The following is a 52,194-nucleotide window of genomic DNA, read 5'->3' on the forward strand; positions in this document are numbered from 1 at the left end:
ATCCTTCCAGCGGAACCATCGATCCCGCTATCTCGGTGTCCACCATCCGGGGGGAGCCTCACAGTGCCGATTGACGGGTGGCTCGCGGACGACTTGCGCCGGTACCTACTGGAGGTCCACCCGTTCGGCAGCGCCCGCCGCGCGGACTACGACCCGAACGCGCCATTGTTCCCTGGTCGGTACGCGACGGGGGAGACGTTGCCCGACGGACTTACACAAGACGCGATCCGGCCAGAGCGCGCGACGGTCGTTGACCCGGAGGTACGCCGGAAGAATGGGACCGCCGACCGCCGCAACGCGACCTACGACCCGACGGCGACCTGCATTCGGCCCGCGCCATCATCGGGATACAAGTGGAGCGTTCCGATCAACCCCGGCAACATCGCTGACCATTACTTCGAACCAGCCCTACGAGCGGTTGGACTGCCGCACTCCCGCTGGCACGACCTCCGCCATACGTTCGCGGTAATGAGCCTGAGCGCGGGGGAACACTACATGCAGGTCTCGAAATGGCTCGGGCATGCGTCCTACGTGACCACGCTCAACGTCTACGCGGACTACATCGCGGAGAACGAGGGCGGGAAGCAAGCCCCGCTCACCCGCCCCCTGGCGGAACCGGCCACGAAGCACTTAGTCCCGCACAGGGGGTCGAACGTAGTTCAGTTTCGACGCCGCTCGACGGGTTAGCTTCGTTGTGACCCTCCCGCTACCTGACCGACGCGCGTACTGCGTCCTCGTGTTCCGGGCAGACGTAGATTGCTGAATTGACCGTCAACACGTTCGCCTTGAACGCATCCCACGCAGCTAGGCCAAGAATCGGGTTACCACCGCCGCCTTGGGCCGCGTAGTCAGTATTCAATCGCGTCAACGTGGCTGCTGCAACTGCGGCAGGGGCTTCACCTGCGTCGAGCTGATCACAGATGATGTTGGCTTGCTTCATCGGCTCCACGCTTAAGAGGTCGCCCTTGCCTGCGCTGAGTTTCTTCATGAAGCCAGCCGCGTCGACGGGTTGCCGAGCGGTAGTCGTAGGGGCAGCGGTGGTTGCTGCCGCCTCCGGTGCGGCCTCGGGCTCGGAGCTACCGCACGCCGAAACCAACATCGCGGTCACTGCTACTCCAAAAACAGACAAAAAGGTTCGTTTCATACGCGGATCGTAGCGGCCAAGAGTAAAACGATGGCCCCCCATTTTTACAGCGGGGAGGCCCAACGTCAGGCCACTGAAAGCATACTGCCCGCGTATCCCGCGAGGACGCCTATGAACAGCAGGATGACTCCGACCCACCTGCGCTGTTTGCTGACTGCATACTGTGATTGGACGAACTCCGTGAGAGCTTGTCGTTCGATAGGAGCGCTCGGGCCTAGCTGATTGGCGATCGGTTCAAACGCCAGGGGCGAGATGGTCGGCCCCTTGATCCGCCCTCCGCCGAATCCTGGATAACTGCGACCACTTTGTTTGGCGAGCGCCTTTATGTGCTCATCCTTCGCAGTTTGCGCTTCGTCCAACTTCTTTTTAAACGAATCGAGGTTGCGCTGTGCCTGCCGTACATCAAGCACGACTAAACCAGCGCCGACGAGTTGAAGCGCGAGGGCAACCGTGTACAGCAAATATACAGCGAGGTCCATGGTAGCTTTCTTGGCTTGCGCATCTTGCAAGTATCCCAATTAGGGAAAAGAAAAGGTCAGAAAGGTGGCTCTTCAATCCCAAGTTCCGTGAAGATTTCTCCCAATTTTTCGTCAACCCCGGATGAATTCACGCTCACGGCCTCGTAGAGAGAGTCAAGCTCGTAGACGTTGTAATTCGCGGATTCGTACTCCACCGTCTCGACGGTCCTGCCGCTACCATCGATGATCTTGAATACGTAGGGCGCAGAACCATCGCCGTCGCGTGTCGAGATTACGATCGTCGTGTTGGTCAAAGTGAGCTCGTAGCGGTCGGGGCCCGTGCTCTCCCAGCTAACGCGATCTGGTCCAGTGCTACGGGTTTTACCGATCAGGCTTGAAATAAGTAGCGACATTCTTTGAGCGTGTGGACGTGTCATTCGAGCTCCTGGACTGATTGTTGGGCGGCCAGTGGTCCTAAGTCTGCGGTTACCTCACCAATCGCTTTTCGAAGCCGACTAGTCTGGGTGGTCCAATTGGTGGTGTTGTCGAATTGAAGAATTTCCAGCTTCAACGTCTTGACTGCAACGATTGACTTTTGGATATTACTCATAAGCGTCTTTTCTTGAGGCTTACTCGGGTCAAGAAACTGTCTACACATACCCGCCTGCCAACGCCAATTAAGAATGGCAACGGTGAGCAGTTCGGGAGATTTCTTGTCTATGGCTGAGTCGATGTTTTCTTCGAGTCGAACAAGGTGCGGGCCAATTGAGGCTGTACTCAGCAACTTGAATTGCTCGCGAGCAGACTTCGCTGCTGCCTCGGCTGCGGCTTGCGCTGCCTCGGCTGCATCCTTCGCCTTGATGGCGGCGCGTTTGGCAAGAACGGCTTGCCATATCGCGGCTACGAAGCCGATCAAGGCGAGCGGAACGCTCAGGGCGGCGTTAGTCCATTCCAACCACGGCCAGATCAACGAACCCCCTAGTTGTCACACCCCAGCTTCGGACGTTGGCAGTCTAGCTGCCCTACCCGACACGATCGCGCTTCACGCGTAAATCACGCGCGTTTCGGCCTTGGATCGGTCGGTTCAGCCCCTCGGATCGGGCCTCGCAGGCGCTCTACCTGCGCCTTTACGTGGTGCCCTCGGCAGGATTCGAACCTGCGACCTACCCTTTAGGAGAGGGTTGCTCTATCCCCTGAGCTACGAAGGCGAGTTGTGCACGTGCGAGTGTACAACTCGCCTTGTCAGTCGGCGGCAATCGCGTCGACGATTGTCGAACGTGCAGCGTGGAGGGCTGGGGGTGCCGATCCGATGAGTGAGAGGGCGAGTGCGACGAGTCCGTAGATCAACACGGTCGGCCCGATGGAGTAGGGGATGAAGATTCCGGTGCTCGCGCCGAGGATGAGGGTGCTGAGGTATTGCAGGGCGGCGCCGATTCCGATGCCGAGAATGCCGCCGACGATCCCGACGGCGACTGCCTCCGCTATGACCATCCGTGCGAGTGTGCCGCGGCGCCCGCCCATGGCGCGTAGGACGCCGAGTTCGCGTCGGCGTTCGAGGACGGACAGTGTCAGCGTGTTCAGTAGTGCTACGGCGGCGACGAGTGCGACGATCCATTGCAGCGCGACGGCCAGCGCTCCGGCCTGCGCGATGGACCCGCTGGCCCCGGCCAGCGCTTCCTCGCCCGAGTAGACGTACACCTCTGGCGGCAGGGTGGAGTCGAGTTCGCCGAGCACGGTGGCGGCGTCCCCGTCGATGGCTATTTCGAGGTAGGTCGCGCCGGGGCGTTCGTACCATTGCTGCATCGATCGCAGCGAAATGGCCATTGTTCCCCCTGCGGCGTTGAGGTAGTCGACGAGTGCCAGGACTTCGACTTCTCGGATGCCTGTAGGGGTGGGCAGCTCGATGGTGCTTCCCACCGAAATGCCCTGTGCTTCACCGAGTGTGCGAGAGATCGCGACACCGTCGCCGCGTAGCACCGCAGAGCGAACGTCCTGGTCGAGGACGGACAGGGTGACGGCATTGCTGCCCTCGCCGACTGCTTGGATGGAGACGAATTCTTCGCCGAGCGTGGCGTAGGCCCATTGACCTTCGACCACGTTCTGTACTCCTGGGGTGTCGCGGACACGTTGCACCACTGCGGGATCCAAGGTGGAGCCCGCGGGCACAACCGAGCTTGGGGTGAGTGAAACGTAGATGTCGGTGCGACCGAGTGAGGACAGTGAATCCGTCGCTGCGGAGGTCAAGTTGTCCAGGGCTCCGGACACTCCGACACTGACTCCGACGGCGACGACGATGGTCATCACCGTCGCCCAGATCCGTCGCGGTGCGCGTTCGACGGTGGCCGTCGCGAGTCGGCCTGCGCCACCCCAGCGGCGGGGGAGTGCGGCGACGGCGTCGACGATGAGATCGGTTCCGCTGATGCAGAGTGCCACGACGCCGACCAGGAACAGTGCACCGGCGGCGAGGGTGAGTTGGCCTTCGACCGTGGACGCGAGTACGACGGCTCCGACGATGCCGAGCACTCCGAGTGATGCAGCGCCGACCGTGACGTACCTACTTCTGCCGGTGTCCGTTTCCGAGCCCCCGACGGCGAGTGCTTCTATCGGCGAGATTCGGTACACCTGAACTGCGGCGAGCGCGGAGGCTCCGACGCAGGCCAGGATGCAGGCGATGATCGCTACAGGGATGGCGTAGCCCGGCAGCACGTATTCGATGCGAGTGTCGATTTCTTGTACCAGAAAGGGCGGCAGACTGCTGATGGCGATGCGGCCCATGATGATTCCGAGCGGAGTGCCGATTGCCCCGCCGATCAATCCGACCAGGGCTGCTTCACCGAGGAGATCGCGGACGATGGTCGAGCGCCTGCCACCGAGTGAGCGCAATACCGAGATGGTGGGTCGACGTTTGGCTATTGCCATGTTCATGACGTTGAACACGAGGAAGCCTGCGACGACGAAGGCGATCAGCGAGACCATCAACGTTGCGTTGCGTGTCAGGCTGATCGCGGCGTCCGCTCGATCGGCTCGGAAGTCGGGGTCCATCACCGCGACGCGGCCGGCGACGGCGTCGGTCACTGCTTCCTCGACACCTTGATCCGGACCGTCGATCACGAAGATCGAGTCGATTTTCCCTGCGCGATCGGTGAGCGTCTGCGCCAAGTTCAATGGTGTGAGAACAAACTTTCCGCCACCGATTCGCTGCGATCCTGCACCGGAGATCACACCGGCGACGGTCAACGGTGTCCCGCCGACCTCGAAACTTTCGCCTTTCTGCAACCCCGTCGAGGGTCCGACGAGCACTGATCCAGGCTTGGCGAATTCGGTGACCGACCCGGAGACGGCGGATTGCAGATCGGAGTCCAGTGCCGTGATCGAGGAATCGACGCCGATGACGGTGATCTTCCCGATCCCGGTCATGAGGTCGCTGCGGAGTATGGGAACGGCCGCGTCGACGCCCGGCACTGCGCGAACCACATCGAGTTCGGACTGGGAGAACCCACTGTCGGTGACGCCGATGACTTCGAGGTCCGCGTTGCCGGCAATGGAGGCGGTGAGCCGTTCGACCGATCCGGTGAGCGAACCGTATGTTCCGAGCACTGCGATGAGCAGACCTGCGGCGACGGCGACGACGGCCGCCGAGACGAGCGTTCGAACCCAGTGCATGCGCAGATCTCGAAGCCCGAAAACTCGGAATCGACTGAGAGCGGTTTCGATCACAGTCCGGAACCGGACAAGACATCGGTGTCGATCCGGCCGTCGAGCATGCTGATGACCCGGTCGGTGTTGCGCGCGGCCTCGAGGTCATGCGTAGCCATGACGACGGCTCGGGTGCGCTCGCTGTCGTGGGCTATGTCGGCGAGGATGTTCAGAACGGTTTGGGAAGTCTTGGAATCGAGGTTGCCGGTCGGTTCGTCGGCGATCAGCAGCGCCGGATTCATGACGAGAGCTCGGGCTATGGCGATGCGTTGAATCTGTCCACCGGACAGTTGCGCGGGCCGGTGCTCGGCTCGATCGGCCATGCCGACCATGTCGAGCAAGCGGAGGGCATCGGCTTTGGCCTTACGTATGGGCATTCCGTCGAGAAGTTTGGGGACGGCGACGTTCTCCCACGCCGACATCGTCGGGAGCAGATTGAAGAACTGGAACACGAAGCCGACTTCGTGCCGTCGAAAGTCCGATTGCTCGTTGTCGCTCAATCGGGTGATGTCGACGCCGTCGAAGATGACCGATCCCGAGTCTGGCACGTCGAGGGCACCGAGCATGTGCAACAAGGTGCTCTTCCCCGCGCCGGAGGGAGCGACGAGCGAGACGAACTGTCCACCCTCGATCGTGAGATCTACGCCGTCGAGGGCTCGTACCGGTTGATCTCCGGCCGAGTACTGCTTGACGACGCGGTTGAGGTGTAGCGACAGTGCTGCCATGTTCATGGCTCCCGTTCCAAAAAGGAGAACCGCCCACACAAGTGCGGGCGGTTCTCTGTAGTGACAGCGTCCGCCAGTGCGCCTCTCGGCAAGAGGCCGCTCGAAGCGGCAAATGTGTTGGTACCCGGGGCATGGATCGAACGCTGTCGAAGTGTTCAACCACGGCCCTGAGGTAACTATTCCTCCACTGTTACTACCCTGGTCGGAGAATTTCTAAGCAGCACCCTGAGAGGCTTCGAGCCGGCGCGCGACAAGTGCAGCTTGAAGGTGGCGGATGCCCGAGGGACGGGTCGGATCGAAACCGGTGAGCTGAGCGATCCGCTTGAGCCGATAGTCGACCGTGTTGGTGTGCAGATGTAGCTGGCGCGCCGATCGCTGTCGGTTGAGGTCGTGCGAAATGTGGATCTCGAGTGTTTCGAGCAACTCCGGCGAAGAATCGAGTGGTTCCAAAATCTGGCGAAGGTGACGGCGGCCTGGACCAGGCCGGGTGAGCTGGTATTCGAGGACCAGATCGTCCATTCGGTACAGACCCGAAGGTCGGTGAAGTTGGTGCGCGAGCGCAAGAAGTTCATGGACCTGGTCGGCAACTGTGGGGATGTCGGGCATGGCGGCCTGCTCGGCTGTCACGGTGACGGGAACTTCGGCGGCGGTACTGATGCGATGCACCAGAGCTTCGACCCATTCTTCATCGTGAACGCCGGGGATGAGCACGGTGCCGCCCTCGGTGCTCAGCATCGACAACGGAGTGCGCCCGCATATCGTTGCCAATTCGGCTTGTACGCGTCGTAGCTTGCGACGGGCCGCGACTGTCTTCTGGATCGCCGGGTCGTTCTCGTCCGGGTGCGGGGGGACGGAGATCGCGAGTACGAGGTAGCTCTCGGCGAGTTCAATGCCGGACTGGCGCGCGATTGCGACGGCATTGTGGCCGCTGAGTAGTGAGGAGACCAATGTGTGTGCAGCTGTGTGGTGTTCGCTGGCGACCGCCTGGAGTTCCTCGACATAGCTCTTCGACGCCGCGATGGATACTTTCTCCGACAGCAGCACGAACATCCTGGCCGCCTCGATCAGGTTGCTGGTGTCACCTTCGCCTGCGCGCTTGGATACGAGATTCCAGCCGATCTGAATTCCCTCGTGATAGACGGTGAGCACTGATTCGAGTGGCACACCTTCGCGTGCCCACTGGCTCGCCTTGGCTCGCAGTTGGGCGAGATCGCTCTCGTTGGGGGGTCGACGTTCGTCGAGCATCTGGACCGCGATGCTGATGCATTTGACGGTGAATTCGGTGACGTCGCCGTGCAACTGCTCGCCGGGCAATGAACCGCAGGGAGTGTTGGCGGCGAAGTGGCCGACGAGTTGGCGTGCCACGGCACGGAAATCGCGAAGCGGAGCGGACGCGAGCTCGCCTGCGACCATTATTCCGAGGCTCTTAGTGTTGTGAACGGTCACAGATCAGCCCTTCGGGTAGGAACTTCAGCTCTGGAGGGAACAAAGTTACTCACACGTTCTATAGTGCAAACTTGCATTTTTTTAGAGTGAGGCACGGTATCTGAACGCTTTTCCATACTTCGAGTTTGTTTCCTGGCCTCTAACGGACTTGATCATAGGATGTTATCAACGCGTTATCCAGGGTTTGAAAGAAAGAATTTGTGAAGGCTCTCAAATTCATGTCCTGAGGCTTGCGACATGACCTAAACAATCAGAATCTGGTTCGCGCCACGGTGGTCGACCGCTTAGCGTTGTCGATCGGGCTGAGAAACGTGCGAGATGCGAGCGAGGGGGTGGGATGGTCAGCGGGTCGGTGAGTCAACTGGTATTGCTTCGAGAGCTGGAACCGGTGATCGGAGCGAATCTGCACAGGCACTTGGCTGCAGCGACCACCTGGGACCCGGCAGAGTACGTAGATCCCGAGAGGTATTGGCGCCAGCGCCGATCCACACTGACCGAGACTGCCAAGGCAGCGCTGGTCACCGCGCTACTGACGCACAGTAGTACTGCGCTCGATCACCTCGAAGCGTATGGGACGAGTACCGCTCGCAACACGTGGTCCAGATGGATGCACGAGTGGAACAGTGAGAAGAAGCGTCACGCCGAGGCGATCCATCGATACCTGGTGGCGACGCGCAGCGTAGATCCGGTTGCGTTGGACCGAGCGCGTTTTCAGTGCATGACCGTGGGGATCGAATCCGCGATGGAAGGACAGCACCTGCTGCGGTCGATCGTGCACGCCACGGTCGACGTCATGGCCACCATGGTCAGTCATCGCAACACGACGGCCGAGTGCAACGATCAGGTGGCCACGAAACTTCTGGGGCGCATCGTCGCGGACCAGCAACTGCACCTGGATTTTCTTCGCGACGCAGCGTCTGCCGCGCTCGATATCGCACCTGCCCAGATGGCGAAGGCCATCACCGAGGTCATCCTCAACTTTCGGATGCCGGGCACCGGTATGCCAGGTTTCGAACGCAGCGCGATGCTCGTCTCACGCAACGGGATCTACGATCTACGACGTCACCTCGACGAAGTGTTGTTGCCGATCCTGAGGCACTGGCGAATCTTCGACCGTGTCGATCTCGGCCGGGGTGCGGGAAGCACGGCGATACTCTCGGACTTCCTCGACGACTTGGAAAACCAGGCGGAAGTGATCGAGGCCCAAAAGCTCCGTGCGTCGTAGGGGCGACGTACGAGGAAATAGCTCCCCGGGGGGTCTGTGGGAAAAGTAGCCTCTCTCCGGTTTCGTGATGGAACTGGAGGGAGGCACCTTTTTGTTGCCCCCGTCGGGACCGCATGTCGTCTATCCTGGGCCGACATCTGATCCCTACCGGAGGTTCGCACGTGAATAGATCCCGAACCATTGTCGTAGGCATCGACGGATCGGAATCGTCTGACCGTGCGGCGATCTGGGCCGCCCATTCGGCCGTTGCCAGGAACGCGGTGTTGCGCATCGTCACCGCTATCGCATCGCATTCGCCACTTACGCCGCGAGACCCTGGCGAAACAGCGCGGGCAGTAGCGGGCTCACGCCTCGATGCCGCCCGAATCCTCGCCCGTGAGTCGGTCGAAGGTGCCCCGCTCGATATCGTCGTCGAAGCGCGTGAGGGCAACACCGTCGACGTTCTGCTCGACGAGTCGTCCAGAAGCGACCTCGTGGTCCTCGGTGCGCGTGGGCTCGGCGAATCGGATTCGGGGGTACTGGGATCGGTGGCGGTCGCGCTCAGCGCGCATTGCATCTGCCCGGTCGTGGTAGTCCGTGGGCGGTCCATGGATGGTCTGCCGCCGGCTCAGGGGCCGGTAGTGGTTGGAGTCGACGGCTCGGCAATCAATCAGCTTGCGATCGTTGCCGCGTTCGTCGAAGCAGCGCAACGTGGTTCGGCGTTGATAGCGGTGCACGTCTGGTCCGATGTCAGCCTCTCGCACGGCGCAGGTGTACCGCAGGACTGGGATGTCATCTCCGCCTCCGAACAAGCCGTGCTCGCGGAAAGCCTTGCAGGCTGGCAGGAGAAGTATCCGGACGTCGAGGTGCGACGCGTCGTCGCCCAGGATCGTCCGGTGCGCGTGCTCAGTCAGTTGTCCGAGCAGGCCGCGCTGATCGTGGTCGGCAGTCGTGGACGAGGCGGATTCACCGGCATGTTGCTCGGATCCACCAGCTACGCGTTGATCCAGACTGCCGACTGCCCGGTGATGGTGGTTCGCGGCTCCTAGATGGAGACGGTCAGGAGAAACGCGACGTCTTCGACGGCCTCGACGCTGTGCCTCGCGTCCGGCACGACCAGGAGATCGCCTGCAGAGCCCTTCCAGGACTTCTCGCCGCTCACCAGCTTGAGCTGACCGCTGAGAACGATCACGGTCGATTCGCCGGACAGGTCGTGCTCGCCGAGCTTGGTACCTGCGACGAGAGCTACCACTGTCTGACGGAGATGGCGCTGATGGCCGCCGTAGACGGTCTGTGAACTTCTGCCACTGGACGTGCCGACGGCAAGTTTCAACTGTTGTCGGGCAAGGGCGGTGAGTGACTTCTTGTCCATGCGCTCATTATGACCCACGAGCAGCTTCGGTCAGAGCGGTCTGCTCGAATGACTGTGCAGATCAAGTACTTTGGTAAGCCTTGCCGTACTGAACGTGGCGATATCGGATGCCTTCGTTTCGGCTGATCAACCATTGTCCGGTAAGTGCCGACCACTCACCGGTGACCTCCGGCGCCGAGGTATCGCCCTCTATATCGAGGTCGATTTCGGTGACCTGCAACTCCGTCGCCAACGGCATTGCCGCTCGGTATATCTCACCTCCGCCGATGATCCAGGCGGTGTCGCCTTCGGTGAGACTCAGCGCAGCGTCGACGCTGGAGACGACCTGAGCGCCTCGCGCCTGCCAGTCCGGGTTGCGGGTGACCACGATGTTGCGTCGGCCCGGCAGCGGACGGAACTTCGGCGGAAGAGAATCCCAAGTTTTGCGCCCCATGATCACCGCGTGATCAGCGGTGATCTGTTTGAAATGCGCAGAATCCTCCGGTACTCGCCAGGGGATGGACCCGCCGTCGCCGATGGTTCCGCCAGTGGCCTGCGCCCAGATCATTCCGATATGACGAGTGGGCATCAGACTGCCACCGGCGCCTTGATGGCCGGGTGGTGCTCGTACCCGACGACCTCGACATCTTCGAAGGTGTAATCGAAGATCGAATCACGCTGTGCGAGTTTCAGCTTCGGGTAGGCGTACGGCTCACGGGTCAACTGCTCGGCGACCTGATCACGGTGATTGTCATAGATGTGGCAGTCCCCGCCCGTCCATACGAAGTCACCGACCTCGAGGCCGACCTGCGCCGCCACCATGTGCGCCAACAACGCATAGCTCGCGATGTTGAAAGGAACGCCCAGAAAAAGATCGGCGCTGCGTTGATACAGCTGGCACGACAGCTTGCCGTCGGCAACATAGAACTGGAAGAACGCATGGCACGGCGGTAACGCCATTTGCGCAATCTCACCGACGTTCCACGCCGAGACGATCATGCGTCGTGAATCCGGGTTGGTGCGGAGGGTATCCATCACCTGGGAGATCTGGTCGATGTGCTCGCCCGACGGCGTCGGCCACGATCGCCACTGCACGCCGTAGACGGGCCCGAGTTCACCGTCCGGGGCTGCCCACTCGTCCCAGATGCTGACACCATGCTCGCGCAGCCACTCGACGTTGGACTCGCCGCGCAGAAACCACAGCAATTCGTAGACGATCGACTTCAGGTGCACGCGCTTGGTGGTGATCAGCGGGAAGCCCTCGCTGAGATCGAAACGCATCTGATGCCCGAAGATGCTCGTGGTACCCGTTCCGGTACGGTCCGATTTGGCAGTGCCGGAATCGAGAACGTGGCGGAGCAGGTCCTCGTACGGCGTTGGAACCTTCACGGTGAACAGTGTAGGCGCATACTGTATCAATGCCTGAGCTGCCCGAGGTGGAAGCGCTCGCCGGGTTCCTGCGCGCGCACGCAGTAGGGGCCGTCATCGGCCGGATCGACATCGCCGCGCTGAGTGTCCTCAAGACATTCGATCCGCCCGTCACCGATCTGCAGGGGCGTGATGTCACCGATGCGGCTCGGTTCGGCAAACACCTCGGATTGCAAGCAGGCGACCTGTGGTTGATCACCCACCTCTCACGTGGTGGCTGGCTGCGCTGGACCGACAACCCGAGCGCCACGCCGCCGAAGCCGGGCAAAGGCCCGCTAGCGCTCCGAGTCCACTTCTTCACTCCCGAAGGGCTGACGCCGGCCATCGACTTGACCGAGGCAGGCACCAAGAAGCGGATGGCAGTGTGGGTCGTCCACGATCCGCGCGAAGTTCCGGGAATCGCCCGCCTCGGTCCGGACGCGATGGACGTGACCGAACCCGAGTTCGCCGAGCTTCTCGGCGGCACCAACGCGCGTCTGAAGACGGCCCTGGTCGATCAGTCGCTCATCGCCGGGATCGGAAACGCATATTCCGACGAGATTCTGCACGTGGCGAAGCTGTCCCCGTTCGCCTCGGCCGGCAAACTCGACGCCGAGGCCGTGTCCGTGCTGTACCGGTCGATGCGCGAAGTGCTCGCCGACGCCGTCGCCCGCTCCGAAGGGCAGGACGCCGCACGACTGAAGGGCGAGAAGCGGTCCGGAATGGCTGTGCATGCCCGAACGGGTTTGCCGTGTCCGGTGTGCGGCGACCCGGTCCGCGAGGTGTCCTACGCCGAGCGATCGTTCCAGTACTGCGCGACCTGTCAGACGGGCGGCAAGATTCTTGCCGACCGCCGGATGTCGCGGCTTCTCAAATAGCGGCGCTGAACGGCTCGGTCATCTGGCTCGCATATCCGCGGTAGCCCTCCCATGCGAGCCGACGGTCGCGTCGAGGATCGCGCTGCACGCGTGTGCGGACGTCGAAGATCATCGTTTCGCGAGTGTCCTCGGAGTATTCGGGCCACGACTCCAGCGGTGCGCCGGTGGTTGCGAAGTGCAGCCACTGCGACTGCACTTGCTCGGTGACAGCAGCCCAGGCCGAACGGCCTCCTGGAATCGTCATCAACTTGCCGACCACTGTGTCGTTGAGACCGAATACTGCAGACATCTCGAATCCGTGCGTCGCGTCGAGTCCGAGCCACCGCATTATTCTCGGCGCGAAGTCGAAGCGATAACTGTAGGTCGGTGCGTACTTCGAATGCGCTTCGGCAACCTCGAGCGAAGGCTTCCAGAAGGTGAAGTCCCCGCCCAGGTCGATCGCGGCATCGGCGTCGGGATAGCCGGGATAGGCGTCGGTGACAGCAGCTTTCGCCGCCGGATCGGTAAGGGCGAACAGCTTGTCGATGCGTTCGGGGTTGGTCGGCAACGCATCGAGGATCTTGGGAAACAGTGTCGCCTCGCGGCTGTTCGTGCCGATGATCAGCGGCACTCGGTGTGCAGTGCCGTCGGCATAGGCCTCGAGCGGATTGCGCGGCAGGAAATCCCCGTCGACGACCGGACCGAACGGGTGCAGCCCGGGAGTTTGTTCGAGAACTGACTTGGCGAGCCTGTTTCCGGCACGGCCGAACTCTGTGACATCGGCGGAGTCCAGTGTCTGCGCGGCATGTGCGGCGTCGCCGCCGAGGTGACCTAGGAACTCCTTCGCCCACTGTGTTGCGCGCTCGTGCGTCGCGACGAGACCTGGCACCGAACTCTCCGAAACAGCCTGCCTGAAGAACCCTTTGGCTGCAGGTGTCGTAAGCAGAGTCGTGACGGCATTGGCGCCCGCCGATTCTCCGAAGATCGTCACGTTGTCGGGGTCACCGCCGAACCGGTCGATGTTGCGCTGGACCCATTCGAGCGCCGCCACTTGATCGCGCAATCCGAGGTTCGAATCGAACTGCCGCTCGGGCGTCGACAACTGGGTCATATCCAAGTAGCCGAGGGACCCGAGACGGTAGTTGATCGACACATAGACGATGCCGTCACTCTCGCGTAGCGAACGTCGTACCAACGAGCCGCCGGCGTACAACGGCGTCGCTGAGCTGCCGAGGGTATAGGCACCGCCGTGAATGAACACCATGACCGGCCTCGGCTTCGCGCTCGCTGCAGCGGGGGCCAGCACATTGAGGTTGAGGCAATCCTCGCTCACCGGCTGGTACTTGTTGATGGAGAGTCTGGTGTAAGCCTTGTTCTGCACAGACGCGTTGCCCCATTCGATCGCGTCCCGAACGCCCTCCCACGCCACGGTCGGTTGCGGCGCACGCAGGCGTAGTGGTCCGACGGGCGGTGCCGCGTACGGGATGCCGCGCCAGGTCAGAAGGTCCCCCAGCGACTTGCCTTGGATGACGCCGTCCGCGGTGGTCACTCTGGTATCCACTGACATACACCGAGTGTACAAATGTAACGTTACCCAGGGGTAGGAGTGGAGAATGGGGAGATGCTTTTCCACTACCGCGCGGAGATCGTGCAACTTCTCGTATCTCCGGCCCATGCGTACTTCGGTCGTTCGAAGGACGGCCCCGCGGCGGACGTGTCCACCGAGCTGGTCGACCGTGTCGAGATCGTCGCGAACAAGGGTATCCGCGGAGATCGCTTCTTCGGTGTGAAAGCGCACACCGAGGCGGCGATGACGTTTCTTGCCGCGGAAGCGTGGGAGGCGGCCGGTGACGTGCTCGGCACGGACATGCCCGATCCGTCCGTGGCCAGGCGCAACGTGGTTGTACGCGGCGTCGAACTCGATCCGCTGCGTGGCATCGAATTCGAATTCGAATTCGACTCCGGCGAAGGCACAGTGCGATTCCGCGGAGGTAGGCCCGCGCATCCCTGTTCATGGATGGATTCGATGGTGATCCCCGGCGCCCGGAAGGCATTGATCGGCCGCGGTGGTCTGCGGACCGAACCACTGAACGACGGCATCCTGCGCGTGGGTCCGGTGACCCTGCACTCCCCGGTGGAACTGGATGCGGCAAAGGCGTCGTCGCAGGTGAAACGAGCCCAACCCCTGCGATAGGTTGCGCGCTGTGGCCTGGATCAGGGCGCGTCGGTCCAGTAGTTCATAGCTCTCGGCTTTCGATCTCAGCCGATGTACGCGTTTTCGCCCGGGGCTCCACACAGGTTCGTAAACCCAAGAAACCCGCAGTTCGCCCATACCTCCGCGAAGAACGACAACAGCCCTGTCGCCGCCGACGCTATCTCTGAACTGCCGGTACTCGAGCTGCCGGTATCCGCACTTGCGACTCCGGGCGCCGCAAGGCCTATGACGGCTGCAGTGAGAGCAACGGCTGCAAGTCTTTTCATGTGCTATACCTCATTCGTCGGCGGATCAGGCAGTTCGACGGTGGCTCTATCGCAGCTGGACAATCAAGTGTGATGCTTCCACTTCGAGGTACGAAAGGGAGAACATGTTGCCGCTCAGTGGTGTTCGCGTCCTCGAGCTCGGAAATTACATTGCGGCACCCACCGCGGCCAGGATGCTGGCGGACTTCGGGGCCGAGGTCATCAAAGTCGAGCGCCCTGGGACGGGCGACGAGCTACGCAACTGGCGGCTCTACTCCGGAACGACCTCGATGCTCTATCGGACCATCAACCGGAACAAGAAGTCGATCGTGCTCGATCTCCGCACCGAGCAGGGGCGTCGGGACGTCATCGACTTGGCAGAGAAATGCGACATCGTGTTGGAGAACTTCAGGCCGGGCACGCTCGAGAAGTGGGGGCTCTCGCCCGAAGTGCTCAGTGCGAAGAATCCCGAGTTGATCATTACCCGCATTTCGGCGTTCGGGCAGACCGGCCCGATGTCCGATCGTCCAGGGTTTGCGGCAGTCGCCGAGGCCTACGGCGGATTCCGGAACCTTGTGGGCGACGCCGACCGGCCACCGGTCCGCGTCGGAGTCTCCATCGGCGACTCCATCGCCGGGGTGTACGCGGCGTTCGGGTGCGTCATGGCGCTGTTTCAGCGACAGAATGCGAATTCGGCATTGTCGTTGTCGGAGCGTTCCATCGACGTCGCACTCAACGAATCGATTCTGTCCATGATGGAGTCGCTCATCCCTGACTATCTCGCCTACGGCGTCGAACGTGGGCGAGTCGGTGGCCGGATGGAAGGCATCGCGCCGTCGAACGCGTACCCCTGCAATGACGGTCATTCGATCATCATCGCGGGCAATGGAGATGCGATCTTTGCGCGCTATATGGCGACGATCGACCGCCCCGACCTCGGAGCCGATCCAGAGCTGTCCTCGAATGCCGGCCGTTGGAGCAGGCGCGAGGAATTGGACGCCGCTATCTCGGCGTGGACCGGCCTGCATTCGCGCGAGGACGCATTGAGGATTCTCGACGAAGCAGGAGTACCGTCCGGCCCGATCTACACGGCAGCGGACGTCGTCGCCGACGAGCAGTACCAGGCGCGCAACATGATTCAGAACTTCGAGGTGGACACCGGTGAAGCCGAACCGGCCGAGGTGGGATTCGTCGGAATCGTGCCCGTGATCGGTGATAAATCGATTCCGATCCGCTCGGTCGGTCCGGACCTCGGTGAGCACACCAGAGAAGTGCTCTCCACCCTTCTGGGTAGGACCGAAGAAGAGATGGGACTGTGATGTACAGGCTGACTCCCGCTACCCCGGCAGCCATGGTGGAGATATCGGAACAGCTGTCGATAGATCTCGGAGCACCCGTGCATTCCAAGTCGGTTCAGAACGCACAGTCCGGTCATGCTCTCGCATTCGAGTGGGTCGGATGCGAAAAATCTTGGTCACCGCGCCGATTCCCGCACCAGGGATGGACATTTCAACGCCGACACCCATCACCTCGTCGATGCGTCGACGCTGCGGGCGATGAAGAACTCGTCGATCCTGATCAACACTGCTCGCGGTCCCGTGGTCGACGAGGTTGCACTGGTTACGGCTCTACGTGAAGGCGCCATCGGTGGCGCGGGACTCGACGTGTACGAGAACGAACCGAAGCTGGCACCCGGTCTTGCCGGATTGCCCAATGTGGTGCTCCTGCCGCATGTCGGAAGCGCCACGGTATCGGTGCGATCGGAGATGGCGCGGCTCTGTGCCGAAAATGCTGCGGCGATGGCCAACGGCACCCCACCTCCGTACTTGGTGAATTCTCCAGTCGTGCTGTGATCGAAGTAAAAGGGGCGTAGCTTCTTACCTCGATGGTGGCGGAAAGCCCCTGGGTGCTTTCGAAGAAGTTCGGAGACGCATGAACGAGCGGCGCACACTCACCACCGGTCGCGTGGTGTTCCTCGTCGTCGCAGCAGCAGCGCCGATGGCTGCCATGATCGGCAATGTTCCCTTGGCGCTCATTCGAGGAAATGGTGCGGGACTGCCTGCCGCGTTCGCAGTGAGCGGCATTGTGCTGCTGTGTTTTTCGGTCGGTTTCGCGGCGATGAGTCAGCAAGTGATCAATTCGGGTGCCTTCTACACCTACGTGGGGCTTGCGCTCGGTAAACCGCCGGGTGTCGCAGCTGCGTACGTCGCGGTGCTCGCGTACACCTCGCTCGCGTGCGGACTCGCCGCAGCGTTCGGATACTTCACCCACCTGTTCGCACTGGCCCAGGAATACGGTGGAACAATCCTCTACGACGGCACCGCAGTGTTGCTGTGCACCAGCGTTCTCGCGTCGTATCTGGCAGTGCACAACGCCGCAGGTCGGTACCTGTTCGCACTCGGTCGTGAACGAGTACTACCCGAGGTTCTCGGGCGGTTCCATGCCGTCCATTTCAGCCCGCACATCGGCAGCATCACAGTGACGGCTGTCAGTACCTTCGTACTTGTCGTATTCGCGGTCGTGGGAGCTGATCCCTATCTGGTGGTGGCTGCGGGCGCAATCGGTCTCGGCACGTTGGGAATCATTGCGTTACAGGCGGCGGCCGCATTGTCGGTCGTGGTCTTCTTCTGGCCGCGTCCGGACCGGTCGATGGGGCGCACGGTCGTCGCTCCGGGCATCGGGTTCGTCGGCCTGACGACGGGATTGATCCTGGCTGGAACCCATTACAGCACTCTGACCGGATCCGATTCCGTTGTCGTCAATGCCATCCCGGTTGTCCTCATCCTTGCCGCGATCGCCGGTGTCCTCGTGGCGCTGAGAATCCGGCGTCGAGACGCAGAGACCTATGCAGGCATTGCGGCCGCGTCCCTGCGTTGACGGTTACTCGCGGCGTGATTCGAGCAACCGCAACCACACCTCACTGACGGTCGGGTAGGACGGGACTGCATGCCACAGGTCCTCCAGCGTCACCTTGCCGACAACAGCAACGGTTGCCGCATGGACCAATTCGGCCACCCCGGGCCCGACGAAGGTTGCACCGACGATCACGTCGGCTGCCTTGTCGACCACCAACTGCGCATGACCGGAATAGTCGTCCTGCTGCAGCGAGGATCCGGCGACGGCAATGTCCACACCCAGAATCTCGACGTCGATTCCCGCCTCGCGGGCCTGCTTCTCGGTCTGCCCGACCGACGCGACCTCGAGCGCAGTGAAGACCACCTGAGGTACCTGTCCGTGATCAGCGGTAGCAGCGAACCGCTTGCCGTGCAACGGTTTACCTTCGGCTCGCGCAGCGATGACATCACCGGCAATCCTGGCTTGGTACTTGCCCATATGCGTCAGCGGAGCGCGCCCGTTGATATCGCCCGCGGCGTACAGCCACTCGGTGCCGGCCACGGACAATTGGTCGTCGGCATCGACGTACTTGTCGTCCGCCATCCCGACTGTCGAGAGCCCGAGGTCTCCGCTTGCCGGGCGTCGTCCCGCCGCGACGAGAACCTCGTCCGCGGTGATCTTCTCGCCGCCGACCGTCAATTCGACAGGTCCGCCGTGTATCTTTCCGACACCGGTGTCGCGCGCATCGGGACGCGACACGCTCGTCACCTCCGCATCGAAGCGAATCTCCGCACCCCGCGCACGAAGCGCATCGGCAACGAGGTCGCTGGCGAACGGTTCGCCGGAAGCAAGCAGGGCCGACCCGCGGACGATCATGGTCACCTCGGCACCGAAGGAAAGGAGCCACGTAGCGCTCTCGCACGCCACGACACCGCCACCGATGATGGCGACTCGGGAGGGAACTTCATGCATGTTGGTTGCGTCGCGAGATATCCACGGCAATGCGTCACGCAACCCGGGGGTGTTCGGGACTGATGCAGTAGTTCCCGTCGCGATAACCACAGCGTGTCGGGCCGTCAGCGTCCGACCACCGACGTCGACCGTCTTGGTGCCGGTAAGGCGGCCGCTTCCGCGGACGATCGATATCCCGGCGGATTCGGCCCATTCGACCTGGGAAGAATCGTCGAGAGAATGAGTGAACGTTTCCCGACGCGCCAGCACGGCCTCCACGTCGAGCGATCGGTCACCGATCAACTTTTCGACGCCCGGCATCTTTCGGGCACTGTCGAAGACCTCGCCGGAACGCAGCAACGCTTTGCTCGGCATGCACGCCCAATACGAGCATTCACCGCCGACGAGTTCGTGCTCGACGATGACTGCGGTGCGATCGCTGCCGGCGATGGCATAACTTGCCGCGTTCTCGCCGACGGGCCCGCCGCCGATCACGATGACATCGAATTCGTCAGTGCTCTTTTCGGTCATCACCTCAGCGTGGCATAGGGTCGGCGGTCATGACAGGGAAGACGAGGAAGAAGATCCTGATCACCGGTGCCAGCTCCGGGCTCGGGGAGGAGATGGCCCGGCGGTTTGCAGCCACCGGCAGAGATCTGGCGCTGTGCGCGCGCCGAGTCGACAGACTGGACGTGTTGCGTGAGGAGCTCATCGCCGCCAACCCAGGAATCAAGGTTGCCGTTCGAGCACTCGACGTCACCGATCATGACGCTGTCGTCCGCGTATTCGGGGAGTTGAAAGACGAACTCTCAGGTCTCGACCGCGTCATCGTCAATGCCGGTCTCGGTAAGGGCGCGAAGATCGGATCCGGGCGCGCGGACGCCAACCTCGCAACCGCTCGCACCAACTTCGTCGGTGCACTATCGCAGGCCGAGGCCGCACTCGAAATTTTCCGCGCACAGAAGCACGGTCATCTCGTACTCGTCTCGTCCATCAGCGCGGACCGCGGTCTTCCGGGCGCGAAGGCCGTGTACTCGGCAAGCAAGGCCGGAGTTGCCGCCCTCGGTGAAGCGTTGGCCACCGAACTCGCCAAGACGGACATCGTCGTCACGACGCTACTGCCCGGATTCATCGCCACGGACATGTCCTCGAAGGCCGGTGACAATTCTTCTCTGACAGCAACTCTCGACGAGGGAGTCAGCGCGATGGTCGAAGCCATCGAGAAAGAATCGCGGCGCGCCGCATTGCCCGGTCTCAAGTGGCAGGGCATCGATATCGCTCTGCGTTTTCTGCCGAACAAAATTACCAACCGGTTGGTGTGACCTACTGCAGGTGGATGTCCTGCTCGCTCATGCATTCACGGTAGACCTATCGCCACGATCGGGCAGTGAGTTGCCGATGCGTCAACACCGTATGCGCGTGATCGGCCAAAGTTTCGGAGGACGGAATCAACGCCGGATCGGTGCCGACAAGCGACAACGTCGACGTCCCGTTCAGCGTCGAGAGGTAGGCGGACAAAATCGTGGTGGTGCGCGCCGACGGGGAGTAGGGGTGGAGCGCCCGCGTCGCCAGGGCGCTCGCGCGATGGCTGCCGATGCCGCCGACCGAATCAGGTAGGTCGCCGATGTTCGAACACAAGGCGCTTGCGTGCCCCGGTGCCGAGGTGAGGGCCGCAGCTGCACGCTCGGGCAGCAGCTGGACCATTTCGGCAGGGAATCCGCTCGGAGCACCCGCGGGCGTGGTGAACGCACGCTTACAGGAATTCTTGATCTCTGCGAGTGAATCGGTGTGTGAGATCTGAACCGTGGCCATTCCGATTCCATTGGCGCCCGGTGTGTTCGAGCGGAACGGGACGTTGATCGACACCGGTTCGTGCTGCCCGAGTGCCACCATGAGCTCGGTGACGACGGAGATGAACTCCGAATTGCTCAGACGAGCCTCGACATCGAATACCGCAGTGGTGACGAACACTTCGTGCGGACTCGCTCCGGACGAAGCTCGGACGTAGTCACGAAGCTCGCTTCGGGCATGCCGACTGAACAGCAAGCCGGCGAGGGCTCGAACAGCAGCTTTGCATACACGCCAGGCCAGTGCGGCGGCGTCGCAGAGGTCGGAGATCGGGTACGCATGCGATCTCGGCGGGACGATACCGGCCAAAGCCATCCGTGCAGCCTCGATCAGACCCGCAGCATCGGCGACGACATGTGAGCAGACCAGCGACAGGACGGTGCCGCCGTTGTCGGTCGATCGTGCCGAGAGCCGCCAGCTGGGGCCGGCTTCCGGATCCAGGTCGCATTCACCCTGCGCGTCCGCCCAGTCGAGCACCTCCGACGCGGCAAGGGGAGTGGTGTCGTACTCGAGCGGTAGTGAGTCCGAGCTCGGAACCCATCGCCGTCGAGCACCGGGCACGGTCGGGGTGACGACCCGGCGTCCGAGTGGTCCCAACGACAGATTGGAGTGGATCGCCGCCAGCTCGACGTGATCGACGGCGTCCTCGCTGCGCCAGACTCCTTGCAGCACGATTGGAATGCCGAAGCCTCGATGGGTGCGCAGGAAGATGTCGTCTATGACGGACAGTCGGGCTGACATCACTGGTTCGGCACCCCGTGCCTTCCCGCGCCCGACGCGAACTTTTGAGCACCGGCAAGGGCGTCGGCCGCCATCGAGATTGCCCCGTGTCGAAATTCGTTGACGATGGCGTCTTCTTCGCTCTTACCGTCCTGCTCCAGCAGTGACATCCGATCCTCACGCATACAGGTCTGCGGAAACGTGCTGAGTTGCGCGGCGAGAGCTTCGGCTTCCGCCCGCGCACGTCCCGTCGGGACCACTCTGTTTGCCAGGCCTATCGCGAGTGCCTCCTCCGCGTCGACGGCACGGCCGGTCAGGATGAGGTCCATCGCGCGTGAGGCGCCGATCAGCCTCGGCAGTCGCACGGTGCCGCCGTCGATGAGTGGTACGCCCCAGCGTCGGCAGAAGACCCCGAAGGTACTGGTCTGCTCCACAATTCGTAGGTCGCACCACAGGGCGAGTTCCAGTCCGCCCGCGACGGCGAAGCCGGATACCGCGGCGATGACCGGTTTCGACAACCGCATCCGCGTCGGGCCCATCGGGCCGTCGCCGTGTTCGGTGGCGTGATTCGATCTTTCGGTGCCCACCGCTTTGAGGTCGGCCCCCGAGCAGAACGTGCCGCCCTCGCCCCACAGCACCGCGACAGCGGCGTCTTCGTCGGCATCGAACTCCTCGAAGGCCGCGACGAGTTGAGCAGCTGTCGGTCCGTCCACCGCGTTGCGGGATTCGGGGCGTGACAGCACGATGGTGGTGACCGGTCCGGAACGCACGATCGAAACTGACATGCTTGAACCGTACTCGAGAGGTCTTGTGTGAAGCACTGAATCAGTGCTTCAATCCTTCACATGCCGTACCGCCGCACCACGGCCGTGCAAGCCAGGCTCGACGCCGGACGTGACACGCTCTTCTCGTCCGCCATCGACGTGCTGTCCGCCCACGGCTACAAGGGCCTGTCGATCGCCTCGGTCGCCGCTGCGGCCGGAGTCTCCACAGGCAGCGTGTATACGCACTTCGCCAGTAAATCCGACCTCGTCGTCGCGATATTTCGTGAAGTATGCAGCCGGGAGGTCGACGCCGTCGCGGAAGCCGGTTCCACCGGCACTGTCGTCGAACGAGTCACGGCCATCGTCGAGACCTTCGCCGGGCGCGCCTTGAGCAACCGCACCATGGCCTACGCGCTGCTCGCAGAACCCGTCGATCGTGCAGTCGACGCCGAACGGCTCGTCTTCCGCAAGAGCTTCACCGACGCTATCGCCCGCGCAGTCGTTGCAGGTATCGCGGCGGGAGACATTCCGGAACAGAACGCCGACCTCGCGGCGGCCGGACTCGTCGGTGCCGTCGGTGAAGTTCTCGTCGGCCCGCTCGGCCCGGATAGCACGTCGGCGACACAGTCCGATGTCGTACCCGATCTGGTTGCATTCGCCCTGCGCTCGTTAGGAGTCCGCCGTGACCGCTGAGTTTCCAGTCACCCACACCGTGTTCAACCAGGTTCCCGATCTGGTGCCGTACGACACCTCGAACGACGCGACCCTCCTCGAAGGACTCCGCCGCGAGGGAGGGGAGTGGGCGTCGAGCGAGCTTCGTGAACTCGGGGATCTCGCAGGCAGTGTCGAAGTGCAGGAGTGGGGTCGGCTCGCCAACGACAACCCTCCCATCCTGCGCACCCACGACCGCTACGGCAACCGCGTCGACGAGGTGGAATTTCATCCGCACTGGCACGACCTGATGGCGGTGGCGGTGGCCAACGGACTGCACGCGACACCCTGGCGGTGCGATCGCTCCGGCGCCCACGTTGCCCGGGCCGCCAAGTTCTATGCCTGGGGTCAAGCCGAGGCAGGCCACATGTGTCCGATCTCCATGACATACGCGGCGGTGCCTGCACTACGCCACAATCCAGAGCTGGCAGAAGTGTACGAACCACTGCTGGCATCGACTCACTACGATTTCGGCCTCCGCGTTCCCACCACCAAACGGGGGATCATCGCCGGAATGTCGATGACCGAAAAGCAAGGCGGATCCGACGTCCGAGCGAACACCACCACGGCCACTCCGTCCTCGGACGGAACATTCGCAATCGTCGGACACAAATGGTTCACCTCCGCGCCGATGTCCGATATGTTCCTCACGTTGGCGCACGCACCCGGTGGATTGTCGTGCTTCCTGCTCCCTCGGGTACTGCCCGACGGAACCCGCAATCGCCTTGTGCTCCAACGCCTCAAGGACAAGCTCGGCAACAAGTCCAATGCCTCGGGCGAACTCGAATACCAGGGCGCGACAGGGTGGCTCGTAGGCGAAGAAGGACGCGGCGTCCAAACCATCATCGAGATGGTCAACATGACACGCCTCGACTGCGTGATCGGCTCGGCGTCGGGGATACGTAACGCAACAGTCCGCGCGGTGCATCACACCCGACACCGTTCCGCCTTCGGTGTGCCGCTGATAGATCAGCCGCTGATGCGCAATGTGTTGTCGGACTTGGTGATCGAATCGGAGGCGGCAACCGTGGCCATGATGCGATTGGCCGGAGCCACCGATCGCGCAGCACACGGTGATGCCGGTGAAGCAGAATTGCGGCGAATCGCCCTGGCCGTCAGCAAGTACTGGGTTTGCAAGCGTGCACCCTCACATGCCGCCGAAGCTCTCGAATGCCTCGGCGGTAACGGCTACGTCGAAGAATCTGGCATGCCGCGGCTCTTTCGCGAATCGCCGCTGATGTCGATCTGGGAGGGCTCGGGCAACGTCGCAGCACTGGATTCGCTTCGCGCACTTGCCAAGCAGCCGGACAGCGTCGAAGCGTATTTCACCGAAGTGTCATTGGCATCCGGATCCGACTCGCGCCTCGACGACGCCATCTCACGCGTCGGCAAAGAACTCTCGGACCGCTCCGACATCGAGTACCGTGCTCGACGCGTCGTCGAACTCATGGCACTCGTCTTCCAAGGATCGCTCCTCGTCCGCCACGGAGATCCGGCCGTCGCCGATGCATTCTGCGCCAGCAGACTCGGTGAAGATTGGGGCGGTGCATTCGGAACCCTGCCGACCGGAGTGGACACGCGGGCGGTGTTGGCTCGGGTGTAGGGGTGGCTGGTGGCTGGTGGCTGGTGGCTGGTGGCTGGGCCGAATTTACTCCCCTAGTTGGGATCCGAACCCCCTGCAGGAGGTTCGGATTCCGATTGGGGGAGTAAATTCGACCGGTACGTACCAATCGGTGCACCACGGGTTTCGGCCCGGCGAAAAGCGCCATGCAGACGCTCGACCAGGACGTCGGGCTTCGACAGATCTCGCCAGTCCCACCGAACGACGACCCATCCGAGGTCGTGCAAACGGTTTTGGCGATTCTTCTCGTCGATGACGGCTCGCACAGGATTCGACTCGTATTTACCTTCACCGTCGAACTCTCCGATCACGCCGTCGGGGAACAGGAAGTCCACTCTGCCCACGAATGCCCCCGAGTCGTCGTGGACCCACTGGTTCAGCAAGGGGGTGGGCAAGCCAAGGTTGTGGAAGAGCAGTCGACTCCTCGATTCGCCGACGCTTTCGCTTCGAGAAGACATGAGGCCGACAGCGTGGCGCGCACGGCCCACCCCTGTTCGTCCAGCGGCGTCATCGATGGCTTCGGCCAACTCGAACGCTGTGGTCAGGCCACTGTGCAGTGCGTGGTCACCGACACACACCGCCTGCTCGACGCCCTCGGCTCTTGCCAGGTCGATCACCGTCCGTGCAGGAACCGTCACCGGTACGCCGTCGATGATCATGCGATCGGAGTCGAGCAAACGCGTCCCGTGCAGGATTCGTCGTCTCCCGCGCTTGCTGGCGTAGCTTCGTCCGATAGTCAGAGCAGCTTTGTCGAGAGCGATGCCCCATACCGGCATACCGTGCAACACCGCGGCCGACACGTGACTGAGCACAGCGTCGTCTGCAGAGTCCGACAGCACAGCTTTTGCGAGCAGGAGATGCTGCGCGGAGGAGTCCAGTGTTCGGTACACCGCTGATCGCACGAAGTAACCGCGACGAATCGACAACACGGTTCGGTCGGCTCGACTGCGTCGTAGATCGTCGTCCGTGTAGCCGGATGCGAGCGCGTCGGCGCGGGTGAACATGCCCGGTTGATCGAAGTCCATACCCAGTTGGACGCGGATCGAGGCCGTTTGGATTCATCTGCGGACGAAATGCTCCCCTATTTGGGATTCGAACCCCCTGTAGGAGGTTCGAATCCCAAATAGGGGAGTAAATTGCGCCCGGACGGCCCCCCCAATCACCCGGACCCAGCCCGACGCTACTTCGCCCGACCCCGCTGATCGCGGTACCAACGCACGAGGGCGTCGGTGGAGGAATCGCTCTGCGGCGCCGGGGCGTCGGCGTCGGTAAGGACGGGGGTCAGCTCGAGTGCCTGAGTTTTGCCGAGTTCGACGCCCCACTGATCGAAGGGGTCGACGCCCCATATGGCACCCTCGACGAACACTTGGTGCTCGTAGAGGGCGATGAGCTGACCCACGACGGACGGTGTCAGCTTCGGGGCGAGTATCGATGTCGTCGGCCGATTGCCGGGCATGACCTTGTGCGGTACGACGTCGGCCTCGGTGCCTTCGGCGGCGATCTCCTCGGCGGTTTTGCCGAATGCCAGCACCTGGGTTTGCGCGAAGTAGTTGCTCATCAGCAGGTCGTGCATGCTGCCGGTGCCGTCGCGGGTGGGGAGGTCGTCGGTGGGCTCGGCGAATCCGATGAAGTCGGCGGGCACCAAACGTGTTCCCTGGTGCAGCAGTTGATAGAACGCGTGCTGGCCGTTGGTGCCGGGTTCACCCCAGAAGATCTCACCGGTCGAGGTGGTGACGGGCGTGCCGTCGGCCTTGACGGACTTGCCGTTCGATTCCATCGTCAATTGTTGAAGGTAGGCGGGGAAGCGTGAGAGGTCGTTCGAATAAGGCAGCATTGCTCGGGTTTCCGAGCCGAAGAAGTTGGTGTACCAGAGTCCGATCAGGCCGAGGAGTACCGGAGCGTTCTGCTCGAGTGGCGTCGTACGGAAATGCTCGTCGATACGGTGGAATCCGTCGAGGAATTCCCCGAATGCTTCTTTCCCGATGGCGGCCATCACGGCGAGGCCGATTGCCGAGTCGACGGAGTATCGACCGCCGACCCAATCCCAGAACCCGAACATGTTGGCGGTGTCGATGCCGAACTCGGCAACCCGTTCGGCATTGGTTGAGACGGCTACGAAGTGCTTGGCGACGGCGTCCTCGCCGAGGGTTGCAGTCAGCCAGCGGCGTGCTTCGGTGGCGTTGGTGAGGGTTTCGAGTGTCGAGAACGTTTTCGATGCGATGACGAACAGTGTGGTCGCCGGATCGAGGTCGGTGAGCGCGCCGACCAGGTCCGCCGGATCGACGTTGGAGACGAACCGCGCTTCGATGCCTGCGTTCGCGTAGTGGCGCAACGCGCGGTAGACCATGACGGGTCCGAGGTCGCTGCCGCCGATACCAATGTTGACGACGGTTCGGATCTTCTGGCCACTGGCTCCGGTCCACTCGCCCGAACGAACGCGGTCGGTGAATTGCCCCATCCGTGTCAGCACTTCGTGCACGTCGGCGACGATGTTCTGGCCGTCTACCTCGAGGGTTGCGTCGGCGGGTAGCCGCAGTGCGGTGTGCAGGACGGCGCGGTCCTCCGAAGTGTTGATGTGCTTGCCTGCGAACATGGCGTCGCGATGGCCTTCGACGTCGGCTGTTCGTGCGAGCTCGACGAGCAGTGCAACGGTCTCGCGGTCGATGCGATGCTTGCTGTAGTCGATGTGCAATGCACCGGCGTCGAGGGTGAACTCGCGGCCACGGTTCGGATCGGCGGCGAAGAGTTCGCGCAAATGAGTGTCGCCGATGGAGTCGTAGTGTGCCGTCAGATTTTTCCAGGCCTCGGTGCCCGTGATGTCGCCGCTCATATTTGCCAACCATAATGTGCGTCGACGGGTTGCGCGCGTCGTGCCGTTTGCTGAGGGCTGCTCGAGGGCACACTCGGGGGTATGGACCACAGCACTCTCATCGAATCCATTCCAGCGAAGTTGTGGATCGGCGGCCACGCGGTCGACGCCGAGAACGGCGCGACTTTCGACGTCAACGATCCAGCTACCGGCAGGCCGTTCACGAAAGTGGCCGACGCCAGTCCTGCCGATGCGCTCAGAGCTCTCGACGGGGCAGCGAATGCGCAGAGTTCCTGGGCAGCTACTGCGCCGAGGGAGCGCGGCGAGCTGCTGCGCGCGGTGTTCGAGAAACTCACCGAGCGCGCCGATGATGTCGCGACGCTGATGACCCTCGAAATGGGAAAGGCGTTGGCCGAGTCGCAGGCCGAGATCAAGTACGGAGCCGAGTTCTTTCGCTGGTTCAGCGAGGAAGCTGTTCGTATCGGCGGCCGATACACCCAGGCCCCGGCAGGCAACGGCCGAATTATGGTCAGCAAGGCGCCCGTTGGGCCCGTCCTCGCGATCACGCCGTGGAACTTTCCGCTCGCCATGGGCACACGCAAGATCGGACCGGCTCTAGCTGCGGGATGCACGATCATCGTCAAGCCTGCCGGCGAGACACCGTTGACAATGCTTTTTCTTGCACAGTTGTTCGCCGAGGTGGGACTTCCCGAGGGGGTTCTGTCGGTGCTGACGACGTCGAAGTCGAGTGCGGTCTCGGCCCCGCTGCTCGAGGATCCGCGACTGCGCAAACTGACTTTCACCGGATCCACCGAGGTAGGCAAGAAACTGGTCGAGCAATCGGCTGGGGGACTGCTCCGAACGTCGATGGAGCTGGGCGGAAATGCACCGTTCGTAGTATTCGACGACGCGGATGTCGACGCAGCCGTCAACGGCGCGATGCTCGCGAAACTGCGCAACGGCGGCGAAGCCTGTACCGCAGCCAACCGCTTTCACGTGGCCAACAGCGTGCGAGAGGAGTTCACCTCGAAACTGATTGCACGGATGCAGGATACGAAGCTCGGACCAGGTATCGACCCGTCGACGACCCTGGGCCCATTGATCAACGCGGATCAGCTCAGCAAGGTCGTGGAACTGGTAGACGACGCGGTCGCAGCTGGTGCGACGGTGGCGCTCGGGGGAAAGGCACCCGGCGGCGAGGGGTACTTCTACCCGGCGACCGTGCTGACGGACGTGCCGCCGACTGCACGAATCCTGGCGGAAGAAGTGTTCGGACCGGTCGCGCCGATCGTGGGTTTCGACACTGAGCAGCAAGGCATCGACGCCGCGAATTCGACCGAGTTCGGTCTCGCCGCGTACATCTACACCGAGGATCTCGATCGCGCGCTTCGAGTTGCCGATGCCATCGAGAGCGGAATGGTCGGAGTCAACCGCGGAGTGATCTCGGACGCGGCAGCGCCGTTCGGTGGCGTCAAGGCCTCGGGATTCGGGCGAGAAGGTGGAAGTGAGGGGATCGAGGAGTACTTGGAGACCAAGTACATAGCCCTTCCCTGAAAAGGCGCTGCCCTGAGTTGGATCTCGTTGTGCACGGCAGCCGTGCACAACGAGATCCTGAAGTTCTCTACCGGCCGAGGCGTCCGCGACCGAGGCGGAGCAGCAGCATGGCGAGCGTGTGGCCTTCCTGGCCCAGGCTGCTGAAGCGGTCGAGCACCTTCATTTCGCGGCTATGGACCATGCGCGGGCCGCCCGAAGCCATCCGAGTACGGCCGATCAACTGCGATACCTCGCTCCGGCGCTGGATAGCAGCCAGGATCTCGGCGTCCAGGCGATCGATTTCCTGCCGCAACTCGTCGATCTCGGCTTCCGTGGTGGGCAACGCATTTTCGGAGTCGGTCTTCGTCGTGGATGCCATTTTTTCTCCTCGTGTCACATCATGGATCGATACCGCGTCCGGCACCGTTACGTCTACGGACTCCGGGTGAAGACCTGAATTGAGCGAGCTGGGGGTAGGTGCCCGACATGAAAGAACCCCGAGGCCCTCGTGTCGAGGGCCTCGGGGTGCAAGCACCTATCGGCCGCCCTCGCATTCGGTCGTTCTCACGACACGAAGGACGGCGCACCGACGCACGGCTGTTTCGATCACTGATCCAGTTTGCCACTTGGAAGGCTTCGTGGAAAGTCGGTTGTTCGTAGCAATGACGGCAGTCGTTCTACGTGTCGGTAGGCGCCGGTAACCTGAGACAGCGATGAACATGAATCTTGTAGCTGTACCCGTTGCCGGTAGATCCAAGTCCGAAGCACTGCTGGAGGGTCTCAATCCACAGCAGCGCGAGGCCGTCATGCACACCGGGTCGCCCCTTCTGATCGTTGCGGGCGCGGGTTCGGGCAAGACTGCAGTTTTGACGCGTCGCATCGCATATCTGCTGGCCGAGCGCGGTGTCACCCCGGGGCAAGTGCTTGCGATCACGTTCACCAACAAGGCTGCAGCCGAGATGCGCGAGCGAGTCGTCGGACTCGTCGGGCCGCGAGCGAACAACATGTGGGTATCGACGTTCCACGCGAGTTGCGTCCGGATACTACGTAGCCAGGCGTCCCTGCTGCCGGGGCTCAACTCCAACTTCTCGATCTACGACGCCGACGATTCTCGTCGCCTGCTGACGATGATCTCGAAGGATCTGCAGATCGACACGAAGAAGTTTTCGGCGCGTCTGCTTTCCACCTCGATCTCCAATCTGAAGAACGAGCTGATCAGTCCGGACGATGCAGCGTCGGATGCGGAGAAGGAACCGGTCGAGCTGCCCAAGCTCATCGCGCGGGTGTACGGCCACTATCAGCAGCGTCTGCGCGCTGCCAATGCGATGGACTTCGACGATTTGATCGGCGAGACGGTCGGGATGCTGCAGGCATTTCCTCAGGTCGCGGAGTACTACCGGCGACGGTTCAGGCACGTTCTCGTCGACGAGTACCAGGACACCAACCACGCCCAGTACATGCTGGTCCGAGAATTGGTCGGCACCCCGGACGCCGACGGCGCGCTGGAGGGCACCATCGAGCCCGGTGAGCTGTGCGTCGTTGGTGACGCGGATCAGTCGATCTACGCGTTCCGCGGGGCGACTATTCGCAACATCGTGGAGTTCGAGCGCGACTACCCGGACGCCCGCACTATTCTGCTCGAGCAGAACTACCGCTCGACGCAGAACATTCTCTCGGCCGCCAACTCGGTCATTTCCCGCAATACCGGCCGGCGCGACAAAAAGCTGTGGACCGACACCGGCGAGGGTGAACTGATCGTCGGATACGTAGCGGACAACGAACACGACGAGGCATCGTTCGTCGCATCGGAGATCGATCGTCTCGTGGACAACCACGATGTGCGCTACGACGAGGTGGCGGTCTTCTATCGCACCAACAATTCCTCGCGAGCACTCGAAGAAATCTTCATTCGGCTCGGATTGCCATACAAGGTTGTCGGCGGTGTGCGCTTCTACGAGCGTAAGGAAGTCCGCGACATGGTGGCGTACCTACGTGTGCTGTCCAACGAGGACGACACCGTGAGCATGCGTCGTATCCTGAACACTCCGCGCCGAGGAATCGGTGACCGGGCAGAGGCATGTGTTGCAGTGCATGCCGAGCAACGGGACATGAGCTTCTCGCGGGCATTGCGAGATGCAGCAGACGGGCGCGTCGCATTGCTGAACAGTCGCTCTCAGAAACTTATCGGTCAGTTTCTCGAACTACTCGACGAACTCCGTGCGGTTCTCACTACGACGGACGGCGACGGAAACGACGTCGTCGACATCGGCGACGTCGTCGAGGCAGTTCTCGACCGGACCGGATATCGGGCCGAACTAGAGGGAAGCAGCGACCCGCAGGATGGCGCCCGCCTCGACAATCTCAACGAACTGGTCAGTGTGGCCAGAGAATTCACCTCCGAGGCACGCAACCTTGCCGCGGTCTCGGCCGAGCTCGACGCCGAGGGCGTCACCGAAACGGTGCCCGACGGCGAAGCTGATCCGGAGGAAGGACTGCCGGAACCCGGTTCGCTCGGGGCATTCCTCGAACGTGTGTCGTTGGTAGCCGACACCGATCAGATTCCAGACTCCGGTACCGGAGTCGTCACGTTGATGACGTTGCACACGGCCAAGGGGTTGGAGTTTCCTGTCGTTTTCGTAACAGGTTGGGAGGACGGGCAGTTCCCGCACATGCGCGCGCTCGGAGACCCGAATGAGCTGTCGGAGGAACGGCGCCTTGCCTATGTGGGAATCACCCGGGCTCGCCACCGGCTGTACGTGACGCGTGCGATCATGCGCTCGGCGTGGGGGCAGCCGATCAACAATCCGGAATCACGCTTTCTGCAAGAGATTCCGCAAGAGCTGATCGAGTGGAAGCGTGAGGATCCGGGTGTCGGCGGTGGACGCTCCATCGGCGGGGGGCGCACAAGACAGGGCAGTTTTGGCGGCGGGGGATTCGGCGGAGGCGGTTTCGGGGGAGGAAGTTCTTATGGCGGGGCCTCGAGTACACCGAGTTTCGGTTCCGCACGCGCGCGCAACAACACGTTGGTGTTGGCCGTGGGCGACCGCGTCAACCACGATAAGTACGGTCTCGGCACCGTTCTCGAATCGACTGGGAGCGGAACATCGGCGATGGTTCTCGTCGACTTCGGCACATCGGGACGAGTGAAGATGATGCTTATCGGTGGGGTGCCGATGACCAAGCTCTGAGAGGTGTCCACCGCTGGCCACACACGTTCACGAAAGGCGTGTGTAGCCGGGGGGAATGAAGTAGCTCTAGTCCCGTTCGGGGCCGAGGCTGATGCCTCGCGAGGCCAACCAAGGGAGCGGGTCGATCTTGCTCTCGCCAGGCAAGTGCACCTCGAAGTGAAGGTGCGGACCGGTGGAGAAACCGCGGTTGCCCATAGTGGCAATCTGATCGCCGGCCATGACCTGCTGACCCATCGACACCGTAATGGTGTCTACGTGGCCGTACACGGTGACGGTGCCATCTGCGTGCTGGACGCGAACCCACATTCCGAAGCCGGAAGCAGGACCTGCATCGATGACCTTGCCGTCGGCAACCGAGACGATTGGCGTTCCGATGGCGTTGGCGATGTCGACGCCGGCGTGAAGGGTGCCCCAGCGTGCCCCGAAGTTCGAGGTATACGTTCCGACGGCTGGTAGGACGAACAGAGGGCGTCGGGCAGCGGCTTCGCGTGCGGCGCGCTCCTCGCTGAAACGCTGGCCCTTGGCCAGCAAATTGCTGAACTGGCTCAGATCCACCGGGTTTGCGACGTTGAGAATCTGAGGAGCTTGAGAGGCTGCTGTGCTCGTGGTGTCGGCGGCGAACTGGGCTGCCTGCGGAACCGCCGTTGCGGCAATGCCAGGCGCGGCGGGCGCGGAACCTGCAGCGAGAGCAACTTCCTCGGAAGTGGAGGTGGCAGGCGTCTGATCGATAACAGCCTGTCCTGCGGCGACGATGGCCCCGGCAGCAACGGCAAGAACGGCTGCGCGGCCCTTGAGTGCGGTGGGCGGCGCCGGGATGCGGTGGGATCCGCCTCGACGGGGTACTTCCAAGATCGGTGTAACGGATTCGGTGCCCGCGGCGCTATCCATGTCGACGGAGCTCTGCAGCTCGGCGTCGTGGTAGCTCTCGGCGGGGCCGTAATTGCTGGCGAAATAGTCGTAGCTCGGTGTCTCGAAGTCTGCGGCCTCGGTTCCCCAACTGGTATCGGTCGAGTACACCGTAGGTGCACTCTCGGTCACAGCGGCCGGGGTGACGAATCTGCTGGTGGTGAAGGACGCGCGGTGCTGCGACAAAACCTTCGACCTCCGTTTCGTGATCTGCTCGTTACTTAAGACTCCGCAGACGGTAACGAAACGATCGCGAGGCGCGCAAGTTTTCGGCCCGGACTGGGCCAATATGTGATGTGCCTCACAGTGCGAACAGGGGAAACGTCCCCACAGCACCGACCCCCACTGGGTTACAACTACCCGAATAGGCGTTATCGAAACGCGGCCCGCGAAGTCGATGTAACTCGGCAGCGGCAGATAACGTCGCAGTCGTGGCACCTACCTCCCAGACCGACCAGTCCGCACAGGTACTTCCTCGACGGATCGAACCCAACCGCGACGACGACAAGTCCGCGTTCGCTCCAGCAGTTGTCGCCGCCGCCGCCACCGTGGTTGCCGCGCTGTGCGGCGCGGTAGCCCTGTCGTTCGAGCCAGTGGTTGCCCAGGATTCGGTGTCCGCGGCTTCGGGGGAGCCGATCGGTGCGGGTGTCACTGCCGCCGCGCTCTTTGCTCTTGTCCCAGTGGTCCTCGTCGCGGTGACGGCAGTGCTCGGTGTGATCGCGCGTCGCGCTGCGCTCACCGGCGCTGTGACGGCGGGTTACGGGGCGGTGTCGGCCGGTCTCGCCGTTCTCGATGTCGGACTCCTGATCGATCCGATCGATTCGAATCGTCTGGAGCTTTTTCGGCCCATCACTGCCGCTGCGCTGGAGCCCGGCACCGGTGCGTATCTGGTGCTTGCCGCCCATGTTCTCGCTGCACTGGGCGGGTTGTTCGGCTTGGCCGCGGTGAGCCGAGCATCACTGTCCGACGGATACGGGCATTCCACCCACGCGGATATGACCAACAGGGCCGCGGCGATCCGAATCGGTGGGTGGTTGTCCGTGCTTGCCGTCGTCGCTGCCGCTGTGGCGGCGGGATCGATGTTCGCTTCGCCCTACGACTCTTCCGACGCCATCGTGCTGGTTCCCGTCGTGATCGATTCCCCGATGGCGACGGCGGCGGGGTCGGGGATCGTCGCCCTCGCCGTACTGATCGTGGCGGCAGCGGCGCTTGCATCGATTTCACCCACCGTCGCAGCCGGCGCTTTCGTTGGCGCCGGACTCGGCATTCTCGGAGTCACGGGTTCGCGAGTGTTGGCCGGAGTATCGAGTGGGGCGGGGGTGGACGCGGCCCCCGGATCGTGGGTCGGCGTCTTCGCGTCGGCGGTGCTCGTGGTCGTAGGAATTGTTCTCTTCCCGGTGTCGAAGAGCCAGGAACGACGCGGCGTCTCTGCCGAAGTTCGCCGCGCCTCACCCGTGGACTCGACGCCGGCAACGACGCGTTGGCATGTCGTGGCCGGGATTGTGGGCGTCGCGGCAGGTGTACTCATCGTCGCCGGCACCCTCTTGCCGACCCTCTCCGTTCCGGATGGACTTTCCGATCCGACGATCCTGGCCACGAGAGTCGCCGCCGTGGCGGGCTTCGTGTTGGTCCTGGCGTCCATCCCGATGTTCTTCTCGGTACTCGCGGCAGCAGTCCGCCCCACGCTCGGCGTCCTGACGGTAGCCGCCGTGATGGGTGCGTCCGGTGTCCTGCAGTCGGTGGTCCTGGCCACCGACTTCGACGGCATCGCCCTCGGCGTCGGCGGCGTTGCGACGGCGCTGGGCACCGTAGCCGCAGTGCTGTGTGGCGGCTGTGTGCTTCTCGCCGGGAGCGCCGAGCGTGAGGATGTCGACACCTCGGACACACACATCGACGTCACGCTCGGATCGGTGGCATCTCTCGGAGCATTGTTCGCTGCCGCAGGCTTGGCGCTGCCGCTTTACCGCGGCACGGATGTCACCGCAGCGTCGTTGGGTACCTTTCCTTGGGGTTGGGACGCCTGGGGGCAAGCGTTTCTCGCGGCGACCATCGTGGTCTCCGCCGTGGTTGCGTCACGGTCGAGGTCTGCGCGCGGCACTGCACTTCTCGTGGGCTGCGTGATCGCGATGATCATCTATTTGCTCGGGTGGCCGTTGACCAAGGCGCGCGCGCTCGAGCCGGTGATCGGGTCCGGAGTGATCGTCGGGGCGCTCGGGGCGCTCACTCTTGCTGTGGCCGCACTACTTTCGGCCCGTAATCGTCTGCGGTGAGGCGTAGGACACATGGCACCTGCCGGTGAGATAGACCACATACCATCCATGCGCCCGATGCACCCGTGGACTACCTGGATAAAGTCGATGCGCAGACCCGCTCACACCCTGGAGCGGGCGTCAACGTAGACGAGACGGTGAGCTGATGGATCTCTTCGAATACCAGGCGAAGGAATTGTTCGCCAAGCATGGCGTACCAACCTCCGCAGGTCGTGTCACGGACACGGTCGCTGGAGCAACAGAAATTGCCAAGGAAATCGGCAAGCCAGTAATGGTCAAGGCGCAGGTCAAGGTCGGCGGACGCGGCAAGGCCGGCGGCGTCAAGTACTCCAAGGACGTCGCAGCTGCCACCGAGAACGCAGAAGCGATTCTCGGACTCGACATCAAGGGCCATGTCGTCAAGAAGCTTCTCGTCGCAGAAGCATCCGACATCGCCGAGGAGTACTACATCTCCTTCCTGCTCGATCGCACCAACCGCACCTACCTCGCGATGTGTTCGGTCGAGGGTGGCGTGGAGATCGAGGTGACGGCGGTAGAGAACCCCGACGCACTCGCCAAGATTGCAGTCGATGCCGTCAAGGGTGTCGACCTCGCTTTTGCTCGTGAAATAGCCGAAAAGGGAAAGCTTCCCGCCGAGGTGCTCGACTCCGCCGCGGTGACCATCCAGAAGCTGTGGGAGGTCTTCATCAACGAAGATGCTCTCCTGGTCGAGGTCAACCCGCTGGTTCGCACCCCGGACGATGAGATCCTCGCCCTCGACGGCAAGGTCACACTCGACGAGAACGCAAGCTTCCGTCAGCCCGGCCATGCGGACTTCGAGGACAAGGACGCTGCCGATCCTCTCGAGGCCAAGGCCAAAGAAAACGATCTCAACTACGTCAAGCTCGACGGACAGGTCGGCATCATCGGAAACGGTGCCGGACTGGTCATGTCGACCCTCGACGTCGTTGCATACGCAGGCGAGGCCCACGGTGGCGTCAAGCCCGCCAACTTCCTCGACATCGGTGGCGGCGCCTCGGCAGAGGTCATGGCTGCAGGCCTCGACGTCATCCTCGGTGACGAGCAGGTCAAGAGCGTGTTCGTCAACGTCTTCGGCGGCATCACCTCCTGCGACGCGGTTGCCAACGGTATCGTCGGCGCGCTGAAGAAGCTCGGTGACGAGGCCAACAAGCCGCTGGTGGTTCGTCTCGACGGCAACAAGGTCGAAGAAGGACGCAAGATTCTCGCCGACGCCGCGCACCCGCTGGTGACGCTCGCCGAGACCATGGACGAGGGCGCCGACAAGGCCGCCGAGCTGGCTGCGAAGTAGAGGAAACCATGTCAATCTTTCTGAACAAGGACAACAAGGTCATCGTCCAGGGCATCACCGGCGGCGAGGGCACCAAGCACACCGCTCTGATGCTCAAGGCCGGTACCCAGGTCGTCGGCGGCGTCAACGCACGTAAGGCCGGAACCACGGTCAAGCACGTCGACAAAGACGGCAACGACATCGAACTTCCCGTCTTCGGCACCGTCGCCGAAGCCATCGAGAAGACCGGCGCGGACGTCTCCATCGCTTTCGTGCCGCCGGCATTCGCCAAGGACGCCATCGTCGAAGCGATCGACGCGGAGATCCCGCTGCTCGTCGTCATCACCGAGGGCATCCCTGTGCAGGACTCCGCGTACGCGTGGGCCTACAACGTGGAGAAGGGCAAGAAGACCCGCATCATCGGACCGAACTGCCCCGGCATCATCACCCCCGGTGAAGCACTCGTCGGCATCACGCCCGCCAACATCTCCGGCACCGGGCCCATCGGCCTCGTCTCGAAGTCCGGCACGCTGACCTACCAGATGATGTTCGAACTCCGTGATTTCGGCTTCTCGACGGCCATCGGCATCGGCGGAGACCCGGTCATCGGTACGACGCACATCGACGCCATCGAGGCGTTCGAGAACGATCCCGAGACCAAGATCATCGTCATGATCGGTGAAATCGGTGGCGACGCCGAAGAGCGTGCAGCCGACTACATCAAGGCCAATGTGACCAAGCCCGTCGTCGGCTACGTCGCAGGCTTTACTGCCCCCGAGGGCAAGACCATGGGCCACGCAGGCGCCATCGTCTCCGGCTCTTCGGGCACGGCTCAGGGCAAGAAGGACGCTCTCGAGGCTGCAGGCGTCAAGGTCGGCAAGACGCCGTCCGAGACTGCTGCGCTTGCTCGCGAGATCCTCGAATCGCTCTCCGTCAAGTAGTTTTCATCTTCGAAAGGCCCGTCACCGGTGGTGGCGGGCTTTTTGTGTGCTTACCGCCCATCTTGCCTCCCGCTTGAATGACGCACTCGAGCTATCTGATCGTATGAATGGCGCATTCAAGCGGTCGATTTGCGGGCCGCGCACAGTCTTTGGGCCACGTCGGCTCTATGTCACCTGCGCTGCTCGACGCTGGGCGAGGTGTCTCACTCAGTCCGTAGACTAGCGTGGTCCGTGGACCCGATTTCGACGTAGAAACATGAGGTGAGTGTCATGACCTATCCGCCCGAGGGCCCAAACTCAGGTTCGCCCGGTTACGGAGCCGGCGGATACGGTAGCCACGGCCCGTCCTATGGCGCGACCCCCCAGGGTCCGTCATCACAGGGTCCGTCATCACAGGGTCCCTCGTCACAGGGTCCGTCTCAGCAGACGCCAGGACAGCAGCCGTACTCGCAACCAGGTCAGTTCTCGTCTTCGCCTACTTCGGATATGCCGTCGCAGCTTCCGCGGATTCTGACGCTGGTAGTCGCCGCGCTGGGTGGGATCGGTTTTTTGGTCGGCCTGGCCGGCCAGTACTCGGCGTTCGACGTGTCCAGCAACTTCTTTCAGTTCGGCAACGGTGACCCCACTTCGATTGCGCTGCTGTTGGCGTCGGGCCTCGTGGCAGCGGTCGGATTGCTACCCAAGCAGTCGAGCACCATCGGAATCGCAGCTGCGTTGGCGGTTTCAGGGTGGCTGACGCTGGTATTCCAGTCCTTCAATATCGACTCGGGCGGAGGAATAGGCAGCTCGATCGGTCTGGGAGCTGGTGCCATCATCGTCTTGGTGTTGGGGTTCTTTCAGTCCCTTGCTGCGATCGCCGCGCTCTTGTTCGGTGCGGGTGTGTTGAAAGTGCCTGCGCCTAAAGCTGTTTCGTACGGCCAGCAGAATCAGTTCCAAGGCTATTCGCCAACTCAGGGTTACCGCCAGCAGGGTCAGCAGCCGCCGAACTACGGTTATGGTCAGCCGCAGCAGAGCTATGGGGGACCGGGCCAAGGCGGATACGTTCCACCGACCTACTCGGGACAGCCTGCACCCAATCAGCCTGCGCGCGGTCAAAACCCGTCCGGCGCCCTCGGCTACCCGGTCGACCCGCAACAACAGGGTGCAAGCGGACCGACCGCCCCTACCGATCAGGCTTCGCCGTACAGCCAGTACCAGTACGGCCAACCGCCGGTGGGTTCTGCTGGATCGGGAGCTCCCCAGCATGCGGTCCCACCCGAGACACAGGCAGCGCCGTCCACACCCACAGAGGGTGGTTCGACCGGTGGGCCTTCCTACAGTGAACCCACCCAAGCGTTCGGCACCACTCCCGCCGACGACGACGAGAAGTAGGGATCTTCGGCGCGCCTGATCCATCGCCTCGCCCGATGGTGAAACCCTCATCCCTGATGAGCGCTCTACTGAATCACGAGAGACGGCGTCCGCGGCACCCGGCACAGCAGCGTCCACCGTTGCTGACGCCTGCCCAGTCCAGAATGTTGGTCCGGGTCGGCTTCCAGGTGCCCGGCCTTTTGATAGCAATCATTGCTTCGCTCGTTCTGGTCACACTCGTCTCGGCCAACAGCGAGCTCACCGGGACGCTCGGTGCGATTGCCGGCATGTGGTTCGCCGTTCATCAGGTGCCGTTGAGTATTTCCGGAACCTCGCTCGGAGTTGTTCCGTTGCTTCCGACGATTGTGCTCATGGTCGTCGTCGCCCGCAGCGTCTACCGGGTGTCCACGGAGGTCTCGACGCGTCGAGAACTGGGGTCGATCTTTGCTGCCGCCGTGCTCGGGCCTCTGCTCGTCACCGCGGTCGCGTTGGCTGTCGCCACCGATGCTTCGGCCGCGATCGGTCTGTCGAGTCCGAACGCGTTTCACGCGTTTGCTTGGGTGGCCGGAGTCCATGCCACCGCTGCTGCCATCGGTGTGGTGACGGGAAGCTGGGATTCGCTCGGCTTGGCCCCGAGGGTCCCCATTTGGGTTGGCGAGGTCGTGCGGCCGACAATGCGTGCCGCGATGGTCTTGATCGCCGGCGGTGCAGCTATAACCCTCGCGGCGATGGTCGCGTCGTGGTCGACGATGGAGATGCTTCTCGACGCAGGGAACGGATTCGTCGGCTTCCTCGGGCTCACTGTGCTCTCGATTCTCTATTTACCCAATGTGGTGCTCGGAACTTCCGCAGTGTCGGTCGGATCTGCGGCGCACGTCGGCGAAGCCTCGGTCAGCCTTTTCCACACCGCGGCCGGTCCACTTCCGCCGCTCCCCGTTCTCGCGGTTCTGCCGGAAGGCTCAGCGCAGACGGCGTGGTTCCTGATGCTCGTGGTCCCGATCACTGCTGCCGTCATGTTCGGTCGCGATTGCGCACGTCGAACCGTCGACGTGCACCACGCAATGTCCTCCGTCTGGCTCGGTGCAGCGGTTCTGGGGATTCTCGCGGCAGTGGGCGGCGTCGCTGCAGGCGGGAACCTGGGGACGTTCGGCACCGTCGAGGTCACGGCGTGGTCGTTCGGCTTGTTGGCATTCGCCTGGTTGGCGGTGGTCGGATCACTGGCTGCCGCCGTTACTGCGTGGCGTGGGGGATCGAAGCACGACGAACCGCTGCCCGTGAAAACCGAGCGCTCGAGCGAGCAGCCTGTCTTGACGCCTCGTGCCCAGTCCGCCGATGCCCAGTCCGCCGATGCCCAGCAGCCTGCCGATGCCCAGTCCGCCGATGTCCCGCCCGTCGTCCAGGAAGGACATGCTCTGGACGCCGAGATCATCGACGTGCCCGAGGACGTCGACGTGCCTACGATTGCGCCAGAACCCGATACGACTGCTTCGGCAGCTGTCGACGTCGTAGAGGCAGAGGTCGTCGATTTGGCTGTGCCACCGACGTCGGATGTCGAAGAACCGGTCGAGGGGAAGTCCACAGAGGACCTGCCCGTCGAGCCTGTAGACCGCAGCGACTAGTCTTTGTGCTGGCCCGGATCGCCGGGCAACCACGACGATTCTCAGGAGAACTGCGCTGACTGCCTCGCGTGAGCACCGAGCACGAGTCGTTGTCCTCGCTTCGGGCACCGGCTCGCTGTTGCAGTCGCTGATCGCAGCTGCTGCGGTGGACTCCTACCCAGCGCGCATCACCGCAGTCGGCGTCGACCGCGAGTGCGACGCCGTCGAGCATGCACGTGCGGCCGGCATCACCCACTTCCGTGTCGGACTTCGCGATTACGTGGACCGCTCGCAGTGGGATGTAGCACTCACCGAATCCGTTGCGAAGCATCAGCCGGATCTTGTCGTCACCGCTGGTTTCATGAAGATCCTGGGCCCGAGCTTCATCGATGCTTTCGACGGGCGCATCATCAACACGCACCCGGCATTGCTGCCGTCGTTTCCCGGTGCGCATGCTGTTCGGGACGCGATCGAATACGGCGTCAAGCTGACGGGGTCGACGGTGCATCTTGTGGACTCGGGTGTCGATACCGGACCGATCCTGGCTCAAGAGGCCGTGGCGGTGCACGAAGGCGACAGTGAAATGTCGCTGCACGAGCGAATCAAAACTGTGGAACGACGGCTGCTGGTCGATGTAGTCGCGGCCGTGGCCACCCGAGGTGTTGTCTCCGATGGACGAAAGGCTCAGATTAGGCGATGAGTGAACGTAAAGCAGTGCGGCGTGCTTTGGTCAGTGTTTACGACAAGACCGGACTGATCGAACTCGCGACCGGTTTGCACAACGCAGGCGTCGCCCTCGTGTCCACCGGTTCTACAGCGTCGAAGATCGCCGACGCGGGGATTCCGGTCACCAAGGTCGAGGATCTCACCGGCTTCCCCGAGACCCTCGATGGTCGGGTCAAGACCCTGCACCCACGGGTTCATGCCGGAGTGCTCGCGGATACTCGACGGCCCGAGCATCTTGCGCAGCTCGAAGAACTCGGTATCGAGGCGTTCGAGCTCGTGGTCGTCAATCTGTACCCGTTCACCGAGACTGTTCGTAGTGGCGCGAGCGAAGACGAATGCGTCGAGCAGATCGACATCGGTGGACCGTCGATGGTTCGCGCTGCGGCGAAGAATCATCCCTCGGTGGCCGTGGTTGTGGATCCGGCTCGATACGACGATGTTCTCGCTGCAGTGTCCGGTGGTGGATTCACCCTCGCTGAACGCACTGCCCTTGCAGCACAGGCGTTTGCACACACTGCGTCGTACGACGTCGCAGTCGCATCGTGGATGAGCAGTGTCCTCGTGAGTGATCCCGAGTCGACATTTCCCGAGTGGATCGGAGGCACGTGGGACCGGTCGGCAGTGCTTCGGTACGGCGAGAATCCGCACCAGGCTGCTGCGCTGTACATCGACCCCGCGGGTGACGGCATTGCGCAAGCGAAGCAGTTGCACGGTAAGGAGATGTCGTACAACAACTTCACCGACGCCGACGCCGCGTGGCGGGCTGCGTTCGATCACTCTGCGCCGACCGTCGCGATCGTCAAACATGCCAACCCATGCGGTATCGCGTTGGGCGAGAACATCGCCGAGGCTCATCGGAAAGCGCATGCGTGTGATCCGGTCAGCGCATACGGCGGCGTCATCGCTGCCAACCGCGAGGTGACCGTCGAGATGGCGGAGCAAGTAGCTGAAATCTTCACCGAGGTCATCGTCGCGCCGTCGTACGCTGATGGTGCGTTGGGAGTTCTTCAGCGCAAGAAGAACATTCGTGTACTTCTTGCTACGCCGCCGTCACCGCAGGGTATCGAGCTGAAGCCGATTTCCGGCGGTACGCTCCTGCAGCAGCGCGACGCGATCGACGCCGACGGTGACAACCCGGCCAACTGGACCCTTGCAGCCGGCGAGCCGGCTGATGAACAGACGCTGAAGGACCTCGAATTCGCTTGGCGTGCATGTAGGGCCGTCAAGTCCAACGCGATCCTTCTCGCCCACGACGGCGCCTCGGTCGGCGTCGGAATGGGCCAGGTCAATCGCGTCGACGCGGCTCATCTGGCGGTTCAGCGGGCAGGTGACCGCGTCGAAGGTTCGGTCGCGTCCTCGGATGCTTTCTTCCCTTTCCCCGACGGGTTGCAGGTGTTGCTGAGCGCAGGGGTGCGCGCTGTCGTACAACCCGGCGGATCGGTACGCGACAACGAGGTTATCGCCGCCGCTCAGGATGCCGGCGTCACGTTGTATCTGACGGGTGCACGGCACTTCGCGCACTAGAGTTCGCAGTTGTGCATCCCCGCTCGTCGGGACGCCCGAATCAGGGTCGGGGGTGCACAAATGTGCGAACGCTCGTAGCGTGGTGAAGTGACCTCTACCAAACCTGGCATTACCACCGTCGGCGAACTCCGCGCATCCGGACACGTAAAGCGTTCGGTCAAGGAAGAACTCCGGGACAATCTGCTCGACGCCCTTCGCGAAGGGACGTCTGCGTGGCCGGGAATCGTCGGCTTCGACAGGACGGTGCTGCCACAGCTCGAGCGCGCCATCATTGCCGGCCATGACGTCGTTCTGCTCGGGGAGCGGGGGCAAGGCAAGACGCGTCTGCTGCGTACCTTGCACCTGTTGCTCGACGAGTGGTCGCCTGTCATCGAGGGCTCCGAACTCGGCGAGCATCCCTACGAGCCGATCACCCCGGCGAGCATCAGGAAGGCCGCCGAGTTCGGTGAGGCGCTGGGTATCGGTTGGCGCCACCGCAGCGAGCGGTATGCAGAGAAGTTGGCGACGCCCGATACCTCTGTTGCAGACCTCGTCGGCGACGTCGACCCGGTCAAGGTCGCCGAAGGCCGAAGCCTCGGTGATCCGGAGACCATTCACTTCGGGCTGGTTCCACGAAGCCACCGCGGAATCGTCGCGATCAACGAGCTCCCCGATCTCGCCGAGCGCATCCAGGTCTCACTGCTCAACGTCATGGAAGAGCGCGACATCCAGGTCCGCGGGTACACGCTCCGGCTGCCTCTCGACGTGTTGCTCGTGGCAAGTGCGAACCCTGAGGACTACACCAATCGTGGACGCATCATCACGCCGCTGAAGGACCGCTTCGGCGCGGAGATCCGCACGCACTATCCGATCGTGCTGGGCGACGAGGTCTCGGTCATCGAGCAGGAGGCCGAGCTGACAGCGACGGTCCCGTCGTATCTGCTCGAGGTTCTGGCACGCTTCACCCGACTCCTGCGTGAGTCGCCGTCGATCGATCAGCGTTCGGGTGTGTCGGCGCGCTTCGCGATCGCGGCGGCCGAGACCATCTCGGCTGCGGCCGTTCATCGCGCTGCCGTTCTCGGCGAGGCCGATGCGGTAGCGCGTCCGGTAGATCTGGGCACGATCATCGAGGTGCTACGCGGCAAGGTCGAGTTCGAATCGGGGGAAGAGGGCCGCGAGGTCGAGGTGCTCGAGCACCTGTTGCGTCGTGCAACGGCCGATACCGTCCGTGAGCGACTCGGTGGAATCAACCTGGCCCCGTTGGTGACAGCGATCGAGCAGGGCGAGCCGGTGGTGACGGGCGACCGGATCACCGCCAAAGCGTTGCTCGGAGAGCTTCCCGATCTCGCGGTGCTCGACGACGTTTCGGCACGGCTCGATGCTTCTTCCGATGGCGAGCGGGCCGCGGCAACCGAACTCGCACTCGAAGGGCTGTACCTGGCTCGCCGGATCGCCAAGGATCCCGACGAAGACGGTCAGACGGTGTACAGCTGATGTCGGCCAGCAGATACGGTCGATATCACGGAGGACCCGATCCGCTGGCGCCTCCGGTCGATCTGAGGGAAGCACTCGAATCGATCGGCAACGATGTCCTCGAGGGGGCATCTCCGCGTAGGGCTCTGCAAGAGATGTTGCGACGCGGTACGCAGAACATGCGTGGTCTCGACGATCTTGCGGCTCAGGCCAACCGTCGTCGTCGAGAGATGTTGCGTAAGAACAACTTGGATGGCACGTTGCAGGAGGTTCGCGAGCTCCTCGACGAGGCGGTGCTCGAAGAACGTAAGACGCTGGCGCGCGCACTGGATGACGATGCGCGCTTCAAGGAGATGCAGATCGGCGATCTGTCACCGTCCACCGCGCAGGCCGTGCAGGAATTGGCGGACTACGATTGGCGCTCGTCGGAGTCGCGGGAGAACTACGAGAAGATCAAAGATCTGCTCGGCCGCGAGATGCTCGATCAACGTTTCGCCGGTATGAAGAAGGCGCTCGAAGGTGCCACCGATGAGGATCGGCAGGCGATCAGCGAGATGCTTGAAGACCTGAACGAGTTGCTCGACGCGCACAACAAGGGCGAGGACACGGACGCGCAGTTCGACGAGTTCATGAACAAGCATGGGCAGCACTTCCCGGAGAACCCACAGAACGTGGAAGAGCTTCTCGATTCGCTTGCTCAGCGAGCAGCGGCAGCTCAGCGCCTGAGAAACTCCCTCAGTCCGGAGCAACGCGCGGAACTGGATGCGCTGGCGCAACAGGCATTCGGTGATTCGAGTCTGCTGAGCCAGCTCGACCAACTCGATCAGAACCTACAGGCGGCAAGGCCCGGTGAGGATTGGGACGGATCGCAGAACTTCCGCGGTGAGAACGGTATGGGCCTCGGCGATGGCACGGGTGCGCTGCAGGACATCGCGGAGCTGGAGAATCTGGGAAACCAACTGTCGCAACAGTACAACGGTGCTGCGCTGGACGATATCGATGCAGAATCGCTCTTGAAACAGCTCGGACCGGAAGCTGCAGCGGATGCGCGAATGCTCTCTGAACTCGAAAAGGCTTTGCAACAGCAGGGTTTCATGGACAAGGGAGCCGACGGTCAATGGCGGCTGTCACCGAAGGCGATGCGTCAGCTCGGGCAGTCGGCGCTCCGTGATGTCGCAGGCAAGATTTCTCGACGCGGTGGTGAGCGAGATACCCGCAAGGCGGGCGCGATGGGGGAGCCGACCGGGGCGTCGAGGGCGTGGGAGTTCGGTGACACCGAGCCGTGGGACGTCACGCGCACGGTCAACAACGCGGTGTTGCGCACAGCGGCCCAAGGATCGGGGTTTCCGGTGTCCTTGCAAGTCACAGACGTCGAGATCAGTGAGACCGAAACTCGAACGCAGGCAGCCGTCGCGCTGCTCGTCGATACGTCTTTCTCGATGGTGATGGACGGTCGGTGGGTACCGATGAAGCGCACGGCTTTGGCGCTCGAGCATCTGGTGAGCACGCGGTTTCGGGGCGACGATCTACAGTTGATCGGTTTCGGGCGTCACGCGCAGAAGTTGACGGCGTCGGAGTTGGCGGGCTTGGACGGCGCCTACGATCAGGGCACGAACCTGCACCACGCCCTGCTGTTGGCGGGTCGGCATTTGCGTCGTCATCCCAACGCTCAACCGGTGGTGCTGATCGTGACGGATGGCGAGCCCACGGCGCATTTGGAACCGGACGGGAATGCGTATTTCGACTATCCGCCGAGTCCGCGCACTCTGGGTCTCACGGTCCGGGAGCTGGACAATATTGCGAAACTCGGTGCGCAGGTGACTATTTTTCGTCTCGGTGACGATCCGGGGCTTGCGCGTGTCGTCGATCGGATGGCCGAACGGGTCGGTGGGCGAGTCATTGCGCCGGATCTGGATGGTCTCGGAGCAGCGGTGGTCAGCGACTATCTGAAGCGGCGCCGGAAGCCGTGAATCTTGGTTGGACTTTCTTGTCTGTCATGCCGCGTTGACGACGGTGCGATCTCCGAGCGGGCTGTGCAATGTCATCTGCATCGTGCCGTATACGGCCACCATGATGCAGGCTTTGTCTGCCGCTTCCTGGCGGGTGCCTGTTCGGAGCGCGATCACCACTTCGGTATCGGTTTCGGTGACCTTCGCGTCGGCGCCGTAGCACTCGGGCGTCCCGGTGACGAAGTGGATGGCGATGGTGTTGGGAGAGATCTGACTCCACGATTCGAACGGTGTCGGCGCCGCGCGAATCAGTTCGGGTGTTGATTCGAACATCGTCCCGACCTCTCCGACAGGGACCTCGACGGGAACAGGCGGGGAACTAGGGGAGCGCATCGGGTCGGTGGCGGCCGGACTGCTCGTGGTTTCGACGTCGACGCTGCCTGACGTCGACGCCTCGCTCGCGCAGCCGACGAGCAGGATGCACATCAAAACTCCCGCAGCCAGAAACCTCATGCCTCCAAGGTAGCGCCGTGGGCTGAGTAGAACCTTTGGGTTGCGCAAGAGTTGTCCTCAGGCCAACAATGCCGTGACGAGTGCGATGGCAGGGATCGAGAGAAGCGTTGTCACGAAGGCTGTGTCCCTGGCCATGACGACGCCGCGGTTGTATCGGCTGGCGAAGACGAACACGTTTTGTGCGGTGGGGAGAGCGGAGACGACGGTGATGGCGAAAAGCTCGTGTCCCTCGACGCCGAGGAGCCGAGCCAACAGGTAGCCGAGGACGGGTTGCAGAATCATCTTCAAGCCGGTGGCGAGTGCTACGTCCCGCCGCGGACTGATGCCCTTCTGGAGTACTCGGGTCCCGTACAGCGACAGGCCGAAGGCCAGCAGTGCACCGGGGACGGCGGTTCCCGCGACGAGTTCGAAGGGTTGCATCAGGGCTTCGGGCAGTTCGAGTCCGGTGATGGACAGGGCGAGGCCGAGTCCGCCGGCAAGCACGATCGGGTTCTTGAACGGCGCGATGAGGATGCTGCGCAGTGACGCCTTCTTGCCCATCGTCGAGATGTCGAGAATCGTCAGCGCAAGCGGCGAGTAGATCATGATCTGAAAGAGCAGGAGTGGGGCAACGAAAGTTGCATCGCCGAGCACGTAGACGGCGATCGGGATTCCGAGGTTCGCGGCGTTGACATACGACGAGGCGAGGCCGCCGATCGTCGCTTCCGGGGTAGCCCGTTTCAACATCAGCTTGGAGATGAGCAGATAGATGGACCCGACCACCAGCGCGGACACCCCGGCGACTGCGAGGGTCGGCGAGAGAATGACCGCGAGATCCGACGTCGCCATCGTGACGAACAGCAGAGCCGGCGTCGCGACGAAGAAGACGAGTCGGCTCAGGACGAATTGGCCGTGGTCACCGAGAACCCCGAGTCGCGCCAGCATGTATCCCAGCGCGATGACGACGAAGATGACCGTGAAGCCTTCGAGAACTCCGGACATGAAGGTTTCAGGGTCTCGATTCGGATCGGTAGTGGGGCGCCTCTTACTTTAATGGCTCACGAGAAAGGCCACGCATCCGAAGGATGCGTGGCCTTTCTCGAAAAGACTGTGATCAGCGGCTGGTGAACGGCAGCAATGCCATCTCACGAGCATTCTTCACTGCGACGGCGACCTGACGCTGCTGCTGCGGCGTGAGGCCGGTGACGCGGCGGCTACGAATCTTGCCGCGATCGGAAATGAACTGACGAAGAAGGTTGATGTCCTTGTAATCCACCGTGGTGACCTTGGCGGCGTTCAACGGGTTCTTCTTCGGTCGGCGGCCAACCTCTGCGCGGACCTTCTTCGACGGTGCTCTCTTGACTGCCATCTCTACCTTTTCCCTTACCAGCTCGACTTATGGACGCCAAGCAGTTCCCCGCGGTGCGCGGGCTCGCACATGTCGATGCGTGAGAGTCCACAATTCCGCAGGTAGCCGCGCGGACGTCCATCCGCAGCGTCGCGATTGCGCAATCGTACCGGACTCGAAGCACGCGGCAAACGCGGCAGTGCCGCTCGGGTTGGTGCGCTCCCGGAATCGCGGCTGGGGGGCTTCGTGAAGATGGCCATCAGAACTTTTCTCCTCGAGTGCCGAGTTTGGCGATGACGGCGTCGATGCCGTCGCGGTCGATGGTTTTGATGCCCTTGGCGGACAGGGTCAGCGTGACGCGCCGGCCGAGGCTGGGGGCGTAGTACGTCTTCCTCTGGATGTTCGGGTCCCACCGCCTGCTGGATCGGACGTGTGAGTGCGAAACGGACTTGCCGAATCCCGGCTTTCGTCCCGTCACTTGGCAACGCCTGGACATTCGCGATTCTCCTATCGTTAATGACAATCATATTCGACAACTGGACTCTGCGAATGTAGCGTGTCTCGAGACGCAATGACAATCATTATCGAAGGAAGGGTTTCAGTGAATCTCCCCACGGACCGCCGTATACCGGTGGTACTCGTGTCCGGCTGGACCGGAGCTATGGGCGCAGTGGTGACCTCACTTCTCACCGAGGGAACTGTCGCCGTGCGCCACGACCTCAGCCGTGTACGCGAGGGCGTCGTGCGCAGAACCATCTATACGACGGGAGAACAGCCGCGCGAGACGATCCTCGAACTCGCGCACGGATGCCTTTCCTGCACTCTGCGCCAAGACCTGCTGCCGCTGCTCCGCACACTCTCGAGCCGCAGTTCCACCCACCGCATCGTTCTCGCCATGGACCCGACTCTCGAACCTGCGGTGTTGTGCTGGGCGATCCGTCATGTCGTCGTCGAAGGCATCGTCGGCCGGGTCGACGGACCGGCCTCGCGTGACGTCCGCGTCGAAGCCGTCATCAATTGTCTCGACGCGGCCACGTGGCTCGACGACGCGACCGGCGACGATTCCCTCGCCGACCGCGGCACTCGAGCCAGTCACGACGATGAGCGGACGCTTGCGCAATTGGTCGTCGGGCAGGTCGAGTACGCCGACGCGCTCGTCGTCACGGCGGGCCCCGACGTCGAAACCTGGGATCGGGGACCGCTCGCCGCAGTCCTGGCGCGGCTCGCGCCAGGCGCCCCCGCTACATGGATCGATGTCGATTCTGTCGTTGATGGTGAAATGCTGCTCAGCGCAGTACCTTTCGATGCTCGACGCGGTGCGGCGTCCGATGCGCACTCACCGCTGCTGCGAGGGCAGCCGCCACTCACCGAGGACTGCGGCGTTTCCCTCGTCGAGTTCACCGCATCACGTCCCTTCCACCCAGAGCGGCTCCACGAGGCCGTCGACGTACTTCTAGCCGGCGTCGTCAGTGTCCGTGGGCGAGCCTGGGTGGCGACGCAACCGAACGAGGCTCTGTGGGTCGAATCAGCAGGTGGGGGCTTGCACGTCGCAAGTGCGGGGAAGTGGCTGGCGGCGATGAATTCCAGTGAACTGAACCGTGCCGACTTCACCAGGCGGGCGATGGCAGCGCTGCGGTGGGATGAGGAGTTCGGTGATCGTGACACCTCGCTCGTGGTACTCGTCCACACAGCCGATCCGGTAGAGATCGATCGAACACTGCGGTGGGCGCTGGTGTCCGACGACGAAATGCTGAACCGCGAGAAGTGGATCACGTGGGCGGACCCATTCGGAAGCAGTCACGAAGATCCCTGCGACAGAATCCAATCCCCATATTCGGATGTCAACAGAGAGGCAACAGAATGAAGAAGAGTATCCACCCTGACTACCACCCGGTGGTGTTTCGGGACGCGGGAACGGGAACGCAGTTCCTCACCCGCTCCACCATCACCTCTGACCGCGATGTCGAATGGGAGGACGGTGTCGTCTATCCGCTCGTGGTTGTCGACGTCACCAGCGAATCTCACCCGTTCTGGACCGGTGCCACGAGAATCATGGACACCCAGGGGCGCGTCGAGAAGTTCGAAAAGCGTTATGGACGTCGAACCAGGAAAGGTGCCTGAAACATGGCCGTGCCGAAACGAAAGATGTCGCGCTCCAACACTCGCAGTCGGCGGGCGCAGTGGAAGGCAGTGGTACCGGACCTTGTGACCGTGCGGGTAGACGGCAATAGTTTTCGGGTGCCACGCAGGTTGGTCAAAGCAGTGTCAATGGGTGTCTACGATCCGAGGTAGACGCCGGTAGGTTGACTCCATGGTCCAACCTACCCCGTCAGCCAAAGACGTCAAACGGTGGCGACGCTACCTCGCCGACGAGTTGGCAGAGGCCGCTGTCTACCGCGATCTCGCGGAACGTCGCAGCGGTGAGGAGCGAGAAATCCTTCTCGCTCTGGCCGAAGCCGAGGGTCGGCACGAGCGGCATTGGCGCACCTTGCTGGGCGATCGCGTCGGGACGCCACTGAGGGGTGATCTCCGGACGAGGTTGCTGGGAGTACTCGCGCGGCGGTTCGGTTCGGTGTTCGTGCTGGCGTTGGCACAGCGGGCAGAGTCCAGGTCACCGTATGCACTCGACGGCGACGCGACCGAAGCGATGATCGCGGACGAGCAGATTCATGCCGAAGTGGTCAGGGCTCTGGCCGCACGTGGGCGCAACAGGTTGTCGGGGACGTTCCGTGCAGCAGTGTTCGGCGCGAACGACGGGTTGGTGAGCAACCTCGCTTTGGTGCTGGGCATCAGCGGCAGCGGGGTGTCCAACCACATTGTCCTGCTGACGGGACTCGCTGGCCTGCTGGCAGGGGCGTTGTCGATGGGGGCAGGGGAGTACGTCTCGGTGCGCTCGCAGCGGGAACTGCTCGAAGCCTCGTCACCCGACCTGGGAGCGCGCGATGCATTGCACAACCTCGACGTCGACGCCAACGAATTGGCACTGGTCTATCGGGCACGTGGAATGAGCTCGGACGAGGCCGAGTCGAAAGCATCGAAGGTGCTGCAGAGTATGACGGGAGACGACGAGCTGGGTCCAGCGGCCGACGCCCACGAATTCGTCGGCACGGGCGTCGGAGCCGCCATCGCCAGCTTCTGCTTCTTCGCATCGGGCGCGGTCATCCCAGTGTTGCCCTACCTCGTGGGAATGGAAGGCGTTGCAGCACTTGTGGTTGCGTCGGTACTGGTCGGAATTGCGTTGATCTGCACTGGGCTGGTTGTGGGCCTTCTCAGTGGCGGACCACCCGTCAAGCGAGCGCTACGTCAATTGGCCATCGGATACGGAGCCGCAGGCGCGACCTACCTGCTCGGAACTTTCTTCGGCGGGGGCGTCTGATTCGGTCGGAATTGCATTTTCTGACGCTAGAGTTCCTGCCATGCTCACTGCCGTACGCCACTTCGCTGCTGTCACAACAGTTGCCGTCCTGCTCGTCGCAGGGTCGGTCGCGTACGCCAGTGCAGACGAGGTGAACACCTCACCCGGCACCGTGGTCGCGGTAGAAGATCTTGCCTCGGAACTGTGGTTGCCGGGCGCCGGCGATGCCAAACGAATCACCTATTGGACTGTCGGATCCAATGGAGCGCCCGCGCTGAGCACCGGAGCGTTTTTCGTTCCCGAGGGGGAAGCTCCCGAAGGCGGCTGGCCCGTCATCGCCTGGGCCCACGGCACATCGGGTCTCGACGACAATTGCACACCGTCCCTCGTCGGCCCGCCCGATCCAGCGCGCGATCGGCAGTACCTCGGAACCTGGCTCGGGCAGGGATACGCGGTCGCCGCGACGGATTATGTCGGACTCGGAACCCCCGGCATCATGTCCTACCTCGACGGCAAACTCGAGGCGCACAACGTCGTCGATTCGGTGAAGGCCTCGAGAACTGTCGAGAAGTCGCTGTCCAACAAGTGGGTCGTCGTCGGGCAGTCGCAGGGAGGTGGTGCCGCGATCACCACCGCGCGATACGCCTCCGAGTTCGGCGGCCCTGACCTCGATTACCGGGGAGGCGTCGGTACCGGTGTGCCGGCCAACATCGAACTTGTGCTGCTGCCCGCAGGCCCCGGATTTCTTCCCATCGCCGTCAGCAGAGGCTTGACGACGTACCTGCTGTACATCCTTGCGGGGTTGCGTTCGGCTCACCCGGAGATCGACCTCGACTCCTACCTGACGCCTTTCGGACGCGAGACCGTCGACCGAGCTGAGACGCTCTGTGTCCTCGAAGCAGAGGAAGAGTTCGGCGGCGTCGTCAGTGGTGACTTGTTCTCCCGTTCGCTCAACGAGATACCGAACCTCTACGGTTTGATCAACGACTACATGGGTGTTCCGTTCACCGGCTACGACCGACCGGTGTTCATCGCTCAAGGTCTCTACGACACGGATGTGCCTGCGCCGTCAGCGCTTTCGTTGGTTGCACAGATGATCGCCAACGGTCAGCCGGTAACGTTGCATACGTATCCCACCGACCACAGCGGTGCGATGCTCGCTTCACAGGCAGACTCGATCCCGTTCGTCGCAGGGCTCTTTCGTTAGCCTCGATCTTTCTTCCTGCTGACGTGTCGGCCTGAACCCCTCGAGATTGTGGCTGTCACC

49 protein-coding genes, 1 tRNA gene and 2 pseudogenes are annotated in these 52,194 nt (G+C 62.7%); 27 read left to right on the forward strand and 25 right to left on the reverse strand.

Going from position 1 to position 52,194, the window contains the following annotated elements; translation table 11 throughout:
- Positions 1–63 precede the first annotated feature (63 nt).
- Complete coding sequence (locus tag BJI47_RS00015) at positions 64–687, forward strand: tyrosine-type recombinase/integrase (RefSeq protein ID WP_088941788.1); 624 nt, start codon at positions 64–66, stop codon at positions 685–687.
- Between the two features lie 19 nt (positions 688–706).
- On the opposite strand, the gene BJI47_RS00020 is transcribed toward BJI47_RS00015, so the two are convergent.
- The 8 genes from BJI47_RS00020 to BJI47_RS00055 all read right to left on the reverse strand — a co-directional run bounded on the left by BJI47_RS00020 (position 707) and on the right by BJI47_RS00055 (position 7,436).
- The gene (locus BJI47_RS00020) at positions 707–1,144 is read right to left on the reverse strand and encodes a hypothetical protein (RefSeq protein ID WP_139804837.1); all 438 of its coding nucleotides are present in this window, start codon (positions 1,142–1,144) and stop codon (positions 707–709) included.
- 65 nt (positions 1,145–1,209) lie between these two features.
- Complete coding sequence (locus BJI47_RS00025; RefSeq protein ID WP_125458614.1) at positions 1,210–1,623, reverse strand: hypothetical protein; 414 nt, start codon at positions 1,621–1,623, stop codon at positions 1,210–1,212.
- 56 nt (positions 1,624–1,679) lie between these two features.
- Entirely contained in the window at positions 1,680–1,916 is a 237-nt protein-coding gene (locus BJI47_RS00030) for a hypothetical protein (protein ID WP_125458615.1), read from the reverse strand.
- Between the two features lie 119 nt (positions 1,917–2,035).
- Positions 2,036–2,572, reverse strand: coding sequence for a hypothetical protein (locus tag BJI47_RS00035; protein ID WP_088941792.1), 537 nt, complete (start codon positions 2,570–2,572; stop codon positions 2,036–2,038).
- Between the two features lie 162 nt (positions 2,573–2,734).
- A tRNA-Arg gene (locus BJI47_RS00040) sits at positions 2,735–2,810 on the reverse strand.
- 34 nt (positions 2,811–2,844) lie between these two features.
- Positions 2,845–5,319 (reverse strand): ABC transporter permease, encoded by a 2,475-nt coding sequence (locus BJI47_RS00045; protein ID WP_088941793.1) that lies wholly within the window; start codon positions 5,317–5,319, stop codon positions 2,845–2,847.
- A complete protein-coding gene (locus tag BJI47_RS00050; protein WP_088941831.1) occupies positions 5,316–6,014 on the reverse strand; it encodes an ABC transporter ATP-binding protein in 699 nt (232 codons plus the stop codon). Before BJI47_RS00050 ends, BJI47_RS00045 begins: the two co-directional genes overlap by 4 nt.
- Positions 6,015–6,236: 222 nt before the next feature.
- The gene (locus tag BJI47_RS00055; RefSeq protein ID WP_254900306.1) at positions 6,237–7,436 is read right to left on the reverse strand and encodes a helix-turn-helix domain-containing protein; all 1,200 of its coding nucleotides are present in this window, start codon (positions 7,434–7,436) and stop codon (positions 6,237–6,239) included.
- Between the two features lie 385 nt (positions 7,437–7,821).
- Between BJI47_RS00055 and BJI47_RS00060 the strand changes: the two genes are divergently transcribed.
- Positions 7,822–8,694, forward strand: coding sequence for an acyl-ACP desaturase (locus tag BJI47_RS00060; RefSeq protein WP_254900307.1), 873 nt, complete (start codon positions 7,822–7,824; stop codon positions 8,692–8,694).
- 161 nt (positions 8,695–8,855) lie between these two features.
- Positions 8,856–9,722, forward strand: a complete 867-nt coding sequence (locus BJI47_RS00065) for a universal stress protein (RefSeq protein ID WP_088941796.1) — start codon at positions 8,856–8,858, stop codon at positions 9,720–9,722.
- Here the strand turns inward: BJI47_RS00065 and BJI47_RS00070 are convergent.
- The 3 genes from BJI47_RS00070 to BJI47_RS00080 all read right to left on the reverse strand — a co-directional run bounded on the left by BJI47_RS00070 (position 9,719) and on the right by BJI47_RS00080 (position 11,413).
- Positions 9,719–10,045 carry a cupin domain-containing protein gene (locus tag BJI47_RS00070; protein WP_084347738.1) on the reverse strand — a complete coding sequence of 109 codons (327 nt, stop codon included), beginning with the start codon at positions 10,043–10,045 and terminating at the stop codon, positions 9,719–9,721. The two genes, BJI47_RS00065 and BJI47_RS00070, sit on opposite strands and share 4 nt — an antisense overlap.
- Before the next feature lie 61 nt (positions 10,046–10,106).
- Entirely contained in the window at positions 10,107–10,613 is a 507-nt protein-coding gene (locus tag BJI47_RS00075) for a dihydrofolate reductase (protein ID WP_088941797.1), read from the reverse strand.
- Positions 10,613–11,413 (reverse strand): thymidylate synthase, encoded by an 801-nt coding sequence (locus BJI47_RS00080; protein WP_088941798.1) that lies wholly within the window; start codon positions 11,411–11,413, stop codon positions 10,613–10,615. Before BJI47_RS00080 ends, BJI47_RS00075 begins: the two co-directional genes overlap by 1 nt.
- A 29-nt stretch (positions 11,414–11,442) precedes the next feature.
- Between BJI47_RS00080 and BJI47_RS00085 the strand changes: the two genes are divergently transcribed.
- On the forward strand, positions 11,443–12,309 hold the full coding sequence (locus BJI47_RS00085) for an Fpg/Nei family DNA glycosylase (RefSeq protein ID WP_088941799.1): 867 nt from the start codon (positions 11,443–11,445) through the stop codon (positions 12,307–12,309).
- Here the strand turns inward: BJI47_RS00085 and BJI47_RS00090 are convergent.
- On the reverse strand, positions 12,302–13,855 hold the full coding sequence (locus tag BJI47_RS00090; protein ID WP_088941800.1) for a carboxylesterase/lipase family protein: 1,554 nt from the start codon (positions 13,853–13,855) through the stop codon (positions 12,302–12,304). The genes BJI47_RS00085 and BJI47_RS00090 overlap by 8 nt on opposite strands.
- A 54-nt stretch (positions 13,856–13,909) precedes the next feature.
- Between BJI47_RS00090 and BJI47_RS00095 the strand changes: the two genes are divergently transcribed.
- Entirely contained in the window at positions 13,910–14,482 is a 573-nt protein-coding gene (locus BJI47_RS00095) for a molybdenum cofactor biosysynthesis protein (RefSeq protein ID WP_088941832.1), read from the forward strand.
- A 65-nt stretch (positions 14,483–14,547) separates the two neighbouring features.
- On the opposite strand, the gene BJI47_RS00100 is transcribed toward BJI47_RS00095, so the two are convergent.
- Entirely contained in the window at positions 14,548–14,769 is a 222-nt protein-coding gene (locus BJI47_RS00100; RefSeq protein WP_088941801.1) for a hypothetical protein, read from the reverse strand.
- 104 nt (positions 14,770–14,873) lie between these two features.
- On the opposite strand from BJI47_RS00100, the gene BJI47_RS00105 reads away from it, so the two are divergent.
- From BJI47_RS00105 to BJI47_RS00115, 3 genes and pseudogenes are all read left to right on the forward strand, one after another.
- Positions 14,874–16,067 carry a CoA transferase gene (locus BJI47_RS00105; protein ID WP_088941802.1) on the forward strand — a complete coding sequence of 398 codons (1,194 nt, stop codon included), beginning with the start codon at positions 14,874–14,876 and terminating at the stop codon, positions 16,065–16,067.
- Between the two features lie 192 nt (positions 16,068–16,259).
- Positions 16,260–16,601: pseudogene (locus tag BJI47_RS00110) on the forward strand (2-hydroxyacid dehydrogenase); the annotation flags it as partial.
- Between the two features lie 79 nt (positions 16,602–16,680).
- Positions 16,681–17,625, forward strand: a complete 945-nt coding sequence (locus BJI47_RS00115) for an APC family permease (RefSeq protein ID WP_088941803.1) — start codon at positions 16,681–16,683, stop codon at positions 17,623–17,625.
- A gap of 3 nt (positions 17,626–17,628) precedes the next feature.
- Here BJI47_RS00115 and BJI47_RS00120 read toward each other — a convergent pair whose 3' ends face one another.
- A complete protein-coding gene (locus BJI47_RS00120) occupies positions 17,629–19,065 on the reverse strand; it encodes an NAD(P)/FAD-dependent oxidoreductase (protein ID WP_088941804.1) in 1,437 nt (478 codons plus the stop codon).
- Positions 19,066–19,094: 29 nt separating this feature from the next.
- On the opposite strand from BJI47_RS00120, the gene BJI47_RS00125 reads away from it, so the two are divergent.
- Positions 19,095–19,856 carry an SDR family oxidoreductase gene (locus BJI47_RS00125; RefSeq protein WP_088941805.1) on the forward strand — a complete coding sequence of 254 codons (762 nt, stop codon included), beginning with the start codon at positions 19,095–19,097 and terminating at the stop codon, positions 19,854–19,856.
- Between the two features lie 46 nt (positions 19,857–19,902).
- Here the strand turns inward: BJI47_RS00125 and BJI47_RS00130 are convergent, their stop codons facing one another.
- Together BJI47_RS00130 and BJI47_RS00135 are read right to left on the reverse strand one after the other, a co-directional pair.
- On the reverse strand, positions 19,903–21,123 hold the full coding sequence (locus BJI47_RS00130) for a hypothetical protein (protein WP_125458616.1): 1,221 nt from the start codon (positions 21,121–21,123) through the stop codon (positions 19,903–19,905).
- Positions 21,123–21,887, reverse strand: coding sequence for a crotonase/enoyl-CoA hydratase family protein (locus tag BJI47_RS00135; protein WP_088941807.1), 765 nt, complete (start codon positions 21,885–21,887; stop codon positions 21,123–21,125). Before BJI47_RS00135 ends, BJI47_RS00130 begins: the two co-directional genes overlap by 1 nt.
- 60 nt (positions 21,888–21,947) lie before the next feature.
- On the opposite strand from BJI47_RS00135, the gene BJI47_RS00140 reads away from it, so the two are divergent.
- Positions 21,948–22,559, forward strand: a complete 612-nt coding sequence (locus BJI47_RS00140) for a TetR/AcrR family transcriptional regulator (protein WP_088941808.1) — start codon at positions 21,948–21,950, stop codon at positions 22,557–22,559.
- A complete protein-coding gene (locus tag BJI47_RS00145) occupies positions 22,549–24,180 on the forward strand; it encodes an acyl-CoA dehydrogenase family protein (RefSeq protein ID WP_088941809.1) in 1,632 nt (543 codons plus the stop codon). Before BJI47_RS00140 ends, BJI47_RS00145 begins: the two co-directional genes overlap by 11 nt.
- A 53-nt stretch (positions 24,181–24,233) precedes the next feature.
- Here the strand turns inward: BJI47_RS00145 and BJI47_RS00150 are convergent, their stop codons facing one another.
- Both BJI47_RS00150 and pgi read right to left on the reverse strand, forming a co-directional pair.
- Positions 24,234–25,223: a hypothetical protein gene (locus BJI47_RS00150; protein WP_088941810.1), complete on the reverse strand. Its 990-nt coding sequence runs from the start codon at positions 25,221–25,223 to the stop codon at positions 24,234–24,236.
- A gap of 155 nt (positions 25,224–25,378) precedes the next feature.
- On the reverse strand, positions 25,379–27,028 hold the full coding sequence (gene pgi / locus BJI47_RS00155; RefSeq protein ID WP_088941811.1) for a glucose-6-phosphate isomerase: 1,650 nt from the start codon (positions 27,026–27,028) through the stop codon (positions 25,379–25,381).
- Between the two features lie 81 nt (positions 27,029–27,109).
- Here pgi and BJI47_RS00160 point away from each other — a divergent pair, with 81 nt between their 5' ends.
- Entirely contained in the window at positions 27,110–28,561 is a 1,452-nt protein-coding gene (locus BJI47_RS00160; protein WP_088941812.1) for an NAD-dependent succinate-semialdehyde dehydrogenase, read from the forward strand.
- Between the two features lie 67 nt (positions 28,562–28,628).
- Here BJI47_RS00160 and BJI47_RS00165 read toward each other — a convergent pair whose 3' ends face one another.
- On the reverse strand, positions 28,629–29,075 hold the full coding sequence (locus tag BJI47_RS00165) for a chorismate mutase (protein WP_254900308.1): 447 nt from the start codon (positions 29,073–29,075) through the stop codon (positions 28,629–28,631).
- Positions 29,076–29,253: 178 nt separating this feature from the next.
- Here BJI47_RS00165 and BJI47_RS00170 point away from each other — a divergent pair, with 178 nt between their 5' ends.
- Positions 29,254–31,728: a UvrD-helicase domain-containing protein gene (locus BJI47_RS00170; RefSeq protein WP_088941814.1), complete on the forward strand. Its 2,475-nt coding sequence runs from the start codon at positions 29,254–29,256 to the stop codon at positions 31,726–31,728.
- A 66-nt stretch (positions 31,729–31,794) separates the two neighbouring features.
- On the opposite strand, the gene BJI47_RS00175 is transcribed toward BJI47_RS00170, so the two are convergent.
- Positions 31,795–32,820 (reverse strand): M23 family metallopeptidase, encoded by a 1,026-nt coding sequence (locus tag BJI47_RS00175; RefSeq protein WP_088941815.1) that lies wholly within the window; start codon positions 32,818–32,820, stop codon positions 31,795–31,797.
- 245 nt (positions 32,821–33,065) lie between these two features.
- On the opposite strand from BJI47_RS00175, the gene BJI47_RS00180 reads away from it, so the two are divergent.
- From BJI47_RS00180 to BJI47_RS00220, 9 genes are all read left to right on the forward strand, one after another.
- Positions 33,066–34,904 carry a hypothetical protein gene (locus BJI47_RS00180; RefSeq protein WP_088941816.1) on the forward strand — a complete coding sequence of 613 codons (1,839 nt, stop codon included), beginning with the start codon at positions 33,066–33,068 and terminating at the stop codon, positions 34,902–34,904.
- 145 nt (positions 34,905–35,049) lie between these two features.
- Entirely contained in the window at positions 35,050–36,213 is a 1,164-nt protein-coding gene (gene sucC, locus BJI47_RS00185; RefSeq protein WP_088941817.1) for an ADP-forming succinate--CoA ligase subunit beta, read from the forward strand.
- An 8-nt stretch (positions 36,214–36,221) separates the two neighbouring features.
- Positions 36,222–37,133 (forward strand): succinate--CoA ligase subunit alpha, encoded by a 912-nt coding sequence (gene sucD, locus BJI47_RS00190; RefSeq protein ID WP_084347777.1) that lies wholly within the window; start codon positions 36,222–36,224, stop codon positions 37,131–37,133.
- Positions 37,134–37,619: 486 nt separating this feature from the next.
- Positions 37,620–38,504: a DUF5336 domain-containing protein gene (locus tag BJI47_RS00195; protein WP_088941818.1), complete on the forward strand. Its 885-nt coding sequence runs from the start codon at positions 37,620–37,622 to the stop codon at positions 38,502–38,504.
- Between the two features lie 56 nt (positions 38,505–38,560).
- Positions 38,561–40,102 carry a DUF6350 family protein gene (locus tag BJI47_RS00200; RefSeq protein WP_254900309.1) on the forward strand — a complete coding sequence of 514 codons (1,542 nt, stop codon included), beginning with the start codon at positions 38,561–38,563 and terminating at the stop codon, positions 40,100–40,102.
- A 37-nt stretch (positions 40,103–40,139) separates the two neighbouring features.
- Positions 40,140–40,781 (forward strand): phosphoribosylglycinamide formyltransferase, encoded by a 642-nt coding sequence (gene purN / locus BJI47_RS00205; RefSeq protein WP_088941819.1) that lies wholly within the window; start codon positions 40,140–40,142, stop codon positions 40,779–40,781.
- Positions 40,778–42,331, forward strand: coding sequence for a bifunctional phosphoribosylaminoimidazolecarboxamide formyltransferase/IMP cyclohydrolase (purH, locus tag BJI47_RS00210; protein WP_088941820.1), 1,554 nt, complete (start codon positions 40,778–40,780; stop codon positions 42,329–42,331). The genes purN and purH overlap by 4 nt, the downstream gene beginning before the upstream one ends.
- 87 nt (positions 42,332–42,418) lie before the next feature.
- Positions 42,419–43,804 carry a sigma 54-interacting transcriptional regulator gene (locus tag BJI47_RS00215; protein ID WP_088941821.1) on the forward strand — a complete coding sequence of 462 codons (1,386 nt, stop codon included), beginning with the start codon at positions 42,419–42,421 and terminating at the stop codon, positions 43,802–43,804.
- A complete protein-coding gene (locus BJI47_RS00220) occupies positions 43,804–45,753 on the forward strand; it encodes a VWA domain-containing protein (RefSeq protein WP_088941822.1) in 1,950 nt (649 codons plus the stop codon). Before BJI47_RS00215 ends, BJI47_RS00220 begins: the two co-directional genes overlap by 1 nt.
- Before the next feature lie 24 nt (positions 45,754–45,777).
- Here the strand turns inward: BJI47_RS00220 and BJI47_RS00225 are convergent, their stop codons facing one another.
- The 5 genes and pseudogenes from BJI47_RS00225 to rpmB form a co-directional block, all read right to left on the reverse strand.
- Complete coding sequence (locus BJI47_RS00225; protein ID WP_088941823.1) at positions 45,778–46,245, reverse strand: hypothetical protein; 468 nt, start codon at positions 46,243–46,245, stop codon at positions 45,778–45,780.
- A gap of 57 nt (positions 46,246–46,302) precedes the next feature.
- The gene (locus BJI47_RS00230; protein WP_088941824.1) at positions 46,303–47,226 is read right to left on the reverse strand and encodes an AEC family transporter; all 924 of its coding nucleotides are present in this window, start codon (positions 47,224–47,226) and stop codon (positions 46,303–46,305) included.
- Positions 47,227–47,338: 112 nt separating this feature from the next.
- Positions 47,339–47,593 carry a 30S ribosomal protein S18 gene (gene rpsR / locus BJI47_RS00235; protein ID WP_084347795.1) on the reverse strand — a complete coding sequence of 85 codons (255 nt, stop codon included), beginning with the start codon at positions 47,591–47,593 and terminating at the stop codon, positions 47,339–47,341.
- 14 nt (positions 47,594–47,607) lie between these two features.
- A pseudogene (locus BJI47_RS00240) lies at positions 47,608–47,781 on the reverse strand (30S ribosomal protein S14); the annotation flags it as partial.
- 50 nt (positions 47,782–47,831) lie between these two features.
- Positions 47,832–48,068 (reverse strand): 50S ribosomal protein L28, encoded by a 237-nt coding sequence (gene rpmB, locus BJI47_RS00245; protein ID WP_088941826.1) that lies wholly within the window; start codon positions 48,066–48,068, stop codon positions 47,832–47,834.
- 75 nt (positions 48,069–48,143) lie between these two features.
- Here rpmB and BJI47_RS00250 point away from each other — a divergent pair, with 75 nt between their 5' ends.
- From BJI47_RS00250 to BJI47_RS00270, 5 genes are read left to right on the forward strand one after another with little or no spacing between them, the layout of a single operon-like run.
- On the forward strand, positions 48,144–49,436 hold the full coding sequence (locus BJI47_RS00250) for a GTP-binding protein (protein ID WP_088941834.1): 1,293 nt from the start codon (positions 48,144–48,146) through the stop codon (positions 49,434–49,436).
- Complete coding sequence (locus tag BJI47_RS00255) at positions 49,433–49,693, forward strand: type B 50S ribosomal protein L31 (protein WP_088941827.1); 261 nt, start codon at positions 49,433–49,435, stop codon at positions 49,691–49,693. Before BJI47_RS00250 ends, BJI47_RS00255 begins: the two co-directional genes overlap by 4 nt.
- Before the next feature lie 3 nt (positions 49,694–49,696).
- A complete protein-coding gene (rpmF, locus tag BJI47_RS00260) occupies positions 49,697–49,864 on the forward strand; it encodes a 50S ribosomal protein L32 (protein WP_088941828.1) in 168 nt (55 codons plus the stop codon).
- 19 nt (positions 49,865–49,883) lie between these two features.
- Complete coding sequence (locus BJI47_RS00265) at positions 49,884–50,948, forward strand: VIT1/CCC1 family protein (RefSeq protein ID WP_088941829.1); 1,065 nt, start codon at positions 49,884–49,886, stop codon at positions 50,946–50,948.
- 40 nt (positions 50,949–50,988) lie between these two features.
- Positions 50,989–52,134, forward strand: coding sequence for a lipase family protein (locus BJI47_RS00270; protein ID WP_088941830.1), 1,146 nt, complete (start codon positions 50,989–50,991; stop codon positions 52,132–52,134).
- Positions 52,135–52,194 lie beyond the last annotated feature (60 nt).

Origin of the sequence: Rhodococcus sp. 1168, assembly GCF_002091955.1 — a bacterium.
Taxonomy (GTDB): domain Bacteria; phylum Actinomycetota; class Actinomycetes; order Mycobacteriales; family Mycobacteriaceae; genus Rhodococcoides.

What these genes read in the sequence shown, in the direction of transcription:
- sucC (WP_088941817.1), top strand. Translation starts at nt 35,050, where the DNA reads ATGGATCTCTTCGAATACCAGGCGAAGGAATTGTTCGCCAAGCATGGC.
- rpmF (WP_088941828.1), top strand. Translation starts at nt 49,697, where the DNA reads ATGGCCGTGCCGAAACGAAAGATGTCGCGCTCCAACACTCGCAGTCGG.
- BJI47_RS00120 (WP_088941804.1), bottom strand. Translation starts at nt 19,065, where the DNA reads ATGACCGAAAAGAGCACTGACGAATTCGATGTCATCGTGATCGGCGGC.
- BJI47_RS00125 (WP_088941805.1), top strand. Translation starts at nt 19,095, where the DNA reads ATGACAGGGAAGACGAGGAAGAAGATCCTGATCACCGGTGCCAGCTCC.
- BJI47_RS00200 (WP_254900309.1), top strand. Translation starts at nt 38,561, where the DNA reads ATGAGCGCTCTACTGAATCACGAGAGACGGCGTCCGCGGCACCCGGCA.
- BJI47_RS00160 (WP_088941812.1), top strand. Translation starts at nt 27,110, where the DNA reads ATGGACCACAGCACTCTCATCGAATCCATTCCAGCGAAGTTGTGGATC.
- BJI47_RS00170 (WP_088941814.1), top strand. Translation starts at nt 29,254, where the DNA reads ATGAACATGAATCTTGTAGCTGTACCCGTTGCCGGTAGATCCAAGTCC.
- BJI47_RS00090 (WP_088941800.1), bottom strand. Translation starts at nt 13,855, where the DNA reads ATGTCAGTGGATACCAGAGTGACCACCGCGGACGGCGTCATCCAAGGC.
- BJI47_RS00105 (WP_088941802.1), top strand. Translation starts at nt 14,874, where the DNA reads ATGTTGCCGCTCAGTGGTGTTCGCGTCCTCGAGCTCGGAAATTACATT.
- BJI47_RS00070 (WP_084347738.1), bottom strand. Translation starts at nt 10,045, where the DNA reads ATGGACAAGAAGTCACTCACCGCCCTTGCCCGACAACAGTTGAAACTT.
- rpsR (WP_084347795.1), bottom strand. Translation starts at nt 47,593, where the DNA reads ATGGCAGTCAAGAGAGCACCGTCGAAGAAGGTCCGCGCAGAGGTTGGC.
- BJI47_RS00140 (WP_088941808.1), top strand. Translation starts at nt 21,948, where the DNA reads ATGCCGTACCGCCGCACCACGGCCGTGCAAGCCAGGCTCGACGCCGGA.
- BJI47_RS00250 (WP_088941834.1), top strand. Translation starts at nt 48,144, where the DNA reads ATGACAATCATTATCGAAGGAAGGGTTTCAGTGAATCTCCCCACGGAC.
- BJI47_RS00100 (WP_088941801.1), bottom strand. Translation starts at nt 14,769, where the DNA reads ATGAAAAGACTTGCAGCCGTTGCTCTCACTGCAGCCGTCATAGGCCTT.
- BJI47_RS00135 (WP_088941807.1), bottom strand. Translation starts at nt 21,887, where the DNA reads ATGTCAGTTTCGATCGTGCGTTCCGGACCGGTCACCACCATCGTGCTG.
- BJI47_RS00220 (WP_088941822.1), top strand. Translation starts at nt 43,804, where the DNA reads ATGTCGGCCAGCAGATACGGTCGATATCACGGAGGACCCGATCCGCTG.
- BJI47_RS00130 (WP_125458616.1), bottom strand. Translation starts at nt 21,123, where the DNA reads ATGTCAGCCCGACTGTCCGTCATAGACGACATCTTCCTGCGCACCCAT.
- pgi (WP_088941811.1), bottom strand. Translation starts at nt 27,028, where the DNA reads ATGAGCGGCGACATCACGGGCACCGAGGCCTGGAAAAATCTGACGGCA.
- BJI47_RS00265 (WP_088941829.1), top strand. Translation starts at nt 49,884, where the DNA reads ATGGTCCAACCTACCCCGTCAGCCAAAGACGTCAAACGGTGGCGACGC.
- BJI47_RS00115 (WP_088941803.1), top strand. Translation starts at nt 16,681, where the DNA reads ATGAACGAGCGGCGCACACTCACCACCGGTCGCGTGGTGTTCCTCGTC.
- BJI47_RS00075 (WP_088941797.1), bottom strand. Translation starts at nt 10,613, where the DNA reads ATGCCCACTCGTCATATCGGAATGATCTGGGCGCAGGCCACTGGCGGA.
- purH (WP_088941820.1), top strand. Translation starts at nt 40,778, where the DNA reads ATGAGTGAACGTAAAGCAGTGCGGCGTGCTTTGGTCAGTGTTTACGAC.
- BJI47_RS00230 (WP_088941824.1), bottom strand. Translation starts at nt 47,226, where the DNA reads ATGTCCGGAGTTCTCGAAGGCTTCACGGTCATCTTCGTCGTCATCGCG.
- BJI47_RS00195 (WP_088941818.1), top strand. Translation starts at nt 37,620, where the DNA reads ATGCCGTCGCAGCTTCCGCGGATTCTGACGCTGGTAGTCGCCGCGCTG.
- BJI47_RS00020 (WP_139804837.1), bottom strand. Translation starts at nt 1,144, where the DNA reads ATGAAACGAACCTTTTTGTCTGTTTTTGGAGTAGCAGTGACCGCGATG.
- BJI47_RS00225 (WP_088941823.1), bottom strand. Translation starts at nt 46,245, where the DNA reads ATGAGGTTTCTGGCTGCGGGAGTTTTGATGTGCATCCTGCTCGTCGGC.
- sucD (WP_084347777.1), top strand. Translation starts at nt 36,222, where the DNA reads ATGTCAATCTTTCTGAACAAGGACAACAAGGTCATCGTCCAGGGCATC.
- BJI47_RS00255 (WP_088941827.1), top strand. Translation starts at nt 49,433, where the DNA reads ATGAAGAAGAGTATCCACCCTGACTACCACCCGGTGGTGTTTCGGGAC.
- BJI47_RS00025 (WP_125458614.1), bottom strand. Translation starts at nt 1,623, where the DNA reads ATGGACCTCGCTGTATATTTGCTGTACACGGTTGCCCTCGCGCTTCAA.
- BJI47_RS00095 (WP_088941832.1), top strand. Translation starts at nt 13,910, where the DNA reads ATGCTTTTCCACTACCGCGCGGAGATCGTGCAACTTCTCGTATCTCCG.
- BJI47_RS00055 (WP_254900306.1), bottom strand. Translation starts at nt 7,436, where the DNA reads ATGGTCGCAGGCGAGCTCGCGTCCGCTCCGCTTCGCGATTTCCGTGCC.
- BJI47_RS00270 (WP_088941830.1), top strand. Translation starts at nt 50,989, where the DNA reads ATGCTCACTGCCGTACGCCACTTCGCTGCTGTCACAACAGTTGCCGTC.
- rpmB (WP_088941826.1), bottom strand. Translation starts at nt 48,068, where the DNA reads ATGTCCAGGCGTTGCCAAGTGACGGGACGAAAGCCGGGATTCGGCAAG.
- BJI47_RS00150 (WP_088941810.1), bottom strand. Translation starts at nt 25,223, where the DNA reads ATGGACTTCGATCAACCGGGCATGTTCACCCGCGCCGACGCGCTCGCA.
- BJI47_RS00085 (WP_088941799.1), top strand. Translation starts at nt 11,443, where the DNA reads ATGCCTGAGCTGCCCGAGGTGGAAGCGCTCGCCGGGTTCCTGCGCGCG.